This is a genomic window from Sphingobacterium sp. JB170 (genome assembly GCF_900163865.1).
Taxonomy (GTDB): Bacteria; Bacteroidota; Bacteroidia; order Sphingobacteriales; family Sphingobacteriaceae; genus Sphingobacterium.
In genome coordinates this window covers 1-54,588 of sequence record NZ_FUKU01000016.1, presented here as the reverse complement: position 1 = coordinate 54,588, position 54,588 = coordinate 1, and the positions used below count along the sequence as shown (strand labels likewise).

The 54,588-nt window shown below is 39.8% G+C and carries 52 protein-coding genes and 1 pseudogene; 41 read left to right on the top strand and 12 right to left on the bottom strand.

The features are described 5' to 3' along the window. Nucleotides 1-65: 65 nt before the first annotated feature. The 8 genes and pseudogenes from FM107_RS20180 to nrdI all read left to right on the top strand — a co-directional run. Nucleotides 66-359 (top strand): annotated as a pseudogene (locus FM107_RS20180) (M43 family zinc metalloprotease); the annotation flags it as partial. 66 nt (nt 360-425) lie between these two features. Then, nucleotides 426-1,004, top strand: coding sequence for a hypothetical protein (locus FM107_RS19920; protein ID WP_256959346.1), 579 nt, complete (start codon nt 426-428; stop codon nt 1,002-1,004). 85 nt (nt 1,005-1,089) lie between these two features. Next, nucleotides 1,090-1,476, top strand: coding sequence for a lipocalin family protein (locus tag FM107_RS04930; RefSeq protein WP_143559430.1), 387 nt, complete (start codon nt 1,090-1,092; stop codon nt 1,474-1,476). Between the two features lie 453 nt (nt 1,477-1,929). Next, complete coding sequence (locus FM107_RS04925) at nt 1,930-2,559, top strand: recombinase family protein (RefSeq protein ID WP_086947415.1); 630 nt, start codon at nt 1,930-1,932, stop codon at nt 2,557-2,559. A 6-nt stretch (nt 2,560-2,565) separates the two neighbouring features. Further along, complete coding sequence (locus FM107_RS19470; protein WP_179204405.1) at nt 2,566-2,730, top strand: hypothetical protein; 165 nt, start codon at nt 2,566-2,568, stop codon at nt 2,728-2,730. A 342-nt stretch (nt 2,731-3,072) separates the two neighbouring features. Further along, the gene (locus FM107_RS04920) at nt 3,073-3,324 is read left to right on the top strand and encodes a hypothetical protein (RefSeq protein WP_143559429.1); all 252 of its coding nucleotides are present in this window, start codon (nt 3,073-3,075) and stop codon (nt 3,322-3,324) included. A 521-nt stretch (nt 3,325-3,845) separates the two neighbouring features. After that, nucleotides 3,846-4,082 carry a hypothetical protein gene (locus FM107_RS04910; RefSeq protein WP_086947412.1) on the top strand — a complete coding sequence of 79 codons (237 nt, stop codon included), beginning with the start codon at nt 3,846-3,848 and terminating at the stop codon, nt 4,080-4,082. 538 nt (nt 4,083-4,620) lie between these two features. Next, nucleotides 4,621-4,995, top strand: coding sequence for a class Ib ribonucleoside-diphosphate reductase assembly flavoprotein NrdI (gene nrdI, locus FM107_RS04905; RefSeq protein ID WP_086947411.1), 375 nt, complete (start codon nt 4,621-4,623; stop codon nt 4,993-4,995). A 424-nt stretch (nt 4,996-5,419) separates the two neighbouring features. On the opposite strand, the gene FM107_RS04900 is transcribed toward nrdI, so the two are convergent. After that, nucleotides 5,420-6,097, bottom strand: a complete 678-nt coding sequence (locus FM107_RS04900; RefSeq protein ID WP_086947410.1) for a SprT-like domain-containing protein — start codon at nt 6,095-6,097, stop codon at nt 5,420-5,422. Nucleotides 6,098-6,274: 177 nt separating this feature from the next. On the opposite strand from FM107_RS04900, the gene FM107_RS04895 reads away from it, so the two are divergent. From FM107_RS04895 to FM107_RS04870, 7 genes are all read left to right on the top strand, one after another. Beyond that, nucleotides 6,275-6,529 carry a hypothetical protein gene (locus FM107_RS04895; protein WP_086947409.1) on the top strand — a complete coding sequence of 85 codons (255 nt, stop codon included), beginning with the start codon at nt 6,275-6,277 and terminating at the stop codon, nt 6,527-6,529. Beyond that, nucleotides 6,520-6,843, top strand: a complete 324-nt coding sequence (locus FM107_RS04890) for a type II toxin-antitoxin system PemK/MazF family toxin (RefSeq protein WP_179204404.1) — start codon at nt 6,520-6,522, stop codon at nt 6,841-6,843. The genes FM107_RS04895 and FM107_RS04890 overlap by 10 nt, the downstream gene beginning before the upstream one ends. Nucleotides 6,844-6,961: 118 nt before the next feature. Further along, entirely contained in the window at nt 6,962-7,213 is a 252-nt protein-coding gene (locus tag FM107_RS04885; protein WP_086947407.1) for a hypothetical protein, read from the top strand. 49 nt (nt 7,214-7,262) lie between these two features. Next, complete coding sequence (locus tag FM107_RS04880; RefSeq protein ID WP_086947406.1) at nt 7,263-8,312, top strand: replication initiation protein; 1,050 nt, start codon at nt 7,263-7,265, stop codon at nt 8,310-8,312. A gap of 646 nt (nt 8,313-8,958) precedes the next feature. Then, nucleotides 8,959-9,132: a hypothetical protein gene (locus tag FM107_RS19465; RefSeq protein ID WP_179204403.1), complete on the top strand. Its 174-nt coding sequence runs from the start codon at nt 8,959-8,961 to the stop codon at nt 9,130-9,132. Next, nucleotides 9,113-9,598, top strand: a complete 486-nt coding sequence (locus tag FM107_RS04875; RefSeq protein ID WP_218778920.1) for a hypothetical protein — start codon at nt 9,113-9,115, stop codon at nt 9,596-9,598. Before FM107_RS19465 ends, FM107_RS04875 begins: the two co-directional genes overlap by 20 nt. Nucleotides 9,599-10,325: 727 nt before the next feature. Beyond that, nucleotides 10,326-10,631 carry a hypothetical protein gene (locus tag FM107_RS04870; protein WP_086947404.1) on the top strand — a complete coding sequence of 102 codons (306 nt, stop codon included), beginning with the start codon at nt 10,326-10,328 and terminating at the stop codon, nt 10,629-10,631. Between the two features lie 175 nt (nt 10,632-10,806). Here the strand turns inward: FM107_RS04870 and FM107_RS04865 are convergent, their stop codons facing one another. Beyond that, nucleotides 10,807-11,076 (bottom strand): hypothetical protein, encoded by a 270-nt coding sequence (locus FM107_RS04865; protein WP_086947403.1) that lies wholly within the window; start codon nt 11,074-11,076, stop codon nt 10,807-10,809. Between the two features lie 2 nt (nt 11,077-11,078). Next, entirely contained in the window at nt 11,079-11,825 is a 747-nt protein-coding gene (locus FM107_RS04860) for a ParA family protein (protein WP_086947402.1), read from the bottom strand. Between the two features lie 689 nt (nt 11,826-12,514). Here FM107_RS04860 and FM107_RS04855 point away from each other — a divergent pair. The 26 genes from FM107_RS04855 (at nt 12,515) to FM107_RS04730 (ending at nt 42,077) form a co-directional block, all read left to right on the top strand. After that, nucleotides 12,515-13,165, top strand: a complete 651-nt coding sequence (locus FM107_RS04855; protein ID WP_086947401.1) for a BfmA/BtgA family mobilization protein — start codon at nt 12,515-12,517, stop codon at nt 13,163-13,165. 4 nt (nt 13,166-13,169) lie between these two features. After that, a complete protein-coding gene (gene mobB / locus FM107_RS04850; RefSeq protein ID WP_086947400.1) occupies nt 13,170-14,294 on the top strand; it encodes a MobB family relaxase in 1,125 nt (374 codons plus the stop codon). After that, on the top strand, nt 14,291-15,934 hold the full coding sequence (locus FM107_RS04845) for a type IV secretory system conjugative DNA transfer family protein (protein ID WP_086947399.1): 1,644 nt from the start codon (nt 14,291-14,293) through the stop codon (nt 15,932-15,934). Before mobB ends, FM107_RS04845 begins: the two co-directional genes overlap by 4 nt. Nucleotides 15,935-16,029: 95 nt before the next feature. Then, nucleotides 16,030-16,275 carry a hypothetical protein gene (locus FM107_RS04840; RefSeq protein WP_086947398.1) on the top strand — a complete coding sequence of 82 codons (246 nt, stop codon included), beginning with the start codon at nt 16,030-16,032 and terminating at the stop codon, nt 16,273-16,275. Continuing rightward, nucleotides 16,272-16,583, top strand: a complete 312-nt coding sequence (locus FM107_RS04835; protein ID WP_086947397.1) for a hypothetical protein — start codon at nt 16,272-16,274, stop codon at nt 16,581-16,583. The genes FM107_RS04840 and FM107_RS04835 overlap by 4 nt, the downstream gene beginning before the upstream one ends. Further along, complete coding sequence (locus tag FM107_RS04830) at nt 16,583-19,060, top strand: helicase HerA domain-containing protein (protein WP_086947396.1); 2,478 nt, start codon at nt 16,583-16,585, stop codon at nt 19,058-19,060. The genes FM107_RS04835 and FM107_RS04830 overlap by 1 nt, the downstream gene beginning before the upstream one ends. Next, entirely contained in the window at nt 19,005-19,565 is a 561-nt protein-coding gene (locus FM107_RS04825) for a hypothetical protein (protein ID WP_086947395.1), read from the top strand. The genes FM107_RS04830 and FM107_RS04825 overlap by 56 nt, the downstream gene beginning before the upstream one ends. A 7-nt stretch (nt 19,566-19,572) precedes the next feature. Next, a complete protein-coding gene (locus FM107_RS04820; protein WP_086947394.1) occupies nt 19,573-20,349 on the top strand; it encodes a hypothetical protein in 777 nt (258 codons plus the stop codon). Nucleotide 20,350: 1 nt separating this feature from the next. Beyond that, complete coding sequence (locus tag FM107_RS04815) at nt 20,351-21,055, top strand: hypothetical protein (RefSeq protein WP_086947393.1); 705 nt, start codon at nt 20,351-20,353, stop codon at nt 21,053-21,055. Further along, nucleotides 21,048-22,100, top strand: coding sequence for a conjugative transposon protein TraM (gene traM, locus FM107_RS04810; RefSeq protein ID WP_086947392.1), 1,053 nt, complete (start codon nt 21,048-21,050; stop codon nt 22,098-22,100). The genes FM107_RS04815 and traM overlap by 8 nt, the downstream gene beginning before the upstream one ends. 364 nt (nt 22,101-22,464) lie before the next feature. Next, nucleotides 22,465-23,295 (top strand): DUF4138 domain-containing protein, encoded by an 831-nt coding sequence (locus tag FM107_RS04805; RefSeq protein ID WP_086947391.1) that lies wholly within the window; start codon nt 22,465-22,467, stop codon nt 23,293-23,295. Nucleotides 23,296-23,424: 129 nt separating this feature from the next. After that, complete coding sequence (locus FM107_RS04800; RefSeq protein WP_086947390.1) at nt 23,425-24,015, top strand: hypothetical protein; 591 nt, start codon at nt 23,425-23,427, stop codon at nt 24,013-24,015. Nucleotides 24,016-24,020: 5 nt separating this feature from the next. Next, nucleotides 24,021-30,212, top strand: a complete 6,192-nt coding sequence (locus FM107_RS04795) for a PKD domain-containing protein (RefSeq protein WP_086947389.1) — start codon at nt 24,021-24,023, stop codon at nt 30,210-30,212. Between the two features lie 2 nt (nt 30,213-30,214). Beyond that, nucleotides 30,215-30,928 (top strand): PKD domain-containing protein, encoded by a 714-nt coding sequence (locus tag FM107_RS04790; RefSeq protein ID WP_086947388.1) that lies wholly within the window; start codon nt 30,215-30,217, stop codon nt 30,926-30,928. 11 nt (nt 30,929-30,939) lie between these two features. Beyond that, nucleotides 30,940-32,046 (top strand): PorV/PorQ family protein, encoded by a 1,107-nt coding sequence (locus FM107_RS04785; RefSeq protein WP_086947387.1) that lies wholly within the window; start codon nt 30,940-30,942, stop codon nt 32,044-32,046. A gap of 2 nt (nt 32,047-32,048) precedes the next feature. Next, a complete protein-coding gene (locus FM107_RS04780; RefSeq protein WP_086947386.1) occupies nt 32,049-33,140 on the top strand; it encodes an SUMF1/EgtB/PvdO family nonheme iron enzyme in 1,092 nt (363 codons plus the stop codon). Nucleotides 33,141-33,152: 12 nt separating this feature from the next. Then, the gene (locus FM107_RS04775) at nt 33,153-34,157 is read left to right on the top strand and encodes a hypothetical protein (RefSeq protein ID WP_086947385.1); all 1,005 of its coding nucleotides are present in this window, start codon (nt 33,153-33,155) and stop codon (nt 34,155-34,157) included. A gap of 3 nt (nt 34,158-34,160) precedes the next feature. Continuing rightward, nucleotides 34,161-35,657 (top strand): SUMF1/EgtB/PvdO family nonheme iron enzyme, encoded by a 1,497-nt coding sequence (locus tag FM107_RS04770; RefSeq protein ID WP_086947384.1) that lies wholly within the window; start codon nt 34,161-34,163, stop codon nt 35,655-35,657. Between the two features lie 11 nt (nt 35,658-35,668). Next, a complete protein-coding gene (locus FM107_RS04765; RefSeq protein WP_086947383.1) occupies nt 35,669-38,302 on the top strand; it encodes a TonB-dependent receptor in 2,634 nt (877 codons plus the stop codon). Between the two features lie 23 nt (nt 38,303-38,325). Further along, a complete protein-coding gene (locus FM107_RS04760; protein WP_086947382.1) occupies nt 38,326-38,847 on the top strand; it encodes a hypothetical protein in 522 nt (173 codons plus the stop codon). Between the two features lie 114 nt (nt 38,848-38,961). Next, nucleotides 38,962-39,375 (top strand): helix-turn-helix transcriptional regulator, encoded by a 414-nt coding sequence (locus tag FM107_RS04755; protein WP_143559427.1) that lies wholly within the window; start codon nt 38,962-38,964, stop codon nt 39,373-39,375. A 119-nt stretch (nt 39,376-39,494) separates the two neighbouring features. Further along, a complete protein-coding gene (locus tag FM107_RS04750) occupies nt 39,495-39,737 on the top strand; it encodes a DUF6695 family protein (RefSeq protein WP_143559426.1) in 243 nt (80 codons plus the stop codon). Between the two features lie 2 nt (nt 39,738-39,739). After that, nucleotides 39,740-40,810: a DUF6695 family protein gene (locus FM107_RS04745; protein ID WP_086947379.1), complete on the top strand. Its 1,071-nt coding sequence runs from the start codon at nt 39,740-39,742 to the stop codon at nt 40,808-40,810. A 51-nt stretch (nt 40,811-40,861) separates the two neighbouring features. Then, a complete protein-coding gene (panD, locus tag FM107_RS04740; RefSeq protein WP_086947378.1) occupies nt 40,862-41,230 on the top strand; it encodes an aspartate 1-decarboxylase in 369 nt (122 codons plus the stop codon). Between the two features lie 109 nt (nt 41,231-41,339). Then, complete coding sequence (locus tag FM107_RS04735) at nt 41,340-41,732, top strand: group III truncated hemoglobin (protein ID WP_086947377.1); 393 nt, start codon at nt 41,340-41,342, stop codon at nt 41,730-41,732. Between the two features lie 39 nt (nt 41,733-41,771). Then, nucleotides 41,772-42,077 carry a Smr/MutS family protein gene (locus tag FM107_RS04730; RefSeq protein WP_086947376.1) on the top strand — a complete coding sequence of 102 codons (306 nt, stop codon included), beginning with the start codon at nt 41,772-41,774 and terminating at the stop codon, nt 42,075-42,077. Nucleotides 42,078-42,109: 32 nt separating this feature from the next. Here the strand turns inward: FM107_RS04730 and FM107_RS04725 are convergent, their stop codons facing one another. The 9 genes from FM107_RS04725 to FM107_RS04685 all read right to left on the bottom strand — a co-directional run bounded on the left by FM107_RS04725 (nt 42,110) and on the right by FM107_RS04685 (nt 54,533). Then, nucleotides 42,110-43,006: a ChaN family lipoprotein gene (locus tag FM107_RS04725; RefSeq protein WP_086947375.1), complete on the bottom strand. Its 897-nt coding sequence runs from the start codon at nt 43,004-43,006 to the stop codon at nt 42,110-42,112. Continuing rightward, entirely contained in the window at nt 43,003-45,426 is a 2,424-nt protein-coding gene (locus FM107_RS04720; protein ID WP_086947374.1) for a pitrilysin family protein, read from the bottom strand. Before FM107_RS04720 ends, FM107_RS04725 begins: the two co-directional genes overlap by 4 nt. Nucleotides 45,427-45,428: 2 nt before the next feature. Then, nucleotides 45,429-46,619, bottom strand: coding sequence for a DUF4929 family protein (locus FM107_RS04715; protein WP_179204402.1), 1,191 nt, complete (start codon nt 46,617-46,619; stop codon nt 45,429-45,431). Next, entirely contained in the window at nt 46,609-48,027 is a 1,419-nt protein-coding gene (locus FM107_RS04710) for a RagB/SusD family nutrient uptake outer membrane protein (RefSeq protein WP_086947372.1), read from the bottom strand. Before FM107_RS04710 ends, FM107_RS04715 begins: the two co-directional genes overlap by 11 nt. Nucleotides 48,028-48,037: 10 nt before the next feature. Next, entirely contained in the window at nt 48,038-51,124 is a 3,087-nt protein-coding gene (locus FM107_RS04705; RefSeq protein ID WP_086947371.1) for a SusC/RagA family TonB-linked outer membrane protein, read from the bottom strand. 124 nt (nt 51,125-51,248) lie between these two features. Further along, complete coding sequence (locus tag FM107_RS04700; RefSeq protein ID WP_086947370.1) at nt 51,249-51,776, bottom strand: HmuY family protein; 528 nt, start codon at nt 51,774-51,776, stop codon at nt 51,249-51,251. 120 nt (nt 51,777-51,896) lie between these two features. Then, on the bottom strand, nt 51,897-52,997 hold the full coding sequence (locus FM107_RS04695; protein ID WP_256959342.1) for a major royal jelly family protein: 1,101 nt from the start codon (nt 52,995-52,997) through the stop codon (nt 51,897-51,899). Nucleotides 52,998-53,051: 54 nt separating this feature from the next. Further along, nucleotides 53,052-53,852, bottom strand: coding sequence for a universal stress protein (locus tag FM107_RS04690; protein ID WP_086947369.1), 801 nt, complete (start codon nt 53,850-53,852; stop codon nt 53,052-53,054). A 42-nt stretch (nt 53,853-53,894) separates the two neighbouring features. After that, nucleotides 53,895-54,533 (bottom strand): siderophore ABC transporter substrate-binding protein, encoded by a 639-nt coding sequence (locus FM107_RS04685; RefSeq protein WP_086947368.1) that lies wholly within the window; start codon nt 54,531-54,533, stop codon nt 53,895-53,897. Nucleotides 54,534-54,588 lie beyond the last annotated feature (55 nt).

Genomic DNA, 54,588 nt, shown 5'->3' with positions numbered 1-54,588 from the left:
AAAACACTCCTTAAGATTCTAAATTATCATGTCCACTTTTTGCTGACGATTTACAAGCGCTAAGTATTCCCTCGAAGCGATTAGTAATACGATCTGACCGGGTCACAACCTCGACATCCTCACATGAAATTGGACACTGCTTAGATTTATTACATACACACCAAGGAACCCAGCCAGGTTCTGCCGGCTGTGCAGAAAATATAGACGGTTCAAATTGTGCAACTTGTGGGGACGAAATTTGTGATACCCCAGCCGACGATGGAAACGGTACTCTTAACGGCTATAATCCTGATCAGAATAATATAATGTCCTATTATTTTTTCCGTCATCGGTTCTCCAATGGTCAAGTGGCAAGGATGAAAACTACTATCTCAAATAATAGCATGTTACAGAAAGTGATTGGTCAAAATTGTGTAATTCCTAGTATGTCCGTAACCAAAACCACATTTTGTTCTGGTGAAAACATTGTGTACACTTTGCAGAACGGGGGAACAAATGTCGTTTGGAATGTGTCTCCAAATGCGGATATTATTTCGCAAAATAATAGCTCCATAACAATCAAACCAAAGACACTATTTGAGCGAACAGCATATGTTGAGGCCGTACTACCATTCCAAACCATAAAGAAGGAGGTATGGATTGGAACTCCTTTGGTCGGACTTACCATGTATTGCAATGATGTATTCAGTACAACTTGTGACTTAAACTCTGGTGGTGCATCGGGGTCTTTGCCCCCAGGTTCGAAAATCACCTTGAGTATGCTTGGAAAAGGTACTGACCTTTCTTCTACAAACGATTGGGAGTGGGAAAAAGGATTTGGTGATTTTATCTTTACCACAAGTGACGAATACGTTACGAGTCCAATTGACAACGGGAATGGTAGTCTTGGAAAAACTGCCACGATACAAATCAACGGATCAGGAACAATACAAATTAAAACACGTGCAAAGAATAGTTGTGGGTGGGGAGATTGGAAATATATAATGTATTCAGTTTCAATGTAGCATTTGTTGTCTTTTTTATGTTATATATATAACTATATGGTTATGACTAAAAAATGAACCTATGAAATATTTATGTATGATTTTAATGTCAATTACAACCTTGCAAATACAGGGTTGTAAAAAAGACTCGGAAAATGTTGACTCTACAACTATTGAGGGAACCTGGAAGTTAGTCGGCCAAAACTTGGGCTTGCCCGATGGGTATATTAAAGTAACAGATGGAGAGTTATTCACCTTGAATAACGACAGTACCTTTAAAAAAGGAACCGATAAGTGTAATGAGGGAGTTTATTCTATTACGGAGAATGTTATCACCTTAGATTATTCCTGCGAAATTAAAAAGTCTATGTTAAGTGATGGTATTCAAGAATGGGGTTATAGTCTTAAAAATGGCACCCTTCGAATATCTCCGAAATTTTTAAACTGCGATGAAGGTTGTACTTACGAGTATGAAAAGATTTCGAATAATTAAGTATTTAAATGCGTAAATCAGAGGGCTTGTTTTTGTAAACGGCCCTCTTTTATTTTAATTATTTAAGTTTCCCCTTTAAAATTATCTATCCCGCACCCCTCCACCCTATTTGTGTATCCATTCATTTCAGAATACGGCCTCAACTTTCGGTGTGATCCGGTTGTTTCTTCAATTCATGGATCAGTTTCTTGCCCAACCCTTCGCTATGTTATAAAGTACACCATAACGAACGTTTTCATAGTACTATATTTTTTAAAAATAAAATGAATAAAACGTGTTGGTACAGCTTATATAATTAGTTCGTATTGAAGTTCGTTATTAAAAAAAACAATTAGTACATTTAAACGTATAAAAAACGAACTAAGACAAAAACGATTACGTTTTAGCTTCGCTAAAAGTCGGAGTTTGTGGGCTCCGCCCACTTTACATTAATAGATTTAATAAACATTAAAAATGATATACGGTTACGCTCGGGTTTCAACAGAAGAACAAAATTTAGATGGACAAATTTTGGAGTTACAAAAATTAGGATGTGAAACAATAGTAGTTGAAAAAGTTTCTGGCAAAATTTTAAAACGTCCAGAGTTGCAAAGTTTAATAGCTTCTTTGCAAAAAAATGATGTGCTGATAGTTGTAAAGATTGATAGGCTAGCAAGGTCATTAATTGATTTAATTTTTCTACTGGATGAAATTGCAAGTCGTGAGGCAGTTTTAAAAATTGGAGCAACAAGTTATGATTTTTCAACGGCAGAGGGAAGATTTTACGCAGGATTATTTGGGTTAGTTGCAGAATATGAGAGGGCATTAATCAGTGAACGAACAAAACGCGGGTTAGCATCTGCAAGGGCAATGGGTAGAGTTGGAGGAAAACCAAAAGGTTTATCAGAAGAAGCAAAAAAGATTGCTAAAAAAGCTTATACAAACAGGTTAAAGGGGCTAACAGTTGAAGAAAATTTAAAGTTAACAGGAGTAAAAAGTAAAGATACATTATTCAAATACATAAGGTTCGAAGTAGCAAGATTAAGCGAAGAGACTGGACGAAAAATAGCAGAAAATGGACTGGATTTACTAAAAATAAAATAAATTTTTATGGAAAAATTAACCAAAAAGGAGTATGGATTACTGGCGATTGGATTACAGAATTTACTTGAACTTTATGCGGAACTTGGAATTCCAAAAGGAACAGAAAAAGCTGTAGAAGAGTTTGAACGACTGAGAACAAAATTACTAATATTAAAGGCAGATGAAAACTAATTTGGGAAATACCTAAAGGTCCGGGCTATCCGCTTTATCTTTTTGTTCTTGGTCAACTACGTCTCGACCAGGAACAAAAAGGATGCCGCTTCTATCCCTATTTCACGCGGTTTTAACTTTTCCCTCAATGATGGCGCGAACACAGCTAAAACCTTTCTCCCCTACCCTTCTTTTGTGGCCTGTCTCCTTCGGCAGACGGCTCCCTTCGGTCGGGCTGTTTATGGATTGATAATCCGGTGAAATAACCAAAATATTCGTCTCTTTTTTTGTATCAATTTTTCATTTAACACTTGATAAAGTTGCAATAATTGTGTATATTTAAAGTGTAATTAATCATGGATAATGATGGAAAATAACAAAACACCCGCTCTTCGATTGAATCGCAGAGGATATTTAGAATTTACATTTAAAAATGTAGATTATTTTATTCTTGAAGGGGTTCTTACGCTTAAAGGTAGGGCTAGTGGTTTCTCTTCGGAATATGATGATAAGGTTTACTTTATTGATAGAAAAATGCCAAATGAACGTTTAAAAGAGGGTCTAAAATATGCCATGGTTCATTATTTAGATGATAATTTAAATATTCAGAGGTAATTAAAAATGAGTCGTTTATCACGAAGACAAAAAAATTAGTACTATGCCATACACTTTCTATGTGAAGTTCTGGGAATTATTTGCTACTTATATTACATCACTCAATTTCATTATTTTTGTGGTGATCCTTTCTGTTTTGGCCTCTTTTATCCCTTATTTGAACTATTCTAACCATCCTGATAAATCTGAAAGGAAAAAAGTCTCTCTAAAGCTAGTTCTTTTAAACATCTGTGTTATAAATATCTTTTTTGTTTTGCTCTCCCTATTGAGCGGGCAGCTTTTAACAAAAGATTTACAAAATATAGCAACATTAAATTCAGCAATTTTAACCTTCGTAATTTTCCTCATTGTCTTTTTAGTTTCCTTTTTATTCTTTAATATATATATGATCGATAGGGAGGTGAAAAGGCGTAATATGGATGGATAAATATCATAATAACCATCATAAAATCAATAGATTAAACTCTATTAAGAAATAGTGGCACTTACAAAATCATGTTAGATTTATTAATTAAAAACATATGGCCGTTACCGAAAATAAATGGATGATTAGACCTGTTGATAAGGATAGAGTCGTTAGGGAAAGACTTAAAGTTGTTCTAAAAGAAAGTAATTTGTCTTGGGCTGAGCTGGCACGACAGAATTCATGTAACAAAGGCGCTCTTCAAAGATCAATAGAATCAAAACTAGGTTCTGTGAATGATTTTTTTAATCGTTATGGGTATGAGGTCGTTTTAAAACCACTATCCGATAAATAGGGTATGCTAAGACCTCTGTTCGTTTTATTCAGAAGATGCCTTAATATAAATGATTCCAAATCAATAAAAAATAGCAGACCCGTCATATAACAGTTTTGAATTAATTGTGCTATCAAAATCTTGGTTGTTCCAGGTCACCGGTTTCTGAAAGTGCTATCATTATATGGTGCTGCAGTTCCGGATCTTTTTTAATAGTGCTATCACCTTGTTCCATGCTAGGGAACGAGCTCGGCCAGATCCGGAATAAAAGTGATGCAATGGCCATCGGCAAAATCCAGATTTCTTTGGACGCCCGATGAAAAAAAATCCATCGCAAGTTATACTCTTTGACGGGTAATCCTTTTCCCTACTATTTCTCAGCCACGGGATCGTTCTGTTTTCCCAACGACTATTTTTGTGGCTTGTCCCTTCGGCAGACTACCCCCCTTCGGTCTCGCGGTTTATATGCTGATATACAGATTGTTAATTATTGTTGTTGTTGATTTTTTCTTGCAAAAGTTGCAATAAATGTGTATATTTATCTATAATCATTAGGCATATGACAGTTTATTTTGATAGCAAAACAGGAAATGTCCGCAGGTTTGTCGAGAAGCTTATATCGATTGATCCATCTATTGATGCAATTAATATCAATGATCTGGTTGAGATGGATCAGTTAATAGAAAAAGGGCATCTAGTAACCTATACTACTGGATCGGGGAACGTGCCAGTAACGACAGCTTATTTTATGGAGCGTTATCACGAACATATTTTGACCGTTTCTTGTTCGGGAAATAGAAACTGGGGAAGAAACTTTGCCATATGCGCTGTGATTTTATCTGCGCAATTTGATAAACCTATTGGCCACCGTTTTGAACTTTCAGGCCTTGATAATGATATATCTATTTTTTTAAATATCATACATTCATATTAACATATAAACCTATTAAAATATTATAATACTCTATTAATATCGAAATATTCAATAAATGTCTTTGTATATATCGATATATTGCATATATTTATATTATGTTTAACAATTTAAGTATATGACCGATGAATAGGATAACTCGGATATCTGAAATATTATGGAGTGTAGTTGCAGTATTTCTTCTGTTACATTCTGCTTTTATGTGGCTATGTAGGCCGTATATATTGCAAACAGGAGATCGGTATTTCGATTACTTTGTCAATGTGATTACAAGCAAAGTTTTTTTATGTATCTGGACGGTAATTCCCTTAATTATTTTGGCTTGTTGCGTTTATAGGTTAAATATGAAATTGATTCGCAAATGGTAGTTAATGTTTCATAATTGTTTATTTTAAGGTAAGAGCCCTCTATTTCTAGAGGGCTTTTTTTATCTTGGTTCGAAAGCTTCGCTACATTCAGCACAGATCACTTTTAAATCTGGTTTGCCCCAAATTCGATTTTCACAACTACACATATACCTTACTTTCTTTCCTGCTCTGCTTTCTTTTGGTTCTGACTCGCCTTCGCCTTCCCCCTCTTCCCCTTCGTCATTTTCGGTAACTGTCACATGCATGCCTGGACTCACTGGGAAGTAAGGTAAAATAAGATCATCCTTTTTCTCGGAAACGATCGCATCAAATTTCTGTATAAACAAACCATCTTCAATGGTGTAATCGTTCATACGCTGTCCCGTTGTCTTCCCCCCTACTTGACCGTTGTGCGATGGCATAAGGCCTACAGCGATCATTTTTTGAGCCCACTCCTTATTATGATAGTATCGTCTTGACGGCTTGCCTAAATCCTCTTGCCATAGATGGCACATTTCATGAACGATAGTACGGTGCAACTCTTCGTCATCAATATTGAAGGTATCGGGATTTATGGAAATCTCATGGATTTTTATCCCCTGTTTGTTTGTCCATCTATTAGGAGCAAAGAAACCCATTGCGCCATTTTTACGGCTCATGTTCAATAAGCAATCATTTAGTTCGCCATTAAATAACTCAGTATTATAATAGTTGTAGAGAGCTTCAATAGTTTGAAATTGATTTTTTGTAATTGCCATAATACTTGATTTACGTTGTAGTGTACACTACAAATATAATGAAATATATCGATATATTTAATGTTTTGCATTAAATAATATTAAAATATTATAGTATTATAGTATGAAAATACTTTATATAAAAACTTGCTATATTAAATATTATGTTATAACTTTGGTGATAACAAACGTAATAACATGGAAACGAAAATTAGAAAAATAGGAAACTCGTCAGGAGTGGTTATCTCTAAATCAATTCTAGTCGCTTCGAAAATAAGCGATCAGGATAAGGTGAGAATATCTGTAGATAATGGACGGATCGTAATTGAAAAATCTAGAAATCCGCGTGAGGGTTGGGAAGAAAGGTTCCTTGTAGCACGAGAAGCGGAAGAAACCTTTTTCCCGGAGAACTTATCCAGTAAGTTTGATAAAGAGGAGTGGACATGGGAATAAGGAGATTCGAAATCTATCTGATAAACCTAGATCCTACAGTAGGGGCAGAGATCAATAAAAGCAGGCCTTGTGCGGTCATCAGTCCTGACGTTATGAATAATGCACTAGATACAGTAATTATAGCCCCTTTGACCTCTACCATACGCACCTATCCATCTAGGGTAAACTGTAATGTCGCAGGAAAGACAGGGCAGGTTTGCTTGGATCAGATTCGATCCGTAGATCAGACTCGTTTATATAAACGGATCGGTGCTTTAGAAACTGGGGTTAGGTCATATATATGCGATGTTCTAATTGAAATGTTTGAATTATAGTGCATCCAACAAAACATATGTTTATATGAAAATATAAACATATTATAATATTAATATATCAAAATATATTAATATCTTTACACTATAGATATATGAATTAAATCAATATTATTTAGACATGAAGGAGATTAAAACATTAACTTTACGTAACCTAGAGCCGTTGTCAGCAAAACTGGAAGCGCTAAGGGAACGATTTAAATGCGGTTCTTCTGCACAAGCTATAATCCGTTCAGCTCAAAATTATTTAGAGCTCGAGAAGGAGAGAGATCAGTTACGAAAAGAGCTTTCGCAGTTAAGAAATAAGTATAGCAATTTGAATTATAAAGTCGATGATTTTTTTGAAGCCTTCGAAAAGCTAAAAAATAGATAATCGTTATCCGGGGAATGGGAGTAAGGAAGTAAAATCAAAATTTGATACGATGACCAAAGTTATAAAAACCACAAAGAAAAAAAAGGTTAAGGTAGTTTTACCCGAAGTACAGGAATATATTATTCAATCCAATACGGTGACTAATGCAATTAATGATTTTACTTTATATCAGGAACGGGTATTAACGGCTATTATATATCGACTACAGGAGCCCATTACCTTAGATCAGAATGGTAAAAACTATAAACAGCTCTCTTTGTTTGACAACAACTCTATCATACTTAACATTCCATTGAAAGAGATTTCATTACCTCGACAATACGACAAGGTAAAGCGATCGATCAGAGCGATGGCCACTTCCGAAGTTTCGTTTTCTTATTTTGACGAGAAGGGTAGACCGATGGAATACACATCAGGGTTATTTTCAGCTACAATGCCAACCAAAGGAAATGGAGGAGGCTATATTACGGTTAAATTTGAGCCTATTGTAGCTAATCTTTTAGTCAGTATACAAAAGGACGCTAAAGGCAATCCGATCCATTACACGAAGTTTATGTATCAAATAGCCCAGTCCGTTCGCTCTGCGTATACCTCTAAGCTGTACAAATTGATTTCGTCATGGAAGAAAAAGGGGGGATTCTACATTACCCGGGATAAACTTTATAAGTTTTTAGGCATAAAGGAAGGTGAGTATGAGAGTAATTCTGATTTTATGCGTAGAATCATTAAGCCTGCTCATGAAGAGCTATATGAACAGTCTGACTGTTGGTTCAACATGAAGGCTAAAGATTTCGTAAAACGTGAGAAGGATAGCCCAAGGGGCAAAGTACTTGGCTATAACTTTAAAGTGATTACACCCGAGTTGGGCGAGATTGAGGATAAAAAGATCGAACAAATTATTAACGTTCTTAGAGATCACTTTAAATGTAATGATGATGATATACAGGAGATCAAATTCATATTCGATGAAGACACATTCATTTACGAACAGGTCATGGGAAAGGTTTTGGAACTAGCCGAGAAGATCGAGAATGATAAGTCAATAGCTCATAAAAATAGATATGTTGTATCATCCTTACTCAACGAATTCGGTAAATAGTTCGCTTTTTGTCGGGGATAGAAAAGGAATGTTCGCTTTTTGTCGGAACAAAAGTTCTCTTTCTGTCGGGATATACTTCTCTTTTTGTCGGGATAAAGTTCGCTTTTTGTCAGGGACACACTGTATAAAAAAGCTTGTAAAACATTGTAGTACTGATGATTACAAAGGTTGTTAATTTTGCTACAATATCAATTGATAAAGAACAATTTCTTTATCAAATAAGGCATTTAGGTTGATATGTATTCATTTTTGAAACGAAATATGCCAGTTTGACAGGGAAAATGGAAAGAAAATCATCAAAACAAAGATGAAAGAGGGCCGCGAGCACAAAAAGTTCGCTTTTTGTCGGGATAGGTAGTCAGACATATTTAAATAATAGTTCGCTTTTTGTCACCGATAACTTATATACAACTGTAAATAAAGAAGATATAACATATTAATATTAATTGGAATAAACTTAAAAAAATGGAATTCAGCAGAATACTAGAACTCGTTGCAATAGGGGTTCTCTTTTTAGTCGTATTATGGTTTGCTAGTAAAAGCAGTAAAAGGTAGTAATTCGGGTAATTTATGAAGTCTTAAAGTATCCCGACAAAAAGCGAACATATCACACTATATAAATATTAACATATCAAAATATTAAAATATGAATACTACAAACAAACCACACGAAATTAAAACCGATATAATTATCGATTTTCAAAAGCAGGGAATAATAGTCGATGGAAGAAATTTAACATTTGCCAATGGTCTTACCCTAAACCTTACAATGGATCAGGTTGCATCTCTCAATGATCAGTATGTCGGCAATTACAAATGATGTAATGGATAGTTCGAAATTGATATTTGCAAGCTGTCAGCAACTTCCCGTACGAAAATATCTTTTCATTCAACAGGAACCCGATGCCACCATAGATTTATCGGCACTAGGACATTCAATAAGGAAAGAAAGGATTATTTCGGTAGCTCCTGAAAAAGACATTGACCAAACTATCAAGAATTTTCTAATCCATAAGCTTCGTAAATATTACCTTACTAATTTATGGATAGGTTTTTTAGTCTTATTTGGGATAGAAGGGCTAAAAGGTGGTGTTTTAAGATATATTAGTAAAAATGGTACTATCAGTACTGAAGCTATGTTACATTGGCGCAAAATAGCTGAAATTGGCCTTCCATTGGTGAGTTTGGTTATTATGATTTGGTTATGTATTGTAGGTTATCGAGTAGTTACCACGGCCTCGGTTATTAAAATCAAGCAAGAACCTACAGCAATAAAAGAGAAATAGGCCATCTTTAAGGACGGCCTATTTTAAATCAAATGTCTTCTTCGAGACGCATTCGCCCTATCCTTGTGGTTGCTTCCCAGCAGAGCCCTTAACGTTCAGGCGAACAGTCAAATATACAAAAAATAAACTTTAGTCCACATTCCATTCAAACTAATGTTATAGCCTATTTGATCGATTTTTGACCCTCGACATGAGTTTAAATTGTGCTATCAAAATCTAGTTTGTTCCAGGACACCGGTTATTGAAAGTGCTATCACTATATGGTGCTGCAGCTCCGTATCTTCTTTAAAAGTGCTATCACTTTGTTCCATGCTCGGGAACGAGCTCGGCCAGATCCGGAATAAAAGTGATGCAATGTCCATCGGCAAATCCAGATTTCTTTGGACGCCCGATGAAAAAAAATCCATTGGCTGTACATATGATCTTATACCTTAGGCAACCTTACAGGCATCGTGCCTGACGGTTACCTGTTTTGTGGGCTAGTGCATGTAAGGGGGGTATTATTAATTAATTATCACACAAAGTTACTTCGGCAGGTTGGCACGACCCAACAACACAATCCATCCGCACCCAATAAAATTGCAAACAAAATGGGTATCCCTCCCGATGGTCGGGAGCCTCCACGCTACGCTCATTTTGCCCGCAATTTTCTTTTGTCGTGGCAACCTCTAGCCTCGTAGAGGGGGCGTGTTAATTAATTAAATTTCAACTTTAAAAAACAATAAGTATGTATTACGAAATGACAGCAGAAGTAGGTAATCTCCTAAAAAATGATCAATCGTTTTCAAGAGTATTGAAAAAAGCGATGAAAGAAGTAGCGGAATTTAGAAAGATAATAAAATTGAAAAGCTCTTATATTTTCATTGAGGTTGAAATAAGAAATTGGCAAACATCTCTAAAGGTAAGCGCATTGAGCGAAGTCAAAGAATTTAAATTTGACTTCAAAATTAAACAAAATTACTATCTAGTTTTTGATGTGATGGAAACAATGTTAATCGTAGATGACGAAAAAGAATTTAAAAAAATAGATTAAAACCCTATACGCCCATCGACTCTTTCAGAGGGTGTCGATGGGCTAGTGGCACCGTTCGAATTAATAAATAAGAAGGCCATTATAGCCTTCTTATAAATGTCCGTATAGGGATATACTACGTCTTGCATAAACCTATCAAAATACAAACATATTATAATATTTAGATATTAAGATATTATTTAAAGTCGTATGTTTTTGCCAGTGCATCAAGAATCAATTCTTTAACAGATTTTCCAGTTTCCTTAGCATATTCATATTTTAATTGCTCGTGCCAAGACTGGGGTAAAGGGAGATTGAAAAACTTTGGTTTTTCCTCTTTTATCTCTTCCTTAACTGGGGTACTTAGTGTATCCTCTTCATTAGAACTTGGCTTTTGAAATAATAAACTTTTACCACTTTTTAGATTACTATTTCTTTCCGATAACCCTTCAAATTTCTTTGCCATATTTAACCTATATTTAATATTTCGTTTACTAAATTTTGATAATCTTTTGCTCCATTACTATCAGGTGCATGCGTGAAAATATCCACTCCTAAAGTCTGTGCCTCTGCTAATGATACATTCTCTCTTACATATGTATTGAACAGTTTATCTTCGAAAACTTTTTCAATTTCATCTTTGATATTACGGCCTAAAATAAGATTAGGTTTGTATTTAGTAAGAAAAACCCCTTCTACGTCTAAATCTGGGTTAAAATACTCACGCATATCATTGATAATACCTACCATTCTGTCTACACCCCTATAGGCAAAGTATTCTGCTTGTAAAGGGATTAAGACACTATTAGATGGAACTAACGCATTGATTGTCAATAATCCTAAAGACGGTGGACAATCAAATAAAATGTAATCATACTGATCTTTTATTGGATCTAAGAGCATTTTTATTTTAAGCTCACGTGCATGAGCCGAAATCAGTTCCATTTCAATTGCAACCAAATCTAAACTCGAAGGTACCAAGTCAAGATTATCGTTAATTTTTAAGATCGGGAGGGGGGTGTTTTCTCGTAAACTATCGTATATCGACCGTTCGATATCGTAGACTCCCAGTCCCTCGGTAAGGTTCGTTTGCGGATCGATATCGATCAGTAATACTTTCTTATCAGCTCGTGCTAAACATGCACCGATGTTGATTGTTGAAGTGGTCTTTCCTGTACCGCCTTTGTGATTGAGAATTGATATAATTTTTGTCATCTTGAAGATTTTTGATTTAACCAAAGATATGATAATATGTTCATATTATAAAATTAAAGTATGAAAATATATATATACTTTTTTATGTAAAATATCATCAATTTCTATCCCGACAAAAAGCGAACAATTTTCTTTGGACGCCCCATGAATAAAAATCCAAATTGTAGTGTACACTACGATTATTGTTTTAGTTTCATTCCCCAATATTCACATTAATATAATGCATTTATTAGGTGATATTAATTTCTGTAATCGATGATTATGATCTTTTTATAGGTGAGTACCCATACGTAATATATCGATATTGATATTACAAAAGGGGTAGGGAATATTCATTAAAATATGGATAGGAAATGCACATATTGAATTTAGTAACTGGTGATTTAGACATCTGTCAAAAGGTAGAAATAGGATTAAGCTTACCCTGGGAAAGGGCTTGAAGAAGGGGAGGGGAAGCCTTTCGCTGAAAGTCTTCCGAACAAAAAATTTCGGAGAAGCGAAGCTCTCCTATTTTTTGTGGTTAAGGAAGAGCAAGCAGAAACCGTATAGCATACAGTTTTAACAGTATAGAATACTGTTTATCAATTAGTTATGAATTTAATAATTTACAAAATGTAAATTTGTTGTAAATATATGTTGTTTAAGTTATTGAATATGATATATTTGTATTGTAAATTTATTCTTAAAAAATGAATACTAAAGATTATCAAGTAGTTCGGCTATCTAAGCTTACAGCTCAACGGATTAAATTATTTAATAAGGGTAATTCTTATGATGAAAACATTAATGCTTTTTTGGATTACTTTGATCGTACTGGTGCTAATCCTTGGTCATTAAAAGAACACCCGATTGAAATTACAATGAAGGGTTTCGATCGCACTATTGCGATTTTAAAAAGTATTGAAAAAACTAAAATAGACGTGTCTATGAAAAAGCTTTTAGATATTGAATCTTTACTTCGTCCACTAGCAGATTGGGTTCAAAAAGGAGTGGCTGAAAAAGAGGATTATACCAAAATAGACAATCAACTTGTAGGGGAAGGTGAAGGCCAGATTACCGAAGAGGAACTACAAACTCTTGTAAATCTTAACCAAAATTTGACAGCCAAAGTTGAAGAACTGGAAGAAGAGATTAGGCAAAAAAATAGTGAAATTTATGAGCTTACTAATTCCAGCTCTGGACAAAATTCAGAAGAAGTAAGTAACATTCGTCAACGGATTTCTGAAATCAGTAAACGTTTAGAAGAGGGTGCAAGAAAGTCCAGTTTCGGAAATGACTTTTCAATAAAATCTACTGACCTAAATTTTGTTGTCCAGTCATTAAAGAACATTAGTCTGTAGCAGTATGTTTGTTCAGGTTCATGCACCCAACAAAATGAAGGGAGGGGATAATAAGGGCTCCAGTTCTAATCTCGTAAATTATCTTGAGAAGGAAAATGAGGGAAAAGATGACCATCACCAACAACAATTTTTCAATCATTCCGAAGATAAGATTACAGCTGATCAAGCCCAATCCCTGATCGATGGTAACAATAAAAATATTGGTAAAGATGAAGCTAAATACTATATGCTATCCATCAATCCATCGCATAAAGAACAGCAACATTTAATCGAACGAATCACTGGCAAAAAGGTAGAGAGTATAAATGAATTAACACACACTGAAAAAGAACGTGTTTTCGTAGAAGTTAAAAGGTATTCCAATGAAGTGATGGGTGAATATGCTCGAAATTTTGGACGAGAAAATGTGTCGTCTGAAAAAGACTTAGTGTATGTTTCAAAGATTGAAGAGAACCGAACCTATAAACATTTTGCCCCCGAAGTAAAGCATAATAGTAAGATCAGAATCGAACAATCAAAGCTTCGTTTGCTAAAAGAGAATGTTTCTATGGGTGAGGCAAGAAAAATCGACTCAAAAATCAAAGAATTGGAAGCCCAGTTAAAACGCACGTCTTCGGGAAAAGAAATAGGAAAGGGTACTCCAAAGGAAGGTTTAAACCTTCATGTGCATGTTGTGGTTTCACGGAATAATGTACTTCAAAATACTAAACTTTCTCCTCTTTCAAAGTCTAGGGGAGGTGAGCAAATGTTCAATGGTAAGATGGTAAGACAGGGGTTTAACCATGAGCGATTTAAGGAGCGTTCTGCAAACCGTTTTTATTCGATGTACAATTATAAACCAAATGAAAGAGAACGCTACGTGCCTAAGAGTAAAAGGGGAAATAGTTCATTAATGCTTAATTCTATCAAAGGACATTTGGATGTTACGCGAAATGTAAAAGGATCTGTAAAAGGGTTAGCCTCGGAACTTGCTACGAGTAATATGCTATCTAATGAAAGACTTGTCGTAACAAATACAATTCAGGCTGTTAAAAATATTACGATGGTGGTAACAAATCCTAAAAGTGCAGTTGTCAGTATAGCCAAACAGATTGTATCAAAATTATTAACTAACGCTAGGAATATATGAAAATATACAATATAGATTTTGGAGATATCACGGTCGATTCCGTGATTTATTCGCTGATACTATTTTTCGTTTGTTTGCTTTTTCTGAATCTACCAACATTCAGGAAGAACAGTAAACTGTGTTTTCTGTTCAATGCTTTCATGCTTATCATTCTTTTGTATTTTTCAGTTCGTTATATCCCTTTATCAGTTAGCTTTATTATAACGGCACTTGTACTGGCTCTTGTGATAAGCTTTATTATGGCGTTTTCAAAAGATGCCGATGACCCGATGAAAAGAAAAGCGACTGGCGAAAACGGTGTAGTTCCTTTTGTGCTAAAAAGCAATAAAGGTAATTTGATCTTTAATAACCCGTTTAGAAATTTTATGGTCATTGGAGGGGCTAATGCAGGAAAGACAGCTTCGATTGGAAAACCACTTTTAGCGAATTATATTCAGAATAATTTTGCAGGATTTATTTACGATTTAAAGGATTTTGATTATACCAGGTCGGTCTATAACCTGATTAACAAATATGATTATCCTTACAAGTTCTACTATATCAACTTTGTGGATATGGACACCACGTATCGCACTAACGTTCTTGATCCAAAATTGATCGATGAAAATCTGATGTTACAACTTATGTCCGATATTCTTACATCCAATTTGGGTGATGGACAAAAGAACGAATGGTTTATCAATGGATTAGGAATATTTAAAGGCGTAGCAATGCGTTTTTATTACGATTATCCTCAACACTGCAATTTACCGACTATTGTAAATTTTTGTGTTCATAATGATGCAAAACGGATTACTGAATTTGTTAAGGGGCGTCCTGAAAGCGCATCGTTAGCCAGTGCTTTTATAGCTAGTGCCGATAGCATCAAGACACAGGCCAGTATTTTATCAACCCTCAATGGATACATTTCGGATTTAGCGTTTAATAAAAAGGTCTGCTATGTTCTTTCAGGGAATGATTTTGACTTTAATATCATTGACCCTGATGATCCTAAAATGATAACTGTTTCTAACAACTTTGGAATGCAGGACGTTATCGGCCCCGTTGTCGCACTAATGGTTAAGGTGCTTTCGAGACACTTCACATTAAAAAACCAAATCAATACTGTTTTTGGAATGGACGAGGGGACAACCTTTAAAATTGATGGCTTCGAAAACATGCCGTCTGTTTTAAGGGAGTATAAAGCTTCATTTCTTTTGTTGACACAATCCACCGCTAAGATCGAGAAAGTTTATGGCAAGCTAGATAAAGCATCGCTACAGGCCAATTTTGGCAACGTATTCTACGGTGCGATTTCCGAGACCAATGATATAAAGGATTTTTCTATTTTATTTACCAAGCGGAAAGAGCGTAAAGAAACTAGATCACGTGGGAGCTCGGGGAATCGAGGGAGCAGGAGTACTTCGGTTTCGCATCAGGAAAAAGAGCGTTACGAGCCCGCTTTTTTTAAACAGTTAAAAGCCGGGGAATTTGTGGGTGTGACCTCTGATGCTAATAAACCTGAATTTCATGTTCGATTTAAACCTTACGAATTTAAAGAAGAAGAAAAATTGATCTCATTGCCTATAGTCCATAGCGTTAAGCAAGACGATTTGAATAAACATTATAGCGCATTGGTTGCCTTAGTTAAATCTATATAATCAGAAATTATTTGAAAAAATATTTTATATCACGCTTTTGTATATGAAATATTTCGATATATTTGTTTTATAATTTTTATAATTAATCATTAATCATGGGAAATTTTAACATTGACACCATTTTTCAGCAGTACTTATGGCCATTTTTTGCTTTTGGTTTTATTGGAGTACTCCTGTACGGTATTACTAGAAACTTTAAAGCGCTAAGTGGAAGCGATGGGGAATCGAGAAAAGAAGGCTTGATTGATTTAGCCTGGCTTATTGGCTATGCTTTAGCAGCAATTGGCGTTATCACGGCAGTTGTAGCTGCTATCCGAGCTTTTAAGCCGTCACTGTCATGAGTAGAAAAGTGTTTAAGGTGCGAAAAGGAATTGAAGCTGAGCCTCTAGTATGGGGGCTCACTATTCCTTATTGGGGAATGGTGACATTAGCAGGGGCAACCTTAATAATTATTGGGCTTATGATGATTTTCATAAACCTTCAAAACGGTGGTGGTAAATGGTACTATGGACTATACCTTCTGATGTTTGGGGGAATTGCACTTTTCATCATTAAGTTGTTCCTAGAGTCCATTTCTAAACCCAAAAAACACAAATTTTCTAAAAAAGAAGTGTATTTAAATCAAAGTGATCTAATCGAGAATCTATAATGGAAGTAACAGCGCAACAAGCTTATTCAATAATGGGAGTGGTGGGGGATTGTGTATTGAACAAAGATGGCTCAATCACTTTAGCTTATATATTGAAGAATCCTGAACCCTATAGTCTTGATGATAATAGGCTCGAAGAACGCTTAGACGCCTTCTATTTATCCTTAAAAGATTTGTCGGGCGTATATTACCATAAGCAAGATGCGTATATCAAAACAAAATATGATCCTGACGAGCACGGTTATAGTAATACGTTTTTATCTACCGCTGAAAAAGAGCATTTCAGGGGTAGGGAATATCTAAAGCACCACAGTATTATATCTTTTACACTGATCGGTCTGGAATCTTTGGATAAAGCCTATCAGGCTAATGCTCGAAAATGGGACGAACATTTGTTAAAAAGTGATTTCGTACGGTTGGAAGATTTTATCAGTACCGTTGAAAATTCAGTTGGTGTATTAAAAAATATTTATGAGACTTCTATACAGAGGCTTTCTACCGAGGAATTAAAATTCTACCTCTTTGAATTTGTAAACGGGTTTAATGATGATGGAGGAATCCGAGATCTCAAATTTAATGAGCGTTTTACACTTGGAACTGCTACAGGTAGTTTTTTGGCGATATCAGACGAAACCTATCTTCCTGAAAGTTATTCGGCCATCATTGACGACGACACGATTCATTCGCCGAATGCAAAATTATCAATGGGGCGTTTCGACGCTTTAGGTATTAATTTTCATGCGAACCATATCGTTAATCAAATTATATTTTTTGAAGGTAATGAAAAACTAAAAGGGAAGCTAAGGGATAGAATTAAGAAACACGGCCAATTTAGGCGCTTTGCACCCGACATTAACCACCGATTTAACAAATTAGTAGAGTTTGAAGAGGAAATCATCGAAAACAACGAATTGTTGGTTCGAGTCCACTTTAATGTAATGATTTGGGATGAAGATATAGAAGCCCTTGGCCAAGCGGAAAAGGAAGCAAAACGAATACTAAAAATACGGGATTTTAAACACTACGTACCTTCTTATGGAGGTCTTTATAATATCTTCCTCGGATCAGTAATAGGACGAAATAAAAAGCTCTCCTTAAATTATTTCTTTATTACAGAACTTTCTTTAGCTCTCACACTAAGTGTCAACTATTCTCCTTTTCAGGATGATCCCGAAGGTGTATTGTTCACGGATAGGATTTTTCAAATTCCAAAAAAGGTAGATTTGTGGTCGGGAGCGTCTAGAAAACTACCCGCAAGAAACGGTATTATTTTCGCCAGTACCGGGGGAGGTAAATCAGCCACCGCACAAACTATCGTACAGCAATTTCTAGAACAGGGAGTAAAGACTATCGTTGTCGAGTTTGGGTCGTCTTTTAAGGCTTTGTCACAACTTTATAAGGATCGGTCTGCTTTAATATCTTATAGTTCTGATATGCCACTGGGCATAAACCCATTTTACATAAAAGACGCTACTGAGCTTACGCCTGATAAAATCAAAACGTTATCGACTATCGTGCTTAAATATTGGAGACAGCCGATTATGAATGTTGACAATAACCAATATGTAGCCTTACAGAAGATCATTAGGGATTATTATAATAATGCATCTGCACCGTACAATTTTCCGTCGTTCTATAATTTCGTTAAAGAGCACTTTAAAGAAATTATAGAAAGGTTAGAACTTCCTGAAAAATATTTTGATGTAGAAAGTTTCTTACACGTTTGTAGCGAGTTTATGCCTAACGGGATTTACGAAAATGTATGTGCTCCTTCGGAAGATACTGAAAGATTGATTCGCGAAAACGATTTTATCGTTTTTGAACTAACTGCAATTAAAAAAGACCCTTTTCTTATTTCGATAATCATGACTGCGCTTTTCGATACTATCGAAAACAAGATTCTTTCCGATCGATCCACAAAAGGTATTTTGATTTTTGACGAGTATGCCGAAACACAAGCTTTAAGAGATATGTTTTCAGGCGACGATATCCATAGTACGGTTGCCTATGCTTATCAAAAGTTTAGAAAAGAAAACGGAGCGATTTACACTATTGTCCAGTCTCCCGTTCAACTTCCTAAGAATGAACATACACTAGGTATTATTGCTAATACTCAGTTGCTATACGTCCTACCAACGACCGAGACTGTTTATGATGCCATTATCGAATCTTTTTCCATGAAAAACCAAGCCCACATTAATCTGATGAAATCAATAAGTTGGGACTATGAGTGTAAAAGACCTTACAACGAAGTGTTTATTCGATTTATGGATAAATATGCCGTTGCACACAAAATTGAGTTTTCTAGTGAGAAAAAATTAACATTTCAAACGGATGGTGAGAAGTGGAACGCCATTCAAAAATTATATGCAGAAAACGGAGACTTTCCACGATCGATTTATGAATACATGTTACAAGAAAATGAACAAATTAATCCAAAAATGCTTAATCGCTTCGCTCCTGATCTTCGCAAGTAATCAGGTCCAAGCGCAATGGGCTGTTTTTGACGCAAGTAATTTCACGCAGACGTTAAAGCTTGCACAAGAGACAGCAAATCAAACCAGATACCTTTCTGACACCTACAAAGAGATCAGAAAAGCTAACGAGGTTTTAACCAAGATATCGAATACACTTGCCAGTATTACGATGATTAATGAAATTATTCAGGAACAAACCACATTAGTAGGGAGAGCAACAAATACACTTCAAAATATAAGGAATCATAAAAACACCAATCCTCGTCTGCTCAATCAATTCACCAAAAGTATAGATCATATCATGATTGCTAACAAAAGCAACGTTGAGTTTTTAAAATCATTTATGAAAGAGGGATTGTCGATGAGTGACGGAGAGCGCCTACAGCTTGCCCTAGAGGTTCGGAAACAAACAAAACAAAGGGATGATGAACTAAAGCAGATTGATGCTCGTGCACGAGTTGTTTTTGAAACTCTCGGTGTCTATAAATCAATGGACAGAAAATAATTATTATATGGATACCAGTATATTTTATGGTTGGAGCGAAATCGAGGCGGTCTATCAGTCAATTAAAACCAATAACATGGGGATTGCCCTGTATATGGTTGCAATAAGTATTGCGCTTGTAGTCATGATATCAAAAGGAGGCGCATCATTTCCTAAAATGATTGATAGCGAAACGGGATCAATTGATTTCAAAGCCTTTCTAACTACTTTATATCCTTACTTGATCGGATTAATAGTTGTTTCGGCTTTACCTGTTATAATCTCTACTATTGAAAAGGCGCTTTCTTTTATTGAACAGTCCACCATGTCCAGTTTAGGACACACGAGACCTAAAAAGATCGCTGATGCTTTAGAGGAGGAATTGATCGAAAAGATGGCTAATGGGGGAATTTTGGGAATTATCAATATGGATATAACTCATATGCTCGATATGGTTGGGATTCTAGTATTCAAACCATTATTTGCGATGATCGATCAATACATGTTTGCAGGTGCTATAGCCATTAGATACATGTATCTTTTAGGGCTTGAATTAGTTGCACCAATTGCAGTTGTAGGTCTTATTTCTGAGAAAACAGAATCATGGTTTTTTACTTGGTGTAAAAATATGTTAGCGTGTTATATGATGATTCCGATGTTTCTTATCGCACTAAATATGGCAGAAGGTTTAAAAACTTATTTAATTACAGATGGGGGAATTACGACTTTTGCCCTTTTTGTAGTTTGTATGTTAAAATTCGCACTACTTAAGTTTTCGGCTAATCTAGTTTTCAAATTGATATAAAATGAGTTTACTATCACCTAAAAAGGGTGCTATCGCACAAGGTAAAAAAGAAGATGCAAAGCGTTTTGATACACCTGTAGCAAAAACGATAAGAGGATACGACGATTTACTGGAAGCCAAACGGTCAACATCCAATACAATAAAAATAGCAATCGGTCTATGCGTGTTTTTTGGTTTGGTCATGATCGGTGTTATTGTCTCTGTTCATGTTTCTACAGTCAATGCTGTTAAGGTCGTTGATCAAAATGGGAGTGTTCTTCCAAGTACTTTAGGTACACAGGAAAATTTATTGACTTCGTTCGTAGAGACTCATTGCGCCAATACGGTATATTATTTAAACACCTTTGACCGATTGACGATCAAAGAGCATCAAGCAAGAGCGTTATTTCTAGTAAATGCTGACGATGCCAATAGGATATTTGACCAGTTTACAGCACAGAACTTTTATGCTGATGCTCTGACTAGAGGGGTAGTCTTTACAACTAAATATGACAAACTGCTTGGTCTTGACGTAACAAAAGAACCTTATAGAGTTCGCTTTCAATCCATCATGACCGTGGCTGACAATGATCAGCCACCAGTTCGTTTTTTGGTTATATCCGAAGGTGAAATATCTAATTTTTCAGCCCAATATCCTGAAAATCAGGTTGGCCTATATTTTAAAAATTATTCACAGGAATTTAAAAAATTAGAAGAAGATGAATAAACCTAAAATAATAGTCATTAGCGTTATAAGCATTTTAGTTCTAGCTTTTTTTCTTATCATCTATAAGGCGTTCATTGCTGATGATTCGCCTGAAACAAAGGTTAGTCAATCTACTGTCCCAAAGCTTAAACCAAAAGAGAAGTTCACCTATGAAGATATGATGAAATATAGAGAAGCCAACAACAAAAGTGTCGGTCGGGCAAAAATCAATATTCAGGGGGATACTTTAATCGATACCTTAAATTTCAAAATTTCAGAAGAAGGTTCCAGTCTATTTGCCAACAGTGAAGATATCGAAGAAGAAGATATTACGCCTCTAGAGGAGGAAACTCCCCGGTACAACAGTGCTTCAAATAATAGTGGTGGAGGTGGCCATAACAGCTATACTCCCACAAGATCAAACACTCCTACAAAATCAACGAAGGACGATCTTTACAACACGCAGGCATATACTGATGCTTACGAAGAAATTAAACACCAAAATGAAGCTGAACAACAATCTGAAACCTATTCGTCTGACCCTATTTCTGAGCCAAAGGACGAACCAAAAAGACGAAGGAGGGAAGGGTTTATCGGAGGCTCTACAAGTAGTAAATCTACTGGAGGTGGGGTAAATGTAATTGTATTTGGTGACCAATTAATCGATCAGGGCGAAAGCCTTAAACTTAGGGTTACCAATAATGCTAAAGTCAACGGGGTATCAATTGCACGGAATAGTATAGCATATGGTGTTGTGTCAAAAGCTCAAAATAGACTAAATATTACAGTCACTTCCATCCAATCAGGCGGAAAAAGTATACCTGTTAGTTTGACCGCATATGATGCCACCGACGGTATGGCAGGATTAAAAGTCACACAACAAGAAGTGGACTACTCCACTGAAAACATGAAAAGCCAAGCAGGTGAAGAGATTTTAAGTGCTACTGGCGTAACTTCATTGCCTATTATTGGATCATTAGGACGTGGTGCAAAAGACTTATTAACCCGTCGAAAAACAACCACTAGTATAGTTGTGGGGGCTAATTACAAATTGATCCTCAAATAATGCTATCAAAATCTTGGTTGTTCCAGGGCACCGGTTTCTGAAAGTGCTATCATTATATGGTGCTGCAGCTCCGGATCTGTTTTAAAAGTGCTATCACTTTGGTCTATGCACCGGCACGAGCTGCGCTAGATCACGACATAAGGTGATGATTTGTTCTTTGGACGTTTGATGAAAATAAATCCACTCGCGTATAAGCGGGATTAAACGGGCAATCTTTTCCATTATTGGATACGGGATAGCCCTATTTTTCCTGTACGCATTTTGTGGCTTGTCTCCTTCGGCAGACAGCTCCCTTCGGTCGGGCTGTTTATGGAAAAAGGAGATTGTCTTTAATTGTAGTGTACACTACGCATTAAATTATATTATGAAATATATTTACTTTTTTATTCCTTTCTTATTCGTTTTGACAGCTCATGCTCAAGACGAAAAAAATGTTGTAACCCGCAACATTGAGGTCGGTTATGACAAGACAACTTTTATTGTCTTCGGATCAGAAGTTGATTTTTTTGATGTAGGATCTGAAGACCTACTTTTCGAAATTACGGCCAAACCGAACATTGTGAAGCTTAAAGGTGCTGTTGAAGCTTTTGCTGAAACTAATGTCACTATCATAACTAAGAAGGGCGAGTATTACTCTTTTATTGTTAAATACAATCCTGATCCGAAAGTTTTAAATCATATTTTGACAACTGACGGAGCTCCTTTATTAATGGATCAGGAAGAATTTAAAGAGGAAAAACAACAGGCCGATTTACTCAAAGATTTTGATTATGTCGAGCAAAAGATTGCTACTGAGTCACCGAAAGTCTCCCAATCGGTTTTTGAGTATAGAATGGGACTTGCCGTATCAGGAATATACGTTTATAAAGGAAACATTTACTTTAATTTAGTTTTGAATAACCGATCATCCATTGACTATAAGGTCGACGCCCTAATGTTCAGCGTACAGCCACGAAGGAAGAGAAAGAGAGCGACCACCGCACAAGATGTTTATTTACAACCAATCCATAGTAAGAATTTACCTAAAGAAATTTTAGCAAACCAAGAATTGAAAAACGTTCTTGTCTGTTTTGACCCGTTTACGATATCAAATGATAAAGTATTCGATATTCAGATCGTAGAGAAGGACGGTAGCCGTAATCTAGCTGTCAAATTGCAGTCACGTCATATCCTATCAGCGAAGATTATTGAATAGTAAATATCGAAATATTTCATATTATTTTATTATTATATCGATATATTCCATATATTTGGGTATGATAATGATTAATTTATGGAATGAGTAATCACCGAATTAATTAAATCCTTAACTAAATACATTATTATGAGCAATTTACACATTATCAAATCAGCAATTGTTTGTTTAGCAGTATCGTTATTCACTCTTACTGGGTGTAGTAAAGATGATCCCAAACCAACAGAAAAGGAAATCATTGAAGATTTTCTAAAGAAATCCTATGAAGACCAGGTGAAAGCAGTTGATGAAGAACTTTCGAAGTGGGAAAATAAAACCTACGTTATGTCTTCTTTAATAGTCCACAACGAGGATGGCAGTACCACAGAAACTCTTGGTGTCGACGACTGCGCAAACTATAGAACCATTACCATTAAGGCTAAAGAAAATCAATCTGATACGAGAAATTACCACTTAAAGGAAATTGAGGGAGGCGAAGATTGTGGGGTGTATCAAGGAATCGGCATTCTTTCCTTAAGTAAGTCTGAATATTCGGATTACAAAGTGGTAATGAATTTTATCGATACTAAGAATAATGAACCCTTTGAAAGCTTTAAAGGAGTTTTAAAATTAATTGATGGTACGAGCAACTATTTTACAGTTTATGCAGGTGATTTTAATGATGCCGATGGCAAGTTCACGATTTTAAAAGAGTTCACATATAGAGCACTAGACAACTAATAAGAATGAAAAAACCAACACTTTATTTACTTGTTATCTTTAGTTTGTTGCTGACCCATTTAGTGAAGGCGCAACAAGGCCCATGTTACAGTGGACGAAATACGCAGACCAAAGGTTACACGGAATATCTTCCTTCGATTATTAATCCGTTAATACAATCCAGTAACACTTCCCCGTTAAAAATATACGATAAAAAAATTCGTGTTCAATTTTCTTGGGAAACGGCAACAGTAAATTTCTTGGCGCCAGCTTACTTTGATTCAGATGGCAGTAATAAAGTGTTGGAAATCTATTACACGAATGGAGTAGGGCCGACCGTTAATCTGCATCAATATCCAATTGCAAAAGTTTTTGATTGGTACGGTATCCCAAGCAGTTACCCTAGAATGGACGAGCACTATTTGGAGTTTTTCTATAGTGTCAATTCAGGAAACCAAACCCCTGCTGTAACGGTTACACCCCAAGCAGGAATGACCTATAATATTAAGCAATTAGCTCGTATTTTTCGCCACCATTTCGTTCGTCAAAGTACAAATGGGTTTTGCGCAAACTATACACCAACGGCAGGAGATTTTTTTGAAGGCAAGTATGATGGAACGACCCATCAATTTGAAGAATTTACGATCAACTCGGTAGAGGCTGATTTTACAAATCTGCTTGAAGGAACATATTTGAAATTTTGCAGAGAAGATCAGCAAATTGATCTTTATGATTATTTTACGGATCAGAACAATGTTTCTTTTGAAATATTGGATTCGGACAATAACGCAGTATCAAGCTCGAGTACTGTTAATCTAAATGATCTTGAAGCAGGAAATTATAAAATTAGGGCATCAAAATCCTATGCTAATGGTGATTTTACAAAAACTATTGATCTAGTTATTGTTAATCTTCCTTCGGCTGAAATCACAACTTCAATAGCTGATGGGTCGCTTTCGTTTTGTGAAGACCAAACCGTTAGGCTTTCCGCTCCCGAAGCTCCAAATGGAGAAACTTATACGTATAGATGGAGTAGTGGTGAAACGTCAAGAACCATCACAATTGACAATACTTGGGAGGGAACTGTTACGGTTTCCAATGGTTTTTGCGAAACTGTTTCTACTTCGACTAAAGTAACGATGAATGAGGCTCCAAAACCGACTATTCAAAACCAGTCGGGTGGCAATAATATTTGTGATGGAGAAAACGCTATTTTGGTTACTAACGCTATTGGGGACGCCTACATTTGGGAAAATGAGGACGGTGATATTGTCGGAGATCAGCAAGCATTTTACGCTACAGAAGCAGGAACTTACAAAGTGACTGTCGTATATCCCAATGGATGTCACAATACATCTGATCCAATTACCATTACAGTAAACCCCAATCCAATACCTACGATTACACCGACAGGCGAGACAGAATTTTGTGAAGGAGAATCCGTGCAACTTACAGCCTCTCTTCCTAATGGCCAGATTGCATCGTCTTATCTGTGGAGTAATGGAGAGACGGGGCAGACCATCACGGTTACCGAAGCAGGAATTTATACGGTTACAGCCCGAAACACGAACGGGTGTGAGCGAATTTCTGAACCTATTATCATTGAAACCAAACCCAATCCAAAACCCGAAGTTTCGGCCAGTGGGGCACTTGAGTTCTGCGATGGCGGAAATGTTAAACTTACCGTAACGAATACACAAGGTTCTACAGGCGTAGTTTGGAGCAATGGAGATTCGACCAATAACATTACCGTAACAGAGAGCGGAACGTATTACGTGACTGTTTTTAGGGATGATTGTAGTAATACATCTGAGCAGATTGACGTTACAGTTCACCCGAACGTAACCCCTACCATCCAAGCACTGGGGGATTCTGTTATTTGTGAAGGTGAAACGGTAAAACTACAAGTAACCAACCCACAGCCTAATACAACCTATACATGGTCTAATGGAGAAACGGGATTAGAAATGGAGGCCAGTTCGACCGGGCAGTATTATGTTATTGCCGAGAACGAATTTTGCTCTTCAAATTCTACGTCTATTCCGGTTGTGGTCAATCCAATCCAAACGCCCGAAATCATGGCCAATGGTATTACTGAATTTTGCGAAGGGGGATCAGTGACCCTTACCGTGACTAATGCAAGTGATCAAGACGATATTGTTTGGAGCAACGGAGAGACCACCCGAAGTATCACCGTTACAAATAGTGGTCGCTACTATGCAACGATCAGCAAGAACAATTGCCAACGGACTTCGGAATATATTGATGTTACCGTTTTCCCGAATCCAAAGCCAACAATTGAAGCTTTGGGAGCGACAGAAATTTGTCAGGGCGAAACCGTTACATTACAGGTTTCCAATCCACAACCGAACACAACTTATACATGGTCTAATGGAGAAACGGGACTACAGACAGAAGTTTCAGCCACGGGCAATTATTATGTGATTTCATCTAGCGAGGGAAGTTGTATGCGAAATTCTGATGCAATCAGTATTTCTGTAAATCCTATCCAAAAACCTGAAATCTCTCTTAGTAGTTCTCCAACTTTCTGTGAAGGTGGATCAGTGACCCTTACCGTTACCAATCCTACTGGTGCAGATGAAATAAGGTGGAGCAATGGCGAGATAGGTACTTCAATTACTGTAACAGAAGAGGGGAATTATTATGCAGTACTCAAAAAAGGGAATTGTGAGCGAATATCGGATGAAATTGTAACCGAAGTAGTTCCAAACGTTAAACCGATCATTGAGGCGATGGGAAGCGAAACGATCTGCGAAGGTCAGACCGTCACGCTACAGGTAACCAATCCACAGCCTAACGCTACCTATTTGTGGTCTGACGGTACCGAAGGAAGACAGGCTACAGTATCCACAAGTGGAAATTATTTTGTTACATCTCAAAATGGAAATGATTGCTCTCGAACTTCGGAGCCATTGGCCATCAATGTCCTTCCAATAGCAAAACCGACTATTTCGATTGATAATGAGACTACAATTTGTCAGGGAGACAGCATTGTTTTAACCATTAATGAATCGGGTTCTTCTTACCGTTGGAGTAACGGGGAGACAACCAAAAGTATCACGGTAAAAAACTCTGGAAATTATATTGCTTATATCAGCAATGGAGAATGTGAGAGAGCTTCCGAACCTATTAACGTCACGGTGAACCCAAACACCAAAATAGCTGTCTCTCAATTAGGGGAGACTGAATTTTGTGAAGGTGATAGTCTTGTGCTTTCTGTTATCAATGATGGTACCTACCTATGGAATACAGGGGAAACGACTCGAAGCATCAAAATTACTAAGTCAGGATCGTATTCAGTTATGGTAACTAATGATTTTGATTGTATATCTGAGTCAGAGGTATATGACGTTACGGTACATCCATTGTCTAAGCCGACTATAAATATTACTGGCCAGACTACCTTATGCGAAGGTGACAGCGTTGTCCTTACTATAAACGAAACGGCTGATTCTTACCGTTGGAGCAACGGGGAAACTACCAAGAGCATCACCGTTGAGAGCTCGGGAACTTATACAGCCTATATCGGAAATGAGTTTGGTTGCGAACGTTCGTCCGAACCAATAAGCGTAACGGTGAATCCAAATCCAACACCACAGATCAATATCGGGGGGAAGACAGAATTTTGCGAAACGGACAGCGTAAGACTTTACGTAACCCCGATTGCAGGAATGACCTACACGTGGAGCAATGGGGAAACGGGAAGCAGTATCACCGTTAAAAATAGCGGTGAATATTATGTGAGCTCTACCAACGAGAGTGGCTGTATTTCCATTTCGGAGACTGTAAACGTAACAGTACACCCGTTGCCAAAACCAACGATCCAAACTTCGGGCGTAACCGAATTTTGTGAAGGTGACAGTGTTGTCCTTACTATAAACGAAACGGCTGATTCTTACCGTTGGAGCAACGGGGAAACTACCAAGAGCATCACCGTTGAGAGCTCGGGAACTTATACAGCCTATATCGGAAATGAATTTGGTTGCGAACGTTCGTCCGAACCAATAAGCGTAACGGTGAATCCGAATCCAACACCACAGATCAATATCGGGGGGCAGACAGAATTTTGCGAAACGGACAGCGTAAGACTTTACGTAACCCCGATTGCAGGAATGACCTACACATGGAGCAATGGGGAAACGGGAAGCAGTATCACCGTTAAAAATAGCGGAAACTATTACGTGAGCTCTACAAATCAAACTGGCTGTATTTCGATTTCTGAGACTGTAAATGTAACAGTACACCCGTTACCAAAACCAACTTTGCATATTTCAGGAGAAACAACATTCTGCGAAGGAGATAGTATTGTCTTAACGATTAATGAAACGGCAGACTCTTACCGTTGGAGCAACGGGGAGACCACCAAGAGTATTACGGTAAAAACAGGCGCAAGTTACATAGGATATATCACCAATGAGTTTGGTTGCGAACGTGCTTCCGATCCAGTTGATGTGACGGTACACCCGAATCCAAAGCCAACAATAAGTTACGCTAGTTTAGTGGCCTGTGAAGGGGATAGCGTTAAACTGACAGCCTCGAATGGTGAATCCTATTTATGGAGTAACGGGGAGACTACCAAAGATATTTATGTCAAATATCCATCCAGTTATTCTGTTATTGTAACCAATGAAAACGGTTGTTCGAATGTTAGTGATACCGTCGCTGTAGATATCTTGCCGAACGATGTTCCTACGATCACATCGAGCAACGGCACAAATTTATGTGAGGGGGAAAGTACAACCCTTACAGCTTCAAAAGGAGCTTTCTATTTATGGAATACCGGAGAAACGACACAGTCGATAGAAGCTACAAAAGGTGGTAAATATTGGGTAACGGTAACCAATGATAATGGCTGTAGTAGAACCAGTACAGAACATGAGTTGATTGTACATTCTCCGTTAGAACTGAACAGGATTCCCGATCAGCAGATTTGTATAAATGGCGGTAAGCTAAATCTTGACGAGATAAACACCAACGAATTAGGAGGGGTTTACGAAGGTGAAGGAGTAACTTACAATACTTTTGATCCTAACCAAGTCGGTGAGGGCGTATACAAGATCACCTATACCTTTACAACTGAATTTGGTTGCATAAGCAGTACTGAATTTACTATTGAAGTAGTACCAATTGAGGTTCTTGAAGTAGGAGAAGACATCGAAGTATGTCTGAATGCAGACGATATCCTTTTACAAGTTGAGGGGCTTCCTGTAGGGGTTACTTTCGAAGGAAACGGAGTTACTGGAAATCTATTCAAACCAGAGGATGCAGGGGTAGGTATCCATGAGATTTTATATACCTATTCAAATAATTTCGGTTGTATTTCGACCGCGAGAAGGATCATAACCGTGACGCCTGTTCCAACCGCTCCCGAAGTCAGCGGAAATAATCCAACATGTAATAATAATGCTATTACATTGCTTGCCACTTCGAGCATTTTGGATAACTCACCGATTACCTATAACTGGTATCGTGAAGGTGAGGAGGAACCTTTTGACACGGGTCAACAAATTCGATATATCGTAACCAAGAACGAAAAAATATATGTGGAGGCCATATCCAACAAAGGGTGTCCGTCAGAGAGAACAGAAGTAGTTATCACTTCATACACGCCCGAGGTGCGATTGACAGCCTCGGCCACCACCATTGCGCAGGGATCTTCAGTGCAATTTACTTTACAAGATTTGCCCACATCAAACCCGTCTGTACGTTGGGAATATGATTTTGGTGATGGATTTAGATCAACAGAGCGGAATCCACTTCACTACTACAATAAAGCAGGTGTTTATACCGTGAGGGTGAAGGCTTATTCTGAACAGGACTGTTTCGTAGAAATAATCGAGATCGATTTTATCGTTGTAGAAGAAAACCCGATCGTGATCGATCCGCCAATCACAGGCGAAGAGCCGATCGAGGATACTAATCCATTCTATAAGACGATCGTTTATCCGAATCCTATTAAGGTAGGGGAACAAGCCTTAGTCAGAGTCTTCAATAATAAAAGCGGATCAGCAAAGGCGACCCTTCAAGTATATACGATTTCTGGAACGCCAATTTTTGAACAGTACTTAAATCTTGCTACGGGACAAAATGAAATTCCTGTTGAGAATCTAGATCGCCTAATGGCAAACACCTATTACTTGTTTGTGGTCAAATTTGACGATGGACGTGCTGAAACTATTAAAGTATTGATTTTATAACCATGATAAAGAAACTTAGTTTATACCTAGCGCTAATAGCCTCTGCTGTTACGGGATGTAGTGATAGAGACGACGGTTTTCGGGAGTTCAACTCAAAACCAAGTATTCAGATTGTAAAATCGCAAGCTGATACCGTTGCCCTGGTAAACTCCTTTACTGATAGTATCCGCTATTATAGTGATACAACCACTTATTATAATGTCAGGTTGAGAATGGGGGATGCAGACGAAAACCTTTACAGATGTCAGGTGCTAATTGATTCGGGACGCATCGAGGCTTACTATAAAGGGGATGTGATGACAAACCCATCGTTAAGAGTGGATCAGGAATTTGTTGACCTTAGTCTAATTCCTAGACAGGTAGGGAAGAACAATATCACGTTCAGGTTAGAAGATAAGTTTAACGAAATCAGCGAAGCAAAGTTAAGCTTGTTTGTCTTCGATAACTTATTGCCTATTGCTGATTTTCAGGAATCTGTGTCAAACCCCGATATACATGAATATACTTTCGACGCTTCGGCTAGTTATGATCAGGACAGCAACTTCGGAGGTGAGATCGTGGCTTATGAGTGGAACATTAACGGATTTAAATTCACCACACCCGAACCGAATGTAAAGCACGTATTCGGACAGGGAGGAACATACACAATTCAGTTAAGAGTAATGGATAACAATGAAGCTTTTTCGCAGGTAATCGAAAAGAGGATTTCAATATAGCTCGCAATTATATGAAAATTAAGAATCAAATAACTTTAAGCCTTTTATTCGCTATTGGAATCGTTATGCCATGCTATGTACAGGCACAGGATCAGGAGAGTGAAAGCGTTGCTACGGGAGCTCTGACCGCGGGAGGCGAGTTCCTTTTGTATAACACAGATGTTCGAAGTTCTGCAATGGGAAACATGAAAAGTATCGGTATAACCGATGCCTTTTCATTGTACAGCAATCCTGCAAAATTATCCTATCAGGAAGATATTTTAGAAAATGATATTTCGGTCAGTTATTCGCCAGTGATGCCTAAATATGTCAATGATATGAACATATTCAGTATTGCGAGCAACAACCTGATCGTTGGTGGTCGTGGCCAGGAAAGCTTTTTAGCTTTTGGTTTTCAGTACTTCTCTATTGGGGCTGTAGAATTTACCGATAAACAAGGGAACGTTAGTCAGTTTCTCCGTCCGAAAGAAATGTCATTTAATATCGGATATAGTATGGAAGTGATTGAACATCTTCACATGGGTGTAACGCTTAAAGGTATTTACAGTAAACTGGTAAGTTCAGAGCCAACGGTTGATCTTTATAAATCAGCATTGGCAGGAGCGATAGATTACGGTCTTTATTTTGAATATCCTGTAGCAGATGATGCGCAGATCAATGCAGGATATGTCCTGAAAAACTTAGGGACTAAATTAAAATATAGTGAAGAGGGAGACCAAACCGGATTGCCTACTACAATGAATTTGGGTTTAGGATATACCAAGAGAATTATTGACGATAACAGTTATTTCTTTATCGGTGCGGAAGCTAACAAACCTTTTTTTCCGTCCGATAGAAACAACACAAGCCTTCTACCTGTAGGGGCAGGCGGAGGGATTGGATATTCAGTCGGAGCCGAGCTCATGTTTAGAAGTATATTTTCGGCAATGGCTGGCTATGACGCCAAATCGCCCGAATTTGGAAGCGTTGGCTACTTAACCACTGGGGTCGGTATCAACACCTATTTCAATGCAAAAAAACTTTCTGTTACTGCATCTTTTCTTACCCCTAGCAAAAAGGAATTTAGTTCAGGAAATATATATCGATTAGGCCTTTCTTTTTCAATCCTAGAAAATTAAAAATGATGAAATTAACAAACTATATACTTCTATTAATCAGCTTAGTCACGATTAGCGGTTGTGCAATGACGGGCATCAATAAAGAAAGAGATTTAGTCGGTGTGAGTACTCGTAAAACCAAGGTGTCAGCACCACCCTATGGGATGGTCTATATTCCATCGGGTTCATTTGTAGCCGGGGCATCCGACGAGGATATGAGTAAGAATCCCTTCGATCAAAAGAAAACCATCGAGGTATCAGGTTTTTTTATGGATCAGACAGAGATTTCAAATGCTCAATATAGGCAGTTCGTTGAATGGGTGAAAGACTCATTAAAAACAGATAACGTTAGCGAACTTACCTACACTTTTGAATACTTCGATTTTCAACAGGCTGTTGAGAATAGGGATGCCGATCGAAGTTCATTTCTGATTAAAGAATCGGTACACATTTATCCTGATACATTGGTTTGGATGGTAGATTTTCCTAACGCTGAAAACACTTTCCTTGTGACCGATTATTTTTCAAGTGGGCAATATGATAATTACCCAGTAGTAGGGGTTTCATGGAAGCAGGCTAAAGCGTTCTGCGCATGGAGAACTAACATGTATAACAGCTATAATGCCAAACACAAGAAGAACGAAGCTAAATTAACTTTCGACCTTCCTTCGGAATGGCAATGGGAGTATGCCTCTCGGGGGAAGCTTAACCAAATGCCTTACCCGTGGGGAGGCCCCGATATAATTGATTCTAGAGGTAATTACAGGGCTAATTTTAAAACAGGGTATGGAGACTACTCGAGTGATGGAGGAACCTATACCGTACCTGTAAAGCACTACAAACCGAACGCGTACGGATTGTACAATATGGTTGGTAACGTGGCCGAATGGACGGTCTCGACTTTTGGCGAAGCAGGATCTATCGGTATTCTTAACGATCTGAATCCGACCTATTCCTCATACCGGAAAAACGAGGCAAGGAAAGTAGCTCGTGGGGGATCATGGAAAGACGTTGCCAGTAGAATACTTGTTTCTAGCAGGATCGGAATCGACCAAGAACTCTCCAACTCGTTTACAGGATTTCGCACCATAGCATCTTATACCATAGTAAAATAAATACAAGCCACGATGAAAAGATCATTACAACTATTAGCATTTATATCCCTTATCGTGTTTTCGTCTGCTTACGGACAAGAAGACACGACCACCAACTGGGAACCACCCGTTGACGGTTATATCGGGTTAGTTAAGAAAGATAAGCGAGAGCCTATGCCACTTGCAGAATTAAAACCCGAAAATATATCTTATAGTAAACGAGTCTGGCAAGAGATAGACGGTAGATTAAGCATCAATAGAGGTATAACATCACCTGCAAATAACCTGATTAGTATTTTACTTAAACATATTAAGGAGGGCAGTATAACAGCCTATGATCCGACACCAAATCCCGACAAAGACGATCCCAATGGCGATGCTTTTAAAACCCGATTATCGCCAAATGAAGCCTTGTTTAGATTAACAGGGACAGATAGTGTTTTGGTCGAAATATATGATGAAAACGGAGAGGTGACAGATCAAAATTGGGTAACACCAGAGTTTAACCCTGAGTCAGTATTCTTATTCCGAATTAAAGAAGATTGGATATTCGATGAACAACGATCGGTTTTTGAACCTCGTATTGTTGGGATTGCTCCGCTAATAATACCTAGAATAAACGGGGGAATAGAGATCGGTATGTCAATGGATTTAGGAGATGGAATTGCTGATGATTTCGACCCATTTAACCCCATCTCTGATGAAAGTAATGCGGGTAACGACGTAGATATAGCAACTTCGGACTTTGATGCCTTCTCTATTCAGATGGATGCACAACCCGCATTTTGGCTTTATTTCCCTGAAATAAGAAACGTGTTAGTGAACGAATTTATTCCAAACGATTATAATGATGCCGAAGGACTCTCTTACGATGATTTCTTTATAGGTAGACATTTTGATTCTTATATCGTTAAGGTTTCCAATTCGCAAGACCTTAGAGTCAAAGATTATAAGAAAACCAAAGTTGAACAACTGCTCGAGTCCGAAAGGCTCAAAAAAGAATTAATGAATTTTCAAAGCGACTTATATAGACAATAAATCATGATGAAATTATCAAGACTTATATTACTACTAATTATTGCCATAGCCGTTGCCTCATGCGCTCGTCAAACACGAAAAGTAAGTTACAGCGTAAAAACAGGAACGTCATATAAAAAGGGTAAAAGTCCAAAAACTGGGATGGTTTATAATGACGAATCCAATGGGGGATTTATGGTTAATACCAAGTATAAACGGAAAACGCCCCCTGGGCTAGTGCCCATTGAAGGCGGAACTTTTGTGATGGGAGCTAATGCACAGAACTCCATGTCTTATTCCAATAAGATCACAAAAAAGCGGGTTACCGTTGCATCCTACTATATGGACGAAACAGCCGTATCAAACCGTGATTGGTTAGAATATCTGTACTGGATAAAAACGAACTACCCTGATGATCACAAAATGTATTATGATGCCCTACCTGATTCAACGGTTTGGGATAGGACTTCAACGGCCAATTCTCAATATTCAAAAATATATCTTCGGCACCCTGCGTTTCAAGATTACCCAGTGGTTGGTGTGAGTTGGGTACAGGCCAATGAATACTGTAGTTGGAGAACCGACCGAGTCAACGAGCAGATTTTAAGAGAAAAGGGCATATTAAAACCTTGGAAAGAGGTCAAAGAGTCAGGAGCAGAAAGTTATGTCCCTTTTAAAACCGAAGACTATCTTCAGGGGAAATATAAAGGTGAACAATTCGATGGTAGAAATATGCCAAAAGATTATTCCTTGAATGCTGATGCCGACAGCCGACGCACTGTAGGTATCGAAGATGGCCTATTGATCCAACCTTATAGGCTACCAACAGAAGCCGAATGGGAGTATGCTTCGGTCGCTTTACTAGCTAATCAGGATGGATATTTAACCCAAGAAAAGTTTAATCCCCGTTCTGAACACAGAAGCACAAAAGGATTAATTATGATGAACTACAAGCAGGGCAAAGGTAATAACATGGGAACGGCAGGTTATCTGAACGATGGAGCCGATATAACAGCTCCTGTAAGAGCGTATGAACCCAATGCTTTTGGCCTTTACAACATGCTAGGCAACGTAAATGAATGGGTAGCAGATGCCTATCAGGAAAACACGTATAATGGTACGAATGACCTTTCTCCTGCTGTTGGGTTTGGAGGGGAATCTGACCTGCTAGCGATGGTCGATCCCGTAAAACCGAGTTATGATGAATTTATCGAGCAACAGGCGGAGGACAATCAGAACGACGATTTAAGTGATCCTATACTTGATTCTCTTGACGTACAACTGTTCGGGATCTCGACACTAGTCAGTCCCAGTAGCCGTGTGATCAAAGGCGGATCATGGGATGATCGTTTACCGTTGGTGAATCCTTCTGCACGCAGATTTTTCAATAAAGAATCTTCTAGTGCTACAATCGGATTCCGTTGTGCAATGACAATGACTGGATCGCCCGAAGTCATATCCAAAAACATGAAACGAGCGTCCAAAAAGCGACATACATCAAGGTTGAGAAGAAGTAAATAAAAAAATTAGTTATGGTTTTATTTCATGCAATGCCTTCAATAAAATGGCGGGCACTGGCTATCCTTATGCTGTTTTGTTCCTTTGCTAAGGCACAAAATGACAACCTGCAGGGAAGAGTGACCGACAGTCTCGGGAGTGCCCTAGTAAAGGCAACGATTACGTTTTCCCCTAAAGACGGAGGGAAGGTGCGACGCACGATCACTAACGATCAGGGTTTTTTTTCTATACAAAAGAAAGGAAGCAAGACCTATTCGGTCATGTTCTCTATGATGGGCTTTAAAAGAGATACACTATCCAGTAATCAAATTGCCATGCTCGACAGTATTGAGGTTACTTTGTATGAAACAAGCCTATTGCTTGACGAGGTTATGGTTATTAGCCATCCCCAACACCCGGTCCTAATATCGAAAGACACGATATCCTATGATCTTGCTTCTTTTGCGGGGAAAGAAGACCGTTACCTTTCCGAAACCTTATCACGCATTAAAGGATTACGGGTAAATCATAATGGAGACGTTTACGCAGAAGGTCAAAAGGTAACTAAAATTATGCTCAACGATGAAGAGATTTTCAATGGTGATGTAGGCCTATTAACTCGTAACCTCCCGATCGATTTGCTTGAGACAGCCGAACTGGTTAACGACTATGGCAAAGAATCTACCATTACAGGGATTAAAGGAGAGCCAACAAAAACGTTAAATATCCATACAAAAAATCCGACGGTCAAAGGGGGATTCGGAGAACTTAACGCAGGAGCAGGAAGTAAAAAAACCTATAGCCTTAACGGAACAGCAAACTACTTTGATAACAGAAACCAACTGTCTATTACAGCAGGAACCAACAACGTAAATAAACCCAATATGTTGGGCGGTTCTGTTATGGACAATAGCGCAACTTCGCAGATTGGACAGGAAGGGATGAACCGTGCAACCAACTTTGCCGTTAATGCCCGTACTAAAATCAATGAGAGTAGCCAACTGTATGTGAGTGCAGATCAAAGCAATTCCTTGAACCGTAGTTTTGGTGAAAGCCAAACAACTGCCGTACAGCAAGGAGATGATATCGACTATACGGAAGACTTTGCAAGATCATCCAAAGATCGTACTAGGCGATTTAACCTTCGCTATGATCTATCCAATTCGCGTTTTGCAGTTAACGTGTCGCCATATATTCGATCAGGAAAACAGAATCGTGATGAACAAAGAGACGCTCTTTTTTTTACTACCGCGGATAGCGCACGTAATTATACCTTGAATCATCACAGCACACAGGACGCAATCGGTCTTGATGGTAGTGTACACTACAAATTCAATAGACCCAAAAGAACAGTAGCTTTCAAGTTGAAATCAGAGAAAGAAAAAGTAAACGAACGCAAGTCCATATTTAATGACTTCAATAAAGCATTCGATCCCTTAAACCTGTATGTCGGTGATATGCGAAACAGATCGATAGTTTCACCAACGATCGCCTATACCGAACCCGTTGGTGAAAATGGAATCTTAGAAATTGCCTACCATCGTAATGAGATCACCGAAGAGCTCGAGAGAAATACAACCGATCAAACCGAAAATCCAGTAGACAGCTTATCGGGTTTAATCAATTCAAAGATCGTTAACAATCATCTTGATGCTCGTTTTCAATACCAAGTTCAAAAGTGGTTTTATGATATTACTTTGTCGTATCAAAATGATTATCTAAAAACAAACGATCAAGATCAGTCGGAAAGAACTATTGATTACAAAAAACTGCTTCCATCTCTACAGATTACTTATCAGTTTTCTACTCAAAAGAGTATTACCCTCGCAGGTAAACAGTTTTATAACCTTCCTGCTGTCTACCAAATAATATCGATTCCGACAATGACCGATCCCTTATTTGTCTATACAGGGAATCTTAATTTGCTAGCCGAAAATAATACACAGGCTTCCTTAAGCTATAAAGCCATGAATGCCCTAACCGGATCGGTATTCCGTGCCAATGTAGATTTTGTTATGACGGATGACAAAATAACGTCCAATTCGGCACAATTAATTGAAGGTGAGGCACAGCAATATATGTCGCTGTTAAATGTTGATGGTTATAAAAGGATCGGTGCAGATTATTATTTTTCCAAGACGCTTAAAAATCATAAGGTTATCGACCTAAGTGGTCGTTTCAGTTATGACAACAATCCCCAGTACATCAACAGCGAGTTAAATTTTGGTAAGAACATCAACATCCATCAGACAGTAAAACTCTTATGGCCAGTAACAAAATCCCTTCACCTTAATCCTGCTGTCATGTACCGCTTAACGGATATCGAATATGGAGTTGAGCAAACCGATATCGCTCCGATCAGTACGGTTAATCTTTTGATGGACATCGCATATACACAAGGGAAATTCTCTTCAAAGTTAGGCGCAAATAAATTTATAAATTCTGGATTTTCAGGAAACTCCTACAATAATTTTATTATAAACGCCAATGTCTCCTATAAAGTATTAGACGGGGCTTGTACGCTCAATTTGGAGGTCTCTGATCTACTCAATAACAATACAGGCATAAGAAGGTCAGTCAATAACAATACGATCTCTGATCTTTACGTAAACCGTTTGTCGAGATACGTCATGTTTTCAGTCAACTATAAATTAGGAAATTTAAAATAACACCAAACATAAAAAATATCAAAATGAGAAATAGACTGTTTTTAATCGGCTTTTTATTGACAATAATCAGCATCAACGAGACCCAAGCGCAATTTATGCGATCAAGGGGAAGTGCCAATATCGGTGCTTCATTTTTTGCGTCAGACTCTGGTCAAGGATTAAGGGCCGACTATAGTAAATACCTTAGTTCGACCTTCCTGATTAATCCTGCGATCTTTTATGAATGGGGAACCCCAATGCAATCGGAATACAATCATATTGGTGCGGATGTATTGATCGGTGTAATTCCTTTTTATCTCGGCAACAAGTTCAACCTATCTGTACGTGCTGGCTTAACAGGAGGATACGAAAAACTTACAGGGCTAGAGCGAGACGTTACTGGGTTTTCTGTTGGAGGTAAAGGTGGCGGAGAACTTGAATTTATGGTGTCAGAAAGTCTCTCACTATCGGCCTATGCTTATCAGGCTTATTTACTTAAAAAAGTTTTCGGTAGTAGTTACTATCATCTAGGTTTAGGTATAAAGATAAACCTATATAATTATTAAAAACCTTAACGAGAAGGTGGTGTGCATCACTTTCTCAATTTTTTTTTCATCTTGTCAGAAGAATGATAGCGGTTTAAGCGTTATAAAATATAAGACAGCTTTTTTTTATTAAATTTGAGAGCAATTGCACAAGCATGCACAGACGTAATGTTCGGTAAACGATTAAAAGAACTTAGACAACAGAAGCAAATCAATACGACCGATATCGCTAAAGAATTAGGGATACATCAAACATCACTATCCTATTTTGAGAACAGAGAGCCCGAATCGATTGATCTTTATTTACATTTCCTTGCTCAAAGAGGCATAGATTTAAATGAAGCTTTTTTGAGTGGAGCGGAAAACATTGCCAAATATTTGAAGAAAAAAAGACAAGAGTCTAAAATAAAATGGCAAGAAATTACTCAATCTATTGGTATCAACCAAAGCAGTTTAAGTTACTTGGAGAACAGAGAAGACACCTTTTTCATTAACTATTTAAAGTTATTGGTTCAAAAGGGTGTAAACCTAAATGATGTTTTTGCATAACCCCTTAAAATTAAGACAATATAATCTCCTCGTGCTATCAAAATTTTGGTTGTTCCAGGTCACCGGTTGCTGAAAGTGCTATCACTATATGGTGCTGCAGCTCCGGATCTTCTTTAAAAGTGCTATCACTTTGGTCCATGCTCGGGAACGAGCTCGGCCAGATCCGGAATAAAAGTGATGCAAAGACCATCGACAAATCCAGATTTCTTTGGACGCCCGATGAAACCGCCTTGGGAGATGAAAAATGGATGGCGTTTTTCAAACAAATAGGCATCGTAAAAAATCTTCACTTCAAAGTAGGCCATGCAGCCATACTACTTATCGAAAGAAATAGCGGAAAGATACTTTATTATGATTTTTAAATATGCACACTTTCAACGACATAGCGATTCCGATTTCCTGGCCCGATAAAACCGCCTTGGGAGATGAAAAATGGATGGCGTTTTTCAAACAAATAGGCATCGTAAAAAATCTTCACTTCAAAGTAGGCCATGCAGCCATACTACTTATCGAAAGAAATAGCGGAAAGATACTTTATTATGATTTTGGTCGTTATATGTCGCCACGTGGATATGGACGGGCGAGGTCAGTCCGCTTTGATCCACGTCTGGACATTTATACAAAAGCCCAGGTTACGCAACAGGGCGAGGTGCAGAACATCGATAAGATTTTAGCAGAACTTGATGAAAAAGAAGAGGCAACACATGGCGGTGGACGGACATTTCTTTCAATTTGCAGACAAATTTCATTCACAAAATGTGTTGCCTATGCCGAAAAGTTGGTCGCAGAGGGACCTGTTTTATACGGTGCTCTCGCTAAAAACAACAACAGTTGCTCCCGCTTTGTAGCACAGGTATTAACGGAGGGAATGGACATAGACGATAAAAGACGTCGCAAAATACTGTATCCCGAATGTATCAAAGCAAGTCCGACAAGCAATGTCATCAATGCGGTCATTGATGACGAAGTCTTTTGTTATGAACATGGATTGCTCCAAGCAAGGAAGATGAGGCGCAAAGATTCGTTATGGTTTCAAGTCAGCTTATTGAAAGATAATTTTACCAAAAAAGGTTCACAAGAATTAGCCTGCGACCGAACATCCGGCATGATCGACGCCCCATCACGCCCATCCAATGTCTCGGAGCATGCCCAATGGATAGGCGGCATTGGGGAAGGTGCCTGGTTTCAATTGGAACAACATCCCAATGAAAACCTATTTGTTGTTCATAAATATGCCGCTTCAGGAAAATTGGAATACGCGGTAGAAACAGCCTGTATTCAAAAATTTGATATCAACCGCCCTTACACCTTCACACCTAACTTCCTGTATAACAAATACTCCATTATACAGAACAATAATTTGCACCTGTTTTCAGCGGTTACAACAACGCATCAAGCCGACAACAACCAACAAAACATAAAAGCTATTTTATGACCCTATGGAATTATCAAAAATCGGGGATTATATAAATACAAAAAAAAATAGATGGAATTGACAATTTTAAAAGCAAAAATTCACACGGTTAAAGTGACAGAGGCCAATGTAGCATACAATGGTTCTATCACAATCGATGCCGATTTACTTGATGCAGCCGGCATCAAGAAATATGAACAAGTTTATATTAACAACGCCATCAGTGGCAGCCGTATCATGACCTATGTGCTTCCGGGGAAAAGAGGTAGCGGAGAAGTCTGTATGAACGGCGGTGCGGCACTTCACGCCAAAGTAGGTGATACCGTTCATATCCTTTCTTTTATCCAGTTATCTCCGGAAGAAGCAGACACATATCAACCAACACTTGTTTTTACTGAAGGAGAAAATAAAATAAAAGCAATCGAAAAATACGATTATTAGTAATAAAAGAAAAAAAGGTTGCATTGTATCAACAAACGGTCGACCTTTTTATGCGCTGCCTCATGTTTTTTCCGTTATTTCTTGCTTAACTTTGTTTTGGAGGTAAGATATGGCACAAACAGATATACAAACGTTAGATGATATTAAGTTGTTGGTGGATACTTTCTATGGCCGGGTACAAGTGGATGAGCTAATCGGTCCGATCTTCAATGCAAAGCTAGAAGGACGCTGGCCGGTACACCTGGAAAAGATGTATACCTTTTGGCAAACGATCCTGTTGGACGAATACACATACCAAGGACGGCCATTTCCTCCGCATGCACAATTGCCGATAGACGCCACCCATTTTGAACGATGGCTGCAACTCTTCGATAAAACGGTCAACGATCTGTTCGAGGGCCCTGTAGCTGACGAGGCCAAAAGCCGCGGGCGAAAAATGGCCACATTGTTCCAGGTAAAGCTGGACCATATACGCCAATCGCCTTTCAAGCCTTTGCTTTAAAATAATACCTATATCAATTTTTGTGATTATTTTTGGCTTATGGGAAGGACTTTGCCAAAACCGCCGAAAACGGTGGATTTACATGCTGACGCATTTTTAAGCAATCTCGATAGCTATGAGACTAATGAGCTGTTGGCAGAGTCATTGGAATTGTTGCGGGAAATGCTTGATGCGGCTATCTATTGGGACTATACCGAAATCCGTTTTATTCATGGCAAAGGTAAAGGCATTTTGCGCCGGGCCGTTTATGACGAATTGGCCTACTATAAACAGAGCGGTGCCATTGCGAGCTATCACCCCTCCTACCACAACGAAGACATCGTGGTGGTCCACATTGGCCTGTAACTTATAACACCTTTTTACAATATCCTCCATCATCAATGCGTTCGCTCCAATCCGGCATCTGTCAAAATGAGAAAGTCAGCATTCCGGGCATAGGCGCGCATTTCCTCATTGCTGCGGAAAGCAGGAGATGCTACACTCGAGATGCTGAGCACCTTAGTTCCAGGACGATAACGGATTTGCAATTGTTGTATTATGCCAAGGTGATCGTCGCTATGGAACCTTCCGTTGATATGCAACACTTTTCTTTGGGGATGGTTTTTTAGGTAACGGGCTATTACCCAAGCCATATTGGCATCCCAAAGACAATGTGCCTGATAAACATACTGCATGCCTATAAAATGTGCGCCTTCCATTTGTTTGAAAAACTTTTCGTGATAGGCTCCACCCAGCGTATCAATGGGCAGAGGTGGTAAAAAGCTTTTTGCCCATGCCGATAGGCTGTCCAGTGCCGGGAGTCCTTTTCTATTGGCCAAATTGGAGTATCGATCGGGGGTATTGGCCGCAAGAAAGTCGATGCGATGTTCCTTCACAAAATGCAACAACGATCGGTAGTCACCATAGTTTTTCCATGCACGGGCTTCCTTGATAAAATTACGTTCGCTAATCACATCATCTATGTATTCATCAACAATGGGCTGTATATCTGTTTGGAACATTTCCATGCTAAGGGCCATAGCACCATGCCAATGCAGATACAATCGTTTCAGAACCGCGAGTTCCAGTGCATGGGCTACCGGATCATCATGTTCTTCTCCAAAGAATACAACCGATGCCTTTGCCAACCGGTCAGCCAGTGTATCCACTGAAATTTCTTCTCCGGAAGCGACCTCAACAATACGATAGTGTGTGGCCAACGTGTCTGCGCCATATCCTTTATGGATACTAATCAGTATCCATATTGATATCGCTAAAAAAAACTGCTTTTTCATTTATGACGGTTTTTTATTAAAAAATTTTCAAGTGACCAATTTTCGGTTAGCCAGTGAAGAAAGGACGATCTGTCGGGATGAATGGTTTCGATAGGAAACGTTTGTCCGATCTGCGTCCACCATGTTAGTTTTTTCATCCATTGATGACTCTGTAGATAGGGCCATTGATGTTGCGGCAGGTGTTTCCGTTCCAATGCATCGTAAAATTGCTGATCCAGATACCGTGGTATGCTATCAAAACTACTTTTAACCAGCTGTTCGACCCTTTCGGCGTTTTCAGGCAGATAATATACTGCTATCTGTAGGGAAAAGAAAGGATCGGATTCTTCATATTCCAAATGAGCGTTTACGGAAGGCGAGTACGAAAGTCCGTTACTGCGAAGTGTCCGTAGGAGCTGATCAAAATAGGCATCTTCCAATAGGTCTAAATAAAAAGCATCCAATATCGAACAGGATGGCATCTGCGCCTGAAAAATAAATTCACTAAATTCCAGCTCGCCGTCCTGCGCTACGGTATGACTTATCGAATGGCTGGTATCGGGTGTCGAGAATTGTTTGTTTGTATGCACACCATGGTTTCTGTCCTTATCTGCCGGATAGGACTCCATAATAGCGAATAATTGCCCTAACATATCGGGCTGTGCCAAGGTATCGGTCACCAGTATGTAAACCGCTCCATCGCTATTTCCCCATAACTGCCTGTGTATATGCTCATCAATTTTCTTAAACTCATTTGATTCTTGCGATAGCGGCGCATATTGATTGCCCATGGCGATGAAACGAAAAAGGGAAGTGGATTTTGCTGTAGGGCAAGAGGCAATGTAGCCGTGGCGATGCGCTTCCGCATAGGCATTGATGGAAATTCCATCGCGAAGCTGCCAGTCACCCAACGTATCCGCCCTAAATGGCCCCATATCGGCGACAAAGAACCAGGAAGGCAGATCAATGGCGGCTTCTTGTTCCGCTTTGGGCAGGTCGGCATAGCCTATTGGTGTGATGCTCGTCAGCAGACTTTCGTTAAGTCCGTCGATCTGTTTCAACAGCAGGGTCGTACCATTGGTAAGAGGGAAGTGAAAAATATTCCATCCGGAGCCCTCCCCGCATCTTTGCTGGTCTACCGCTCGTGTTGCTGTGGGCAGAGGTGGTTCTTCTTCTTTTTGCGTTATCGGAAAAATCATCGGATGGGAAATCCCATCCCGCCATGCTTTTTTGATAGATCTTTCGTCGCATAAGCGGCTGTTCGTATCCGGCACCAACTGTATGATGCCAGACGCCTCCAGATTTATCCCAATCCCGGCAACAGCTCGCCCTTGCCTATTCGAATAGAGGAAATCCTCCAAGTATTCCCTAAAAAACAGTTCTCTGTTGGAGGCTTTAACTACAGATAAACCGTTATCCTTCAGAATAGCGGATGAGCTACCGGAGGCAATGCATCCAATCGAGTGTACGGCAGTTAAAAGTTGGGTACTATCGCGTATATCCAAACCGATTAATAATAAGGCATCACCAGCAATGGAACGGAACACTTCACTGTACACCGGCTGAATATCCAGGGAATCCATCGCCTGGCGGATGGACTTTACGAGCTGCTGTGGCAAACGGGAACCACTTTGTCCAGGGAAAGGCAAGATAATAGAAAGCTCAGATCTTTCCAGTAAAGGGCTGTGCAGCGTACGAACACCCGGTTTCGGAAAGAAAGCCTGGCGCAGAGGGGATATTGAACCGCTGGATAATGGAGCAAACTGCTCGCTTATTTTTTTTTGCAGGCTGTCTATGGGTAGCGGACTACAGATGAATACTGCTGCTTGATTGGGTTTGTAATGGCCTTGGTAAAAGCGATCCAATGCGGATGCCTTCACCGGTTCATCCGGCAATTGCACGGCATCATATTGAACGGCAAGGGAAGGAAGCCGTAAAGAATTTAGTGTATCTACCCCTTTCCGTCCGCGCATCTCCATCATGATGACAGACCGTTCAGTGTCTACCTTCTGCTGTTGGAACTGCAATCCCCCCAACCACTCGCTGAGCACACTTAGTCCGCTATCCAATGATGTAACAGACTCGGCTGGCCATTGCAAGCTGTAGACCGTATGATCAGTGGACGTATAGGCATTAACCCCACGTCCTTGTAGGATACCATGATTGCGCAATAACTGGTGTATGCCATCATCCGGAAACCGTTTGGAACTGTAAAAGGCCATGTGCTCTATATAATGTGCGAATCCGAGTTCATGCGGTTTCTCATGCACGCCGCCCACCTTTAATGCCAACCGCATGTCGGTATAAGGTTGCTCATGGTCGTCTCCCCGCAGATAATAGTGCAGACCATTTGCCAAGACACCAGTCCGATACGATTGAGCGAAAACTCCCCCTATTCCCAGCAACATGCTAAAACCGATCGTTAATATAATAATCCGCATACTTATTTCTTTTCTGTTATTTGTGGTGATTGGTATTTAATTACAATTTTATCCGGCTCATCGGATGCATTAGAATGGGTCAATCGCAAGGTAAACTGCATTTCTCCGGTTTCTTCGTTGTAGGTACCCTGTCCATCCAGTTCAGGTTCCTTATCGGGCATGGCCTGCAGAGTATAACTTGGTTCCAGCAGATCCTCGTAATAGGAAGCCTCCTCATTCCCTTGGGCGATGAACTCGTTCATACGGTTGTTGGCCGAAAAGACATAGCTGAACGGCACCAGGTAAGCTGGAGGATCGCTATCTTCCTCCAGCGCACTAAAGCGGATGGCACCCTTTTTCGCTCCCGGTGCATCTGGTAAGAATACGAGGTTTGGCAAGGTCATCTTAAAGGATTCCACCGAATTGTCGGTCCAGTTCACCAAATCCAAAATTTCCGGATTGAATCCACTGATTTCCGGTACGGACAGATCAATGGTTTCCCCACGGAAAACACTGTAAAAATAATCGTTTAATCCGAAGGCATTGGTTCGGATATCCAATGTAGAAATATTAGTCGCTGTATCATTTGGCACAATGACCGACGTACCGGTATAGGCAAATTTTTGTGCTTTTTCAAAGCCATACCATCCGCCTTCATAGCGGTCTACGCTTACTTCTACGCCTACAATGCCGGTCCACAAGCCAATATTCACCGGAGATTCCTGCAAGCGTCTTTGCTGCTCTTCATTGAATTCCGGAAAATCATCTACCGGACTTATGTAAACTTCGATATCCGTATTGGAGACAAGTTGTTGTTCGTTGTTTTCTGGAAGAATGATTTTTAAAAAATATTGTGACAACTTGGTGATACGGTTTCCGGCACCCGTGGAGGCAATGGTAAAGGTTTTCGTTCGTTCGCCTGCTTCAAAGTGCAGTACTTTGCTGCTCAATTGAAAGATATCTTCGGGATCGGCCTGATCTGGTGCTGCCTCCCATTCCAGGGGTAAATCCAGAGCATGGGTAGGTAGCAGGGTGAGGTGCACGGTCACCGTACTTATTTTCTCGGAACCTTCCTGTATGCGGATACCCCCTGAAGGCACCTCACTTATCAGGTCATTGCTGCCGGTATAGTGCTGATCTATGGTGTCTTTTTTACAGGCTGTCACCAGGCAGCATGCCAGCACAAAAAGACCTATTATTTTTTTACTCTTCATAATGTATCCAGTTTGGATTTTGCTGAATTTTACCTTCACTCTGTACAATCTCTGCATTAGGAATAGGCCACACCCAGCGGTAATCGCTTGCCTGGATGTCCAGTACTTCCGTTCCGCTGGTATTAATCGGGTGTTTTAATTCGGACCTCCACCGCTTGAGATCGAAAAAGCGATACCATTCGCCCACCAGTTCCTTACGAAACTCGGCCTGAATAGCTATCCAAAGTGTCTTTCCGCTGCCTTGGCTTAATGGCGACTGCCTTGCCTCTTGCAAGCGGTTCAGGTAGCTGCGTGCTTTATCCTGATCGCCTAAGCGGTAGGCTGCTTCAGCGCATAGTAATAAAATGCGTGCCGTCCGGAAAAGATGGATGGGATAAAATTCTGTTTCGAAAAATTTTGTGCGGTATTTACCTATGGTATAACCACCATTAGTGTCCGGCAGCAAAGTTTGCCTACGGAGATCTTCTTCACTGTAACTGTTGATGATATCACTTGCGATATTCAATGCTGAACTTCTGCCATACAGCGGCGACTGGTATTCTATGGTGGTCCATATTTCACTGTGGGTACCAAGTGCCATGACGGATTCATTACTTTGATAACCGTTGGTTTTCCAGAGTGCGGTGTAGGTATCGGCATCCAGCTGAGTATAGCGCGACAATAGTTGCTCACCATAGGTAAGGGCATCCTGCCATTCTTCCCGATCAACTGCCAGCTCAGTCTGCAACGCCCACATAGCCGAACTGTTAAAGAAAGCACCATGAACATTGCTCCCGTCGGTACCGCCTTCAGCCAATAATGTTGCGGCTTCCGTCGTGAGGGAATCCAAATGGCTATAAACCTGTTCAACGCTGGATCGGCCCTCCTGCGTAGGCCGGTCTGTATTTCGAAGCACAATGGCATCGGCTTTCGGCGCTTCTTTGATGTTTGGCGCATAGAGCCTTAAGAGGATATAATAGTTCCAAGCCTTAATCGCCAGTGCTTCGCCCCGCAATTTCCGCAATTCGCTTTCCTCCTGTTCGCCCTTTACCTCAATTTCGTCTGCGCGTTGCAAAAAGGTATTGGCCGTGGAAATGGCCTGATAAGCGTCCGGCCATAGGTTATTGGCACTGACACTGATTTCCTCGGGCTTCCATAGCCAAAACTGACTTGACATAAATTGTGCCGAGTATCTGGTCGGACCGAAATCGTCTCCGAGCATCGCCAAGGTAGAGAGATCCTTAAAGGATCGCAGATACGCCGTATTCAAGAGTTCCCGGGCAACAGACAGCCGGTCGATTGCCCCGGGATCACTGATCTTATCTTCCAGTGGATAATCCAGGCTGCAAGCATGAAAGCAACAGCAAAGCAGTCCGCTTAGCGGTACATACAACGTTTTTAAAAGTTTCTTTTTTAGGATTGCTATCATCTTCAAGAGATTAAAAACCAAGATTTAGTGAAAAGGAAATAACGGGCTGCAGGGATCCGGCCAGCGTGCCTGATTCCGGGTCTGGTCCCTGATAGCTGGACAACACGAACAGATCTTGTGCCTGTATACGTGCCAGTGCCGTTTTGACAACCTTGGAATGAGCCAGCCATGTTTCGGGGAATTGGCAGGAAAGGCGCACGTTAGACAGCCGCAGGTAATTGGCCTGCTGTACCGTGCGACTGGTGGTAATATCCCGTATAAAGCTTCCCAGAAAAGTATTGGAGGAAACAATACGTGGATTTACGAAAGCCTTTCCTTCATCGCCCAGCTGTTGCCAGGTCTGATCCAGCATCCCTTTTACCTGTGCGTAACGGATATCCTCCGCATCGCGTGCGAGCAGCGGACTGATGCTTTTTTTGGCTCCCAGGGTATAGTAAAAATCAAAAGATAGATTGATGTTTTTATAGCTGAAACTTTGGGTCATACCTCCGGTAAATGGCGGGGTAGTATGGCCAAAGGCAACGAAGTCTTCGTTTTCAATCGGTCGCCGGCCGTCGTATTGTATACCTCCAGCACCGAGATAGCGCGGAATGCCATCTATCGGATGAATGCCTAGGCTTTGAACGCCCCAGAGGATGTCGGTAGCCTTTCCCACCTGATAATCCGGTGGTGTAGAGGCATTATTGTTCGTCCATAACTTATCCTTTCCGTATAGATCGAGTACTTTATTGGTGTTATAAGCACCGTTGGCACTAAAATTCCAACGGAACTCGCCTTGCCGCATTACATCGGCAGAAACGGCCAGTTCGATGCCCTGATTACGGATGACGCCGACGTTACGCATCATCATCTGGAAGCCGATACTGGGTTGTATGGGTACTTCCATCAAAACCTGCGAATTGGTGCGACGGTATACATCCGCCGTGAGGTTGACTCGTCCGTTCCAAACGGAAACATCTAGACCGATATTGTAAGAGCGACTTTGTTCGGGGACTAAATCCGGATTATACATAGATTCCAATGCCAGTCCGCGTCCGTTGAGATAGGCTTCCTGTCCTGTAGGGGTAAAAATAGCGACGGCATAGCCGGGTGATATGGCGCCCAGTCCGGCGGTATTACCCATAGAAGCCCGAATACGGAAAGGATGGTGAAAGATGGCTTGCAGCTCGGAAATTTCCGAAAGTTCTACGCCCACACCTGCCGCCCAGGCGGTATTCCAGCGCTTGTCAGAAGGTAATATCGAGGCCCCGTCGCGTTTATAATTAAAGAAAGCATCCAGAAATTTATTCCAGGTGTAGCCAAAGGCTCCGCCAAAACCCAACTGTGCCTGTGTTTCCTGTCCGCTTGCCAGCGTGGGTGCCAGGTTACCGGTAAGCCCTTGGTTAATGCCTGCCGCAGAAGTAATCTTGGAAGAAAGTCCGAAGCCTGTATAACCGATATTGTGGTGGCGGGTACGCAGGTAATCCAAGTTTCCGGTCAGGGTAAAGTCGTGTTTATAATAGGACTTTTGCCATAGGATACGTGCATTGGAGCTGTAATTGACGGTCGATAGCTTGTTCGTGGTCAGCTGTCCTTTGCCTTCCCCTTTGTCCTGCTGACTGATCGCTTCTGGCGGAATGCGCATATAGCCATCATTGACGACATAATCAATCCCCTGTGAGACATCGATATGTACAGCAGACCAAGGCTCATAACGGAGGGTAACGGTTGCCGACCCTCTTGTATTCCGGTTGCTCCCATCTGCCTGTCCGATCAGATCAGCGTAAGTACGCTCACCACGATACGAAGTGATCAAGGGTGTTGGCTGCCCCAACGCATTGCTTTTTGTTTCGTAGGGATTCAGTTGATAAATCAGACTGGCCGGGTTTACGTCTCCCTCACTGTGTGTGGTTGTTTCCGAATAGGCACCACCTACACTCAGATCCAGAGTAAAGTTATCGGTCGGACGGTGTTGCATATTGAAACGACCGGTATAGCGTTGCAAATTATTCCCCTCTATTTTCCCCCCTTGTTTAGTGTAATTCAAGGCCACATAAAAGGAGGTTTTATCCGTTCCGGAAGCCATGCCCACCTGATGGCTCTGGTAATAGTCACGGCGCATCAGTTCCTGAAACCAATCGGTATGGATGCCCTTCAGGGAATCCAGCGTCGCCTGCCCGACAGCAATCAATTGATCGATATCCGAGGCATTACCATATTCCTTACGTACGCCTTCTTCCGAAAATCGATATCCCGGAAAAGCCGGGTTTTGCGTTAAAGCCTCATAAGCCAGCTTCTCTTCCGAATCCATTAGCTCTAACCCTTTACTGCCTCGCAGAGTTACCCCACCCTGAAAATTATAGAAAAAGGTTCTTTCTCCCGTTTTAGCTCTTTTAGTGCTAATCTCAATGACCCCATTAGCAGCCTTTACCCCATACATGGCATTGGCGGTAGCATCCTTTAGTACCTTCATTTCTTCAATATCCTGTGGATTTAACGTAAGGAAGGCGTCCATATCAATGATCTGTCCATCCAGCACATACAAAGGTTGATTGGCCTTATTCCCGCGGGTAAGCGAGGATACTCCCCGGATACGTACTTCGGGTGCCGCACCAAGCTCTCCCGAGCGGATGACCCGCAATCCGGCTACCTTACCTTGTAAGGCACTCAGCGGATCGGCGATCGGCTGATAGGAAATATCCGCGCCCTTCACCACGCTGATCGCTGCCGTTGGATAGCGGATATCGACATCATTTACATTGGCATTGATCACGACCTCATCCAAGGCACTTTCATTGCTTTCCAACACGATGTTTACGCTTGTTTCGCCATGTAAAGGGTAGCGGAAAGATGTATATCCCGTAGAGGTGAATACCAAGGTATCAGTAGAGGATACTCTTACCGAAAAATATCCCTGTTCATTGGTGCTTTGCAGCGCTATACCACGAACCTTAATGGTAACCGACGGGAGTGGGGACTTGCTTATGTTATCCCTTACCTGCCCCTTCACCAACAGCTTTTCGGACTGCTGTGCATAGGCGACGGCGTTCGGATAACAGGCAATAAAGACAAGTATGCCCCATAATATGGGGCTGAGCCAAAGTGAAATCTTCTTCATGCATTGTTGTTCTGAATACAACAAAGATATTCTTATTTAGAACGATTACAAATAAAATGCATGATTTTTATATCACATACTTTTTATTGGGCCTTACGCAACGAAAAAGCTTCCCATTTTCTGCCTATTGTAATAATGCATAACGAAAACTGTAGTTAGCCGGTGAATAATCCTTTTCGCTGTAATAATTCAATATTTCCAGTTTATACAATTTTCCCGATCTTGTTTTTACAAGAATGACATGGTTTTTAATCGGATTGATGGTATGGTCGGCCATATTGTATTCGTACCATCCGTTTCCACTACCTGCCGGAATGGCCAACTGCTCTCCCTGATCTGTCTGCAATCCGGTTTTGGTCTGTGCTTTATCCGTCTTGTCAAAGGCTTGTTGGAGTACTTTCGCCTTCACCTGCCCGCGCCCATTTGTGCCTGGATTGAGCGCGATGTTTGTTTTGTAGAAGGAAATATCCCATGCCCCATTTTCATCGCTAACCGCTTTACCCTGTTCCAGATCATAATAAGCAATCTCACTGTTAGCCTCTAAATTGTTAACGGTCTTTATTTCCTGTCCGTAAAGGTCATCGAAAAAACAGGTACCTAACATAAAAATTACCAGGAGGTATATTGATTTTATACTTTGAGTATATCTCATAATAAGAATTGTTCTAAATTAGAACAAGTATACTGTTTATTTTTGAAATGAGCCGGCTGTTTTAATAATTTTTAACTACAGCGGATTGGTTATAACGACATCGTGGTGGTCCACATTGGCCTATAATACCTTCACCCGATATACCGCATAAGGATAGGTCGCCTTGTCTTCACCATCATTCCATTGGGGCAGACGGTTCACCTGCGCACATGAAAAATACAGGTAACCATCAGAGCCGACACCCAGCGAATCCGGCCATATCAAGCGGCTATCTTGCACCACGGTTTCTATTTTACCGTCCGGCGTATATCGTTTAATACTGTAATCCAGCGAAGATGTCAAATAGATATTCCCTTGAACATCCGCTACCAAACCATGTGTGACAGCGGTCTCACCCAAATCTTCCACTTTAGCTTTCAATTGCTCATCTGTTAACGCATGATCAGCAAGATAGCTCGTTTCTATCCGATACAACTTCGGGGTATTAATAGGTTTGAAATAGAAATACTTATTATCCTTTGTCAGTGCGATCCCATTCACGTTCGACCGGAATGGATTGCCGTCCTTATCCCGCATCTCATGTCCTTCGTAATGCAGCACCACATGCGGATCCGCTTTGGTAAAGCTTGATTCTGCCAACAACGATCTCGTAGTTCCTGTTTCTAAATCCAACACCACAATAGCCGCTTGTCCCGGGTCAGAGAGATAAGCCAGTTTTTTATCGGTATCCACCCGCACATCATTTAATCCCGATTTCGCCTTGTCCAAGTCATTAAAAGCATATTGCCGAATCACCTTGTTGCTTTCTAGATCGATCTGCACCAATTTGAATTGCCCTTGCACACTTTCCTCCGAACCATCCTTGCCGAATACCGAACCCGCAGAAGAGGGTTTCGAATCCAAGACCCATAATTGATCGTCTGTATCCACATAGATATCCTGTACATTTACAAAATGGTCGTCCGGCACACCCTCCTTTGCATTCCAGTCCACATCCGGGTAGGGTCTACGCTCGCCGTCAATTATTTCAGAAAGTCCCATGGCGTAGGGTTCTCTTCGTGGGAAAGATACAAACACGCGGTTATCGCCAGATACGCTCACCCCTATTGGCTGCGACTTTCCGAAGGAGGCAACAACCTCCAGACGGGGATCTTTCATTTCTTGCGCAAATACATGAAAACTCATCATCGTTACATAAATAAAAATTAAATTTTTCAGCATAATATTTCGTTTTATTCCTATCGATAATAGTTTCTTCAACTAGCGCGTCTCTCCTCATGGTTTACCCGAACGGAAAATTAATAATGGAACAGTCGCATGATATGCGAGCTCTTTGGTCACGCTATGCCTAAACATTCCCTCTAAAAAACCATATTGTCCCGCTATGCTCATCAATAGCTGCACTTGGCTATTTTCTACAAAATCGATAATCGTATCCGTCGTCTTTGCGGAGGTAAAAAAATGATACGTTGGGGAAAGGTCGTCAAACATCTCAAACATATCCGCCAACCCGGCATATAATACAGGCTTTGGTGTTTTATCCTGACGTCCGCCAACATTCACAATCATCAGGCTTGCGCCGAGCTCACCGACCATTGATCTGATTGCATTATGAGGGACGTAATCCCGTAAATCAGGTATTATCGGCAACGCGACCGCCGTATTTTCTATGGTTGTGAAAACAGCATTTTCGGGAACGATTAAAACAGGCGCATGGACATGCTTCGTGACCTTAAAAACCTGACTTCCGACCAAGCGCTGACCAACTTTACCGCGGCCGGTAATCCCCATTACAATCAACGGTTCCTCATACCGATCAGCCAAAGCAATAAGTCCATCGGTCAATGACCTATCATCAACGATACAACTGATGTCCAGTCCTTCACTATCAACAACCAACGTTTCTTTGATGTCTTCGAGTTTCACGTAAGCTACAATTTTATCGTCGTAGCCATCAACGCTGCTATGATATAGTTTAAGAATATCGGCATTTAACTGCTTTGCCAAACCCAATGCATATCGGGCAGCGTATAAAGCATTATCGGAGAAGTCTACAGCTACAATCAAGGCTTTCATACCATTCGGACTTAACTATTCAACAAACTCAAAGATACAAGTTTAAAATCTTCCCACAATATCATCCACCATCAAGTCTACCGAAACCAACCCGCCTCCGGAGATGAACCATAAATCCGGATCCAGGTAAAATATTTTACCATTTTTAAAGGCATTTGTTTGTTTTATCAGGCGATTTTCCATTTCCTTTACATTGGTCTTTTTTCCGACCACAGCCGCATTGCGATCAACAATAAAGAGATAGTCTGGATTCGCTTCCGCAATAAGTTCGTTAGACACACGCTGTCCGTGCACGGATTTATCCTTCAGTGTCATCACAGGTTTGATATGCAAAACATCATGTATAAAACCAAAGCGGCTGCCTTTGCCAAAAGCACTAAATTTACCATTATTATAAATTAGGAAGAGCGCTTTGCCCGGGTCTGTCTCAAATTTCTTTTGCGCTGCGGATACTTTCTCCATTAATTTATGAAGTTTTTCTTCCGCCTCTTGTTCCTTATCCACGATTTTTGCCAGAAGCATCACATTATGCTCAAACGAAGGTATATAGTCCTTGTTATCGATGCCAACAAATATGCTGGGGGCAATATCGCGTAGTTCGTCATAAAAACGTTCCTGACGAGTAGACATCAAAATCACATCGGGGGACACGGCGTTAATACTTTCAAAATCAGGTTCAATTGTACGTCTTCAAACTAAATTAGACATATTAGGTTCAAACCTTAAGGAGAGTTTC

Coding starts and splice junctions, on each gene's coding strand:
- traM (WP_086947392.1), top strand. CDS start 21,048: ATGAATAAACCTAAAATAATAGTCATTAGCGTTATAAGCATTTTAGTT.
- FM107_RS04855 (WP_086947401.1), top strand. CDS start 12,515: ATGAATACTAAAGATTATCAAGTAGTTCGGCTATCTAAGCTTACAGCT.
- FM107_RS19470 (WP_179204405.1), top strand. CDS start 2,566: ATGGAAAAATTAACCAAAAAGGAGTATGGATTACTGGCGATTGGATTA.
- FM107_RS04710 (WP_086947372.1), bottom strand. CDS start 48,027: ATGATAGCAATCCTAAAAAAGAAACTTTTAAAAACGTTGTATGTACCG.
- FM107_RS04925 (WP_086947415.1), top strand. CDS start 1,930: ATGATATACGGTTACGCTCGGGTTTCAACAGAAGAACAAAATTTAGAT.
- FM107_RS04910 (WP_086947412.1), top strand. CDS start 3,846: ATGGCCGTTACCGAAAATAAATGGATGATTAGACCTGTTGATAAGGAT.
- FM107_RS04795 (WP_086947389.1), top strand. CDS start 24,021: ATGAAAAAACCAACACTTTATTTACTTGTTATCTTTAGTTTGTTGCTG.
- FM107_RS04890 (WP_179204404.1), top strand. CDS start 6,520: ATGGGAATAAGGAGATTCGAAATCTATCTGATAAACCTAGATCCTACA.
- FM107_RS04725 (WP_086947375.1), bottom strand. CDS start 43,006: ATGAAAAAGCAGTTTTTTTTAGCGATATCAATATGGATACTGATTAGT.
- FM107_RS04820 (WP_086947394.1), top strand. CDS start 19,573: ATGGATACCAGTATATTTTATGGTTGGAGCGAAATCGAGGCGGTCTAT.
- panD (WP_086947378.1), top strand. CDS start 40,862: ATGGAATTGACAATTTTAAAAGCAAAAATTCACACGGTTAAAGTGACA.
- FM107_RS04920 (WP_143559429.1), top strand. CDS start 3,073: ATGATGGAAAATAACAAAACACCCGCTCTTCGATTGAATCGCAGAGGA.
- FM107_RS04845 (WP_086947399.1), top strand. CDS start 14,291: ATGAAAATATACAATATAGATTTTGGAGATATCACGGTCGATTCCGTG.
- FM107_RS04840 (WP_086947398.1), top strand. CDS start 16,030: ATGGGAAATTTTAACATTGACACCATTTTTCAGCAGTACTTATGGCCA.
- FM107_RS04720 (WP_086947374.1), bottom strand. CDS start 45,426: ATGCGGATTATTATATTAACGATCGGTTTTAGCATGTTGCTGGGAATA.
- FM107_RS19465 (WP_179204403.1), top strand. CDS start 8,959: ATGAATACTACAAACAAACCACACGAAATTAAAACCGATATAATTATC.
- FM107_RS04780 (WP_086947386.1), top strand. CDS start 32,049: ATGATGAAATTAACAAACTATATACTTCTATTAATCAGCTTAGTCACG.
- FM107_RS04835 (WP_086947397.1), top strand. CDS start 16,272: ATGAGTAGAAAAGTGTTTAAGGTGCGAAAAGGAATTGAAGCTGAGCCT.
- FM107_RS04800 (WP_086947390.1), top strand. CDS start 23,425: ATGAGCAATTTACACATTATCAAATCAGCAATTGTTTGTTTAGCAGTA.
- FM107_RS04745 (WP_086947379.1), top strand. CDS start 39,740: ATGCACACTTTCAACGACATAGCGATTCCGATTTCCTGGCCCGATAAA.
- FM107_RS04900 (WP_086947410.1), bottom strand. CDS start 6,097: ATGGCAATTACAAAAAATCAATTTCAAACTATTGAAGCTCTCTACAAC.
- FM107_RS04825 (WP_086947395.1), top strand. CDS start 19,005: ATGAACAAATTAATCCAAAAATGCTTAATCGCTTCGCTCCTGATCTTC.
- FM107_RS04805 (WP_086947391.1), top strand. CDS start 22,465: ATGAAATATATTTACTTTTTTATTCCTTTCTTATTCGTTTTGACAGCT.
- FM107_RS19920 (WP_256959346.1), top strand. CDS start 426: ATGTCCGTAACCAAAACCACATTTTGTTCTGGTGAAAACATTGTGTAC.
- FM107_RS04735 (WP_086947377.1), top strand. CDS start 41,340: ATGGCACAAACAGATATACAAACGTTAGATGATATTAAGTTGTTGGTG.
- FM107_RS04930 (WP_143559430.1), top strand. CDS start 1,090: ATGTCAATTACAACCTTGCAAATACAGGGTTGTAAAAAAGACTCGGAA.
- FM107_RS04860 (WP_086947402.1), bottom strand. CDS start 11,825: ATGACAAAAATTATATCAATTCTCAATCACAAAGGCGGTACAGGAAAG.
- FM107_RS04700 (WP_086947370.1), bottom strand. CDS start 51,776: ATGAGATATACTCAAAGTATAAAATCAATATACCTCCTGGTAATTTTT.
- FM107_RS04830 (WP_086947396.1), top strand. CDS start 16,583: ATGGAAGTAACAGCGCAACAAGCTTATTCAATAATGGGAGTGGTGGGG.
- FM107_RS04730 (WP_086947376.1), top strand. CDS start 41,772: ATGGGAAGGACTTTGCCAAAACCGCCGAAAACGGTGGATTTACATGCT.
- FM107_RS04765 (WP_086947383.1), top strand. CDS start 35,669: ATGGTTTTATTTCATGCAATGCCTTCAATAAAATGGCGGGCACTGGCT.
- FM107_RS04715 (WP_179204402.1), bottom strand. CDS start 46,619: ATGAAGAGTAAAAAAATAATAGGTCTTTTTGTGCTGGCATGCTGCCTG.
- FM107_RS04775 (WP_086947385.1), top strand. CDS start 33,153: ATGAAAAGATCATTACAACTATTAGCATTTATATCCCTTATCGTGTTT.
- FM107_RS04790 (WP_086947388.1), top strand. CDS start 30,215: ATGATAAAGAAACTTAGTTTATACCTAGCGCTAATAGCCTCTGCTGTT.
- FM107_RS04815 (WP_086947393.1), top strand. CDS start 20,351: ATGAGTTTACTATCACCTAAAAAGGGTGCTATCGCACAAGGTAAAAAA.
- FM107_RS04690 (WP_086947369.1), bottom strand. CDS start 53,852: ATGAAAGCCTTGATTGTAGCTGTAGACTTCTCCGATAATGCTTTATAC.
- FM107_RS04785 (WP_086947387.1), top strand. CDS start 30,940: ATGAAAATTAAGAATCAAATAACTTTAAGCCTTTTATTCGCTATTGGA.
- FM107_RS04695 (WP_256959342.1), bottom strand. CDS start 52,997: ATGCTGAAAAATTTAATTTTTATTTATGTAACGATGATGAGTTTTCAT.
- FM107_RS04705 (WP_086947371.1), bottom strand. CDS start 51,124: ATGAAGAAGATTTCACTTTGGCTCAGCCCCATATTATGGGGCATACTT.
- FM107_RS04865 (WP_086947403.1), bottom strand. CDS start 11,076: ATGGCAAAGAAATTTGAAGGGTTATCGGAAAGAAATAGTAATCTAAAA.
- FM107_RS04875 (WP_218778920.1), top strand. CDS start 9,113: ATGTCGGCAATTACAAATGATGTAATGGATAGTTCGAAATTGATATTT.
- mobB (WP_086947400.1), top strand. CDS start 13,170: ATGTTTGTTCAGGTTCATGCACCCAACAAAATGAAGGGAGGGGATAAT.
- FM107_RS04880 (WP_086947406.1), top strand. CDS start 7,263: ATGACCAAAGTTATAAAAACCACAAAGAAAAAAAAGGTTAAGGTAGTT.
- FM107_RS04870 (WP_086947404.1), top strand. CDS start 10,326: ATGTATTACGAAATGACAGCAGAAGTAGGTAATCTCCTAAAAAATGAT.
- nrdI (WP_086947411.1), top strand. CDS start 4,621: ATGACAGTTTATTTTGATAGCAAAACAGGAAATGTCCGCAGGTTTGTC.
- FM107_RS04770 (WP_086947384.1), top strand. CDS start 34,161: ATGATGAAATTATCAAGACTTATATTACTACTAATTATTGCCATAGCC.
- FM107_RS04895 (WP_086947409.1), top strand. CDS start 6,275: ATGGAAACGAAAATTAGAAAAATAGGAAACTCGTCAGGAGTGGTTATC.
- FM107_RS04760 (WP_086947382.1), top strand. CDS start 38,326: ATGAGAAATAGACTGTTTTTAATCGGCTTTTTATTGACAATAATCAGC.
- FM107_RS04885 (WP_086947407.1), top strand. CDS start 6,962: ATGAAGGAGATTAAAACATTAACTTTACGTAACCTAGAGCCGTTGTCA.